Here is a 55,263-nt window from a genome sequence, read left to right as displayed (position 1 = left end):
CGTCACCGAGGATATCGCCAGCGATGGCCAGTTCTGGATCCGCCAATATGGGCGCGCCTCGGGCTTTCCGCAGGTGATCCACAGCTCAAAGCGGTTCGAAGGCCCGACGGGTATCGAGGAATATATCGGGGCCGGGATCGGCATGGCTCTGCGCGTGAGCGCCCTTGCAGATGGCCTTATTTTCGAGAGCGATCACTATTTCCTGCAAGCTGGACAGTGGCGGCTGCGGTTGCCTGCCTGGCTCCGGCCTGGCGCCCTGACGATCACCCATCGGGACCTCGGTCAGGACCGCTTTCTGTTCACCCTTTCCCTCAAGAGCCGCGTTTTCGGCGAACTGGTTCACCAGGACGCGCTCTTTCATGACATGGAGACTTGATCATGGATAATCCCGTTCTCTGGACGTTGATCTCCATCCAGATATTCATGGGCGCATTCGACACGCTTGTGCACCACGAAGGCAGCGAGCGTCTGGCATGGCGCGCGTCGCAGAAAACCGAACTACGGCTGCACGGTGTGCGCAATTTCTTCTATGCGGTGATCTTCCTCTGCTTTGGCTGGCTGGAGCCGCATGGGGCCTTCACCATTCTGTTGACCACGATCCTTGTTGCAGAAGTGTTGATCACGCTTTGGGATTTCGTCGAGGAAGACATGACCCGCAAGCTGCCATGGACCGAGCGGATCAATCACACGCTGCTCGCGTTGAACTATGGCGCGATCCTGGCTCTGGCCGCGCCGGTGCTCTGGCAATGGTCGTTCCTGCCAAGCGCGCTGATCCCCGTCAGCTATGGCTGGTGGAGTGTGCTTGCCACCGTGTCTGCGCTCGGGGTCGGGCTCTTCAGTGCGCGGGATCTGCTTGCCGCCGCGCGCAGCGACAGGCTCGCCCGGCCTGATCCGGCGGGCCTGGTCGCAGCCCTGCCGCCGCGTCGGCATATCCTTGTCACGGGCGGCACCGGGTTCATCGGTCAGCGGCTGGTGGAGGCCCTGGTCTCGGGTGGCCATTTCGTCACGGTTTTGACCCGCGACCCCGGCAAGGCCGAGCAACTGGCTCATCCCGTCCGTGTCATTACCGGTCTCGACCAGATCCAAAACGCCGACCGTGTCGACGCCATCGTCAATCTGGCTGGAGATCCGATCGCGAGTGGCTTGTGGACGAGCCGAAAACGTGCCCGGATCATCAACTCACGCGTTGAGATGACCAAAGCGCTAAAGGCTCTGGTCGGGCGTCTCGACAACAAGCCGGCCTGTCTGATCAACGGTTCGGCCATCGGCTGGTACGGTCTGCACGATGATGAAAGCCTGACCGAAGAGGCCTCATTCGAGCCCGCCTTCGTTCATGACGTCTGCGCGCGCTGGGAGCAGGCCGCTCGCCCGCTGGAGCAGGACGGTGTGCGTGTCGTGCTTTTGCGGATCGGCCTTGTCCTGGGTGTCGAGGGCGGCATTCTGGCAAAGCTGCTGACGCCGTTTGAGTTCGGCGGCGGCGGTGCGATGGGTTCCGGTCGTCAGTGGATGTCTTGGATTGAACGGGACGATCTCGTCCGCATCATTGCCCGTGCGGTGGCCGATGAAACCCTGATCGGTCCCGTCAACGCCACAGCACCTGTGCCGGCCCGAAACGCAGACTTCGCCAAGGCTCTGGCCAAGGCGCTTCACCGCCCCGCATTCCTGCGCCTGCCTGCCTGGCTCTTGTCGACGGTACTCGGCGATATGGGCCGGGAGACGATGCTGGCCGGCCAGCGCGTGGTGCCGGCAAAACTGGTCGCCGCAGGCTTCAGGTTTCGCCATCCGGAGCTGGCCCCAATGCTGCAGGTGATCACGGGCGCGAAGGAGGGGGCCACGCGCGGCGCAGAACAAAAGACCCGGTCATTGGCTTGAGCGGGTGTCACGTGACCATAGGACCACGAGCTGCGATCAACAGGGGGCTGCCGACAGACACCGGCCGCCCCTTTTCCACGTTCCACTCTCCATCGTCATCCCGGACGAAGCGTAGCGAAGATCCGGGATCGGGGAGCCTAGGTCTTTCGTTCATAGGACATGCCGGCGTTGTCGGTGGCTCCCCGATCCCGGCTCGCGCTCTGCTTGGCCGGGATGACGAAGCAGAGGGGAGGGAGCAGACCCAGAGGGGGCATTTCGCCGGCACCACGATCCTCACGCCCCCCACCAAAAAACCTCACGTCAGAAGCGGACGCAATTCCGACTGGACCTTCAGGAGGGCGGGGAGGAACGTTGTTGTTGCTGTTTCCGGCGCGGCGGAGGTGCTGCTGTAGCCAATATTCAGCGCCGCAATGGTGTGGCCGTGGGAATTCAGCACCGGAACCGCGATGGAGCACAGTCCGGGCTCGACCTCCTGATCGATCATGGCAAAGCCCTGGCTGCGGATGCTGGCAAGTTCGGCCAGAATGGCGTCCACCCGGGTGAGGGTCTTCGGTGTCAGCGCCGTCAGGGTCATGGCCTCCAGCCGCGCCTTGGCCTCGCTCTCTGGCAGGGCAGCCAGCATGACGCGGCCCATGGACGAGCAATGGGCCGGCAGCCGCGAGCCCGGCATCAGCGCAATCGACATGACCTTCGTTCGGGCGGCGCGGGCCACATAGACGATCTCGTCTCCATCAAGGATCGACACCGACGAACTTTCGCCGATCTGTTCCGACAGGCGGTCGAGCAACGGCTGCACCACACGGGGCAAGGGCATGGTGGCAAGGCAGGCAGTCCCCAGACGCAACACCTGCGGCGTGAGAGTGAAGAACTTTCCGTCCCAGTTTGCATATCCAAGATGCGCCAAGGTCAACAGGCACCGGCGGGAGGTTGCCCGGTCGAGACCGGACGCGTTCGCGACCTCTGTAATCGACTGACGGGGCCGGTCGGCGGTAAAGGTCTCGATGACCTTTAGCCCCTTGGCCAGGCCTCCCATGATGTCCCGTTCCGCAATCATGTGTGTCGTCTCATGTGATGTTGATTTGTGCGATATGTAAACAAACGCAGCATATCGCACAAATCAATTGGACGAAAGACACCTGCCGTCGCTATCTCCTTGGCACTGCACAGCCCGCAAGCGGACCGGCCCTGAGATGTGGAGACATCCCGTCCTCATGCGAACGCGAGACGCTTCGGGCGATGCCCGAGAAGGAGACAATGATGGACAAGACGGTTTCCGACCTTGCCACCGCCGTGGCGGGGATCGAGGACGGCATGACGGTGATGATCGGCGGCTTCGGCGGTTCCGGATCTCCCATCGAGCTGATCCATGCGCTGATTGACCGCTATCACGAGACGGGGCATCCGAAGGACCTCGTGGTCATCAACAACAATGCCGGCAACGGTCATGTGGGCCTTGCCGCGCTCATCGAGGCGGGCATGGTGCGCAAGCTGATCTGCTCCTTCCCGCGCTCTGCCGACCCGGTGGTCTTTACCGAGATGTATCTGGCAGGCGGCATCGAGCTGGAACTGGTGCCCCAGGGCACGCTGGCGGAACGGATCCGCGCGGGTGGTGCGGGCATTCCCGCCTTCTACACGCCGTCCTCCTACGGCACGGACCTGGCCAAGGACAAGCCGGTCGCCGAGTTCGACGGCCGCATGTATGTGCAGGAACGCTGGCTGAAGGCCGATGTTGCGCTTGTGAAGGCCGATACGGCGGACACCTTCGGCAATCTGACCTACCGCATGGCCGCCCGGAATTTCAATCCGCTGATGTGCATGGCCGCAGCACAAGCCATCGTGCAGGCAAGCCGGATTGTCGATGCGGGCGGGATTGATCCCGAAGTCGTCGTCACGCCGGGGATCTTCGTACAAAAGGTCGTGGAGGTTGCCGATCCGCTGCAGGAAGAAGACCTCAATCGCGCCAATGCCGCCTATCCGTTGGAGGCCTGAGATGGAAAAGCTTTCAAACAACCAGATCGCCTGGCGCGCGGCACAGGATATTGCCGACGGTGCCTATGTGAACCTCGGCATCGGTTTCCCCGAGAAGGTCGCCCAGTTTCAGCCGGACGGCCGGGAAGCGATCTTTCACACCGAGAACGGGCTTCTCGGCTTCGGCCAGGCGCCTGAAGCAGGCTCGGAAGACTGGGACCTGATCAATGCCGGCAAGAAAGCCGTCACGCTGAAGCCCGGTGCCGCCTTCTTCCACCATGCCGACAGCTTCGCGATGGTGCGCGGCGGTCATCTGGATGTGGCCATCCTGGGTGCTTATGAAGTTGCCGAAAACGGTGACCTTGCCAACTGGTCGACCGGCCCGAAGGGCGTTCCGGCGGTTGGCGGGGCGATGGATCTTGTGCACGGCGCCAAGCGGGTTGCCGTCATCACCGATCACGTCACGAAAAAAGGACAGCCGAAACTGGTCAAGCGCTGCTCTCTGCCGCTCACCGGTGTCGGCTGCGTGACCCGTGTCTATACCAGCCTTGCGGTGATCGACATCGAGAACGGCCGCTTCGTGCTGCGTGAAAAACTGCCCGGACTGTCGCTTGAAGATCTTCAGGCGGTGACCGGCGCAGAGCTTCTTGTTCCCGGCGCTGTCGCCGATCTTGTTGTTCCCGAGGTGTAAAATGGCTGAAGCCTTTATTTGCGATTATATCCGTACGCCCATTGGCCGCTTCGGCGGGGCGCTGTCCTCCGTTCGCGCCGATGACCTTGGTGCCATTCCGCTGAAGGCGCTGGTGGAGCGGCACCAGAACATGGACTGGGCAGCGGTTGAGGAAGTCTTTTTCGGCTGCGCCAACCAGGCAGGCGAGGATAACCGCAACGTCGCCCGCATGAGCCTGCTGCTGGCTGGACTGCCGGAAACCGTGCCCGGCACCACCTTGAACCGCCTGTGCGGTTCGGGCATGGATGCCGTCATCAGCGCGGCCCGGGCCATCAAGGCCGGTGAAATGGAGCTGGCGATTGCCGGTGGCGTGGAATCCATGTCCCGTGCGCCGTTCGTCATGCCCAAGGCGGAAACCGCATTTTCGCGTCAGAACGAGATTTTCGACACCACTATCGGCTGGCGCTTCGTCAATCCTCTGATGAAAAAGCAATACGGCATCGATTCCATGCCGGAGACCGGCGAGAACGTTGCCGAAGATTATAACGTCTCCCGCGAAGATCAGGACGCCTTTGCCCTGCGCTCACAGCAGAAGGCCGCCACCGCCCAGGAGAACGGCCGTCTTGCGCAGGAAATCACGCCGGTGACCATTCCTCAGCGCAAGGGCGACCCTGTGATTGTCGAAAGGGACGAACACCCGCGGGCAACATCGCTGGAAGCTCTGGCGAAGCTGCGGGCACCGTTCCGTGAAGGCGGCAGCGTCACTGCGGGCAACGCGTCCGGCGTTAACGATGGCGCTGCCGCGCTGATCGTTGCGTCCGAAGTCGCGATCCGGAAATACGGACTGACGCCAATCGCCCGCATTTCCGGCGGTGCCACGGCAGGCGTCGAACCGCGCATCATGGGCATTGGCCCGGCACCGGCAACGAAAAAACTGTGCGAGCGGCTCGGCATTCAGCCGACCGATTTCGATGTCGTCGAACTCAACGAAGCCTTTGCAAGCCAGGGCATTGCGGTTCTGCGCCAGCTCGGGATTGCAGAGGACGCGGACCATGTCAATCCGAATGGCGGTGCCATCGCGCTTGGCCACCCGCTCGGCATGTCGGGTGCGCGTATCGCCGGCACAGCTGCTCTGGAGCTGCAGCAGCGTGGCGCCAAACGCGCCCTTGCCACCATGTGCATCGGTGTCGGTCAGGGTATCGCGATCGCGCTGGAAAGCGTCTGATCGTCGGCATTCCGCCATCAAGACGAACGGCCGGGCATCACACCCGGCCGTTTCGGTTTTCGTCCCTCAAGGATTGAGGACGATCACCTTGGTCTGGCCACCATTGCAGGTGTAACAGCAATTGGTACAGCGGTTGCGGTTCTTGTAGCCGACACCCCAATACAGATTGCTGCGATTGCGCACCCAAGCGCCATAGCAGACCTTTTCTCCGCGCTGGCAGGAAATGTTGATCGTCTTCGTCGAAAAATCGTCGAGCACGTAGATCTTTTTGTTGCCGGGCCAGACATGTCCACGGCGTGTGTCGGAATAAAGCTCCACGTCGACAATGTTCTGATGCTTGCTTTCAAACCGCCACAACAGCGTTTCAGCGGATGCCGGCGATGCAGCGGTGGACAAATAAACAAATGAGAACGCCAACAAGACGGCGCTCAAAAGCCCCTTACACATAATACTTCCCCCAAAGTACCCCAGAAAGAGGCTGCGCCAGAACTTGTCTTGAACGGACGACGGGCAGCCCCTTTCACCTTATGAAGTCTTTTTGCAAGGGATGGCAAGCCGTCGTTGCCAATATCTGTTCTCAAACAGTGGTTTGCAGCCAATCCCGAAACGTGGCAACCGGGCGCGTCAAGGTGCGGGCGGGCGAACGCACGAACCAGTATCCGGTGTCCAGTTCAACCACTTTCCAGTCCGGCATGATCAGATGACCAGCCTCCAGTTCCTGGGAGACGAAGCGTCTGTCGATCACGATCGCGCCCATGCCGGCAATCGCGGCCTGGATGGCAAGATCCCGGCTTTGCAGTACGGTTCCAGATTTGGTGTCGGGGTGGCTGAGGCCGGCCTCCTCCAGCCAGCGCGTCCAGTCGCCGCGCCGTGAGGCGCTGTGCAGAAGCCGAAGACCGGTCAGAACGGACGTATCGGCGGCATCCTTGCCACGCAGCAGGCCGGGGGCCAAGGCCACCGCCAGATGTTCCTTCCACAAAAGATGGCTCTCGACACTCGGCCAGTTGCCGGTGCCGAGCCGAATGGCACAGTCGTAGTTCTCGCGGTCGAGGTCGACCATTCTTGTGGACGCGGACAACAGCAGCTCCACATCCGGCTGGCTCGCCTGGAAATCGGGAAGGCGCGGGATCAACCAGCGCGTCGCGAAGGTCGAGACAGTGCTGATCCTCAGTTCTGTCCGTCCCCGGCGGCGGAAGCTGTCGACCGCCTCCTCGATGCGATCGAAAGCATCACCCATGCTGAGTGCCAGCCGTTGACCTTCTTCGGTCAAGGTGAGGCCACGTCCGTCCCGGTTGACCAGGGTCGCACCAAGCTCGTTTTCCAGTTTGCGCATCAGATGAGACAACGCCGACGGCGAGACGCCGAGTTTTTCGGCCGCAAGCGACGCGCGCCCGTGACGGGCCAGCAGGGAAAAGGCATGAAGCGCACGCAGGGACGCCATGGTCGATCTCCGGAAAGTTGAATATTCTTCAATAATGAAGCCCGGAGTTCCTGTCGAGATCCTTTAGGCTTTTCCGGCAGAACGTTCCGTTTCCGGCCTGTTCACAAGGGTCACCAGCACGAAGGAAATGTTCAACAGCAGAACACAGGTATTCAACTTTGCAATCGATACCAGTATCCATGCACCGGCTTGGTGCGGATACTGCCAGGCGCGGGCGAAGGTGCCGATATTCTCCGCAATCCAGATGAACAGGGCGGCCAGGAAGAGGACGAGTACCAGCGGCATCTTGTGCCGGTACCGGACCACCGAATAGGCGCTAGCTGATGGCCCCGAGCACGGCCTTCAGGAAGCCGGTCAGCTCATCGGTGGTGAAATCCACGTGCGGATAGGGATCGCCTTCCATGTCCCAGGTTTCCTGAAACACCTCTCGTGTGCCTGTCGGCAGGATCAGCGTCGTGCACATGCCGAGTGCATGCGGCACGTTCAGGTTCTTGGCAAGGTCTTCGAACATGGCGGCGCGCGCCGGGGCAACGCCCGTATGCGCCAGGAAACGCTCGTAGGTGACCTTGTTGGGCTTGGGGACAAGATCTGCAGAGACGATGTCGAAGATATCCTCGAAATGATCCGCGATGCCCAGTGCCGCGGCCGTGCGTTCCGCGTGCGGACGGTCGCCGTTGGTGAAGATGAACTTCCGCCCCGGCAGGGCCTCGATCGCGGTGGCAAGGTCCGGATCGGGTTTCAGGGTCGAATAATCGATGTCGTGGACAAAGCGCAGATAATCGTCCGGGTCGATGTTGTGTGTGCTCATCAGCCCGCGCAACGTCGTGCCGAACTCGTGATAGAGCTCTTTCTGATGCGCCATCGCCTCGTCGGGTGGCAGGTTCAGTGTTTTCTGCACATAGAGCGAGATCTGTTCGTTGATCTGCGGGAACAGGTCGCTGTCATGCGGGTAAAGCGTGTTGTCCAGATCGAAGATCCAGGCCTCGACGCCTTTGAAGATCCTCAGGTCGCGGCGATGAGCCTGCGGGCCCTCGTGGGGCAGGGGGCGTTTTCCGGTCACGGGCGGATCAACGTCCCTGCGCCACCGTCGGTGAACAGTTCCAGAAGAACCGCATGCGGCACCTTGCCGTTCAGAATGACAACGCCTTCGACGCCGCGTTCCAGGGCCTCGATACAGGTTTCGACCTTGGGGATCATGCCGCCGGAAATGGTGCCGTCGGCAATCAGCTCATGCGCCTTGGCAACGGTCAGCTGTTTGATCAGGTTGCCGTCCTTGTCGAGAACGCCGGGCACGTCCGTCAGGAACAGCAGCCGCTTGGCGTTGAGGGAGCCGGCGATTGCGCCGGCGGCTGTGTCGGCGTTGATATTGTAGGTCTCGCCGTCTTCACCGGGGGCGACCGGGGCGACCACGGGAATGATGTCTTCCTTCAGCACCAGCTTCAAAACGGTCGGATCGATCTTGTCCGGTTCGCCCACGAAGCCGAGGTCGAGAACGCTCTCGATATTGCTGTCCGGATCGACCACGGTCCGGGTCAGCTTGCGGGCCGTGACCAGATTGCCGTCCTTGCCGCACAGGCCGACCGCGCGGCCACCCTCGGCATTGATCAGCTGGACGATTTCCTTGTTGATCGAACCGGCAAGAACCATCTCGACCACTTCCACGGTGGCCCTGTCGGTGACACGAAGACCACCCTTGAACTCGCTGACGATGTTCAGCCGTTGCAGCATCTTGCCGATCTGCGGCCCACCGCCATGGACCACCACCGGATTGACCCCGGACTGGCGCAGCAGCGTGATGTCGCGCGCAAACGCCTGGCCAAGTTCCGGATCGCCCATGGCATGGCCGCCGTATTTCACGACAACTGTCTTGTTGTCGTAGCGCTGCATGTAGGGCAGGGCATGGGCAATGATGTTGGCGCGTGTGGCGGTGTCAGGCGTGGTCATGGAACTGAAATACTCACCGTGGCTGGGAAAATGTCTCGCGAAAGACCCCTGCTATAGCCGGTTTGAAGTGGCTTCACAATCGGCGCAGGAGAGACAGGTCATTGGGTGGCCAGAAGAAACAGCTCCGCCCGCAGTTCGTCGACGCCGCGGTTCTTTTCCGAGGATGTGGCCAGGATCTCCGGATGAGCGGCTACCCGCTTGCGCAGGATTGCCTGCGTTTCCTCGATCAGGCGGACGAGTTGCGGCGGTTTGATCTTGTCCGCCTTGGTCAGAACGACCTGATAGACGACGGCCGCCTTGTCGAGCAGGTCCATCGCTTCTAGATCGTTCTTCTTGATGCCATGCCGGCTGTCGATCAGCAGGATCACACGGCGCAGGTTCGGCCGTCCGCGCAGATAGGAAAACACCAGCTGCGTCCAGGCTTCCACCAGTTCCTTGGGCGCCTGGGCGTAGCCGTATCCCGGCATGTCGACAATGGTCAGCGGCGTCTCGGGAGCGATGAAGAAGTTCAGCATCTGCGTCCGGCCCGGAGTCGCAGAGGTGCGCGCAAGATCCTTGCGCCCGGTCAGCGCGTTGATCAGGCTGGACTTGCCCACGTTCGACCGCCCTGCAAAGGCGATCTCCGCACCGGCCGCCTCGGGCAGATTGGCCATGTCGGTGACGCTGGTCAGAAAGTCCCACGGCCGGCAGAACATCAGCCGGCCAGCTTCGAGGTCTTCGTCGGAATATTTTTGTTCTTCGCTCATAAGCGCCTTCTACCCTGCCTGAAAGCAACCGTCACTAGTTTTGGCAGGCCGGATCATGCCTGCAAACCGACAAGGCGCACTCTTTTGAAAGGGACGCCTTGCAGGCTTCTGGTTCGTGAGACCGGCGCGTTCGGCTCAGGCCGTGTTTCGTTCCGCATCGCACGCACTGTCCGTCTCTGTCGCGACAGCCTCCAGGGCCTCGATATCCGCACCACGGATCGCATCGAGGTTCCGCGAAATCATCTCGACCGGCCAGTCCCACCAGGCGATTTCAAGCAGCCGTTCGATGGTGGATTCATCAAACCGGAGTTTCACCACGCGGGCAGGATTGCCGACGACCACCGAATAGGGCGGCACGTCGGACGCGACCACCGCATGCGCACCGATGATCGCACCCGAACAGATGGTAACACCGGGCATGACCGTTGCGTTGGTGCCGAACCAGACATCGTGGCCGACAATGGTATCGCCCTTCAGGTGATCGAAAATGGTCGCCGGATCGAAGCCCTGTTCCCAGCCATTCTGAAAGATGTTGAACGGGTAGGTCGAAAAACCTGTCATGGCGTGGTTGGCGCCGCTCATGATGAAGGTCGTTCCCTGCGCGAGTGCGCAGAACTTTCCGATCTTCAGCCGGTCGCCGAGAAAGTCGAAATGGTAGCGCACGTTGCGGTTCTCGAACTCCGCTGCGTGGCTTTCATCATTGTAATAGGTGAAGTCGCCCACTTCGATGGTGGGGCGGGTGATCACGTTTTTCAGGTAAACCGTGTGCGGTTCGCCATTGAATGGGTAGTGCGTGTCGGGGGACGGGCCGTGCATGGGGCCTCCTTGAAAGCAAGAAAACAAGGGAAGAGGAAAACGCGTGTCGGACGCGGTTGACCTGCCGGAGAGCGGCTTCGCCTTGCGGATCAGGTCTTGCTTTATTGGATCATCTGGCCGTGCACTCCTAATAAGGGGGGGATACTGATCGATGGTTAAATGAACCATGGCCTCCATGACCGGGTCAAGCCAAGCCTGCCACCCGGCCCGGTTTTGCAGTCCGGTTGTGTCTTTCAAGAAACAGAACCCGGCGCACTTCTTACTTCCTGTGAGGAAGAAGAACACCTTGGCGGCTATTGCTGGTTTTGCTGTGTGCGGCGTCACAAGTGTCAGGCCGCTCCCGCCTCTATCTTGCCGTCAGCGGGCAAGCGCCTGTCTTTAGGTTGAAGAGGGGAAATCACGATGCCGCATTTGCAATGGAATGCCTTCAAAAGGGAAATCGAAGCGCTGCAAGATATCTACCGGCAGGACAACAAATGGGTCGGATGGTGGCGTCATGCTTCCTGGAACAATGACTGTGTCATGCCCGCCTATATTCGCGCGGCTTACCGGCTCTACGACGCCACGGCCAGGAACGAGCTTGAAATCATCGTGCTGGGTGGCACAAGCATCCGTATGGCACGGGATCTGATCTTCGCCTTCGGCATTACCGGCCTGAACGGCATCCAGGACGCACCGACTGTTGTCGCGGCCCGCGAGGCACAAGCGGCCCGCGAGGCACCGCGGCCCACAGCAGACCGAAACGGCATGCCGGTTCCCCCACCCGCAAATCCGGACAATCGCGTTGTCCCGGTGAACGGCGTGGGCAGCATCCTCAGCGAAGACCGTTGGACCCCGATCCTGAACGATGCATTGATCGTCGGTTCGGCGACCGCACAGCATGATTTCGTGATTGCGCTTGACCAATACGAGCAGGGAATCTGGCGTGAATGCGAAGCTTCGCTGAAGCCGCACCTGGCTCGCATGCATGCCCGATACGCCGGGAGATTTGGCGGCAATCCGCCGGAGTCCTTTCTGAAAAACACCGAAGAGTACAGGCTTATGGTCTGGCAGCGCTTTTTCAGCTGGAACATGCAGATGTTCTGGGACACAAAAATAAACATTCCCCGTGTCCTGACGCGCGAATTGCTCGGGCTCTCGATGTTCGGCTACGAAGTCAAGTTGGGCGACAAGCAGATCGGATTCAAGCCAAACACGAATGCGCCGGATCCGACCTTCACGGCCTATGTAAATGGATTGCGCACCTTGCGCTTTCAGGACAGCACGGCGCGGTCGCGGATCATGCAGGCCATCTCCACGTTCCTTTTAGGCAACAACCATGCCATCGGCTTCACAGCAGACCAGCACAATGTCCGCACGCCACCCATCACAGGCGGCCAGCCAATACAGTTCGTGTAAATTTTAACCGGCGTGATCTGCCCGACATGGAAATGGCCCGCCGAATGGCGGGCCATCTCATTTTTGTCTTGGGCTCGGACTGCGTCAGCCCTTGTCGTCGGGAGCCGGCTTTTTCCGTTTGAACAGGGCTCCCAGATTGTCCCAGAGCTCCACCTTGGCTCCCTGACGGCGCATGATCACATATTGCTGCGTCACGGACAGGGTGTTGTTCCACGCCCAGTAGATCACCAGTCCGGCCGGGAAAGAGGCCAGCATGAAGGTGAAGATCACGGGCATCCAGGTGAAGATCATCTGCTGGGTCGGATCGGGCGGCGCCGGGTTCATCTTCATCTGGACGAACATGGTGATGCCCATGATCAGCGGCCAGACGCCCAGCATCAGCATCTGCGGCGGATCCCAGGGGATCAGGCCGAACAGGTTGAAGAGGGTGGTCGGGTCCGGTGCCGAAAGATCCTGGATCCAGCCAAAGAATGGTGCATGGCGCATTTCAATGGTGACGTAGAGCACCTTGTAGAGCGAGAAGAACACCGGAATCTGGACAACAATAGGCAGACAGCCCGCCAGCGGATTGATCTTCTCTTTCTTGTAGAGCTCCATCAGCGCCTGTTGCTGCTTCTGCCGGTCGTCGGAATATTTCTCCCGAATTTCTGTCATCTGCGGCTGCACGAGCTTCATCTTGCTCATGGAGACGTAGGACTTGTTGGCCAGCGGGAAGAAGATCAGCTTGACGATAACGGTCACAACCAGGATGGCTACGCCGAAGTTGCCGAACAGGTGGAAGAACCAGTCGATGGCAAAGAACATCGGCTTGGTGAGGAAGTAGAACCAGCCCCAGTCGATCAGCAGTTCGAAACGCTCGATGCCGAGTGCTTCCTCATATCCGTCGAGAAGCTTGGTTTCCTTGGCGCCGGCAAACAGATACGAGCTGGTTTCGCCGGTCGCGCCGCCCGCGATGGTCACACCGTTGCCGAGATAGTCGGCCTGGAAGACATCGGTCGTTGCGGAATGGCTGAAGCCCGGCTGGAACTCCTGGCCCGGTGTCGGAATGAGCGTCGCGGCCCAGTACTTGTCGGTGATGCCGAGCCAGCCCTGGTCCACCTTGGCAGGACGGATGGAGCTTTCTTCCACCAGATCGTCGTAATCGACTTCCTTGAGGCCTTCTTCGCCGAAGACGCCGAGCAGACCTTCATGCAGGATGTAGATGCCTTTGGTCTCAGGCATGCCCTTGCGGGCGATCAGGCCGTAGGGATAAAGCGTTACCGCGTCACTGCCGGTGTTTTCGACCGACTGGTTGACGGTGAACATGTAATTTTCGTCGACCGAGAATGTGCGTTTGAAGACGAGACCGGCGCCATTGTCCCAGGACAGCGTGAGCGGTGTCGAGGGGGTCAGTGTCGCCTCGCCGTCGATGGACCAGACCGTATCGGGGCCGGGCAGCGCGAGATCCGCACCCGGGTCACCGACCCAGCCGTAATCGGCGTAATAGGGCTTGGGGCTTCCGGAGGGCGAGAACAGCACGATGGTCGGGCTGCTCTTGTCGACGGTCTCGTGATAGTCCTTCAACCGGATATCATCGAGGCGGCCGCCTTTCAGATTGACGGACCCTTCCAGACTGGGCGTATCGATCGTCACGCGCTGGGAAGCAGCGATGGCGGCTTCCCGGTTGGCGAAGGCGGGTTGCTGCCCGGCCACCGGTGCGGTGGTGTCTGTTCCCTGCGAAGCGGTCGGTTGCGGCGCATCCGGGTTCGCGGTGCCGGTCGCGACCTTTTGGGCGGCATCCTGCTGGGCCTGAAGTTCAGCCTGCTGGCGTTCCAACTGAGGCGCGGCAACGAAATATTGCCAGCCGAGCAGAACAATCAGGGACAGAACGATTGCGAGAATCGTATTGCGGTTTTCAGAAATCAACTGGATTTACCCCTGTTTCCTGCGCTGTGTCGATTGGGCTTGCGGGCCCTGCCGGCGCGGTTTTCCCCGTCCGCGCGGCGTTTGCGGATCCAGCACCTGGCTCAGGCCAGACTTAAGGTCTGCAACGATTTTTTCAAAGGGAAGAGTGAGCGCGCTGTCGCGGGCGACAAGCACAAAATCCGCCTTTTGCGGGATATCTTCGGGCATGAGTTCGGCCACGGCGGCCCGAAGCCGCCGCTTTATGCGGCTGCGTATAACCGAATTGCCGGTTTTCTTTGTAACCGTATAGCCCACCCGCGACGCGTCGTCGCTGTCGCGTTTCAAGCCCTGAACGACAAAAGCGCGCCGGCCCAGCCGGCCGCCTTTGGCGACCGCCAGGAATTCGGAGCGCTTTTTCAAAGTGTCCATAGCGACGGATTGGTGTTGGCAGTCGCCGCCAACCCGGCGCACTGCGGGCTGATCGCCGATTAGGCGCTGAGGCTCTTGCGACCCTTCGCGCGGCGACGAGCAAGCACCTGACGGCCAGTCTTGGTGGCCATACGTGCGCGGAAGCCGTGGCGACGCTTGCGGACAAGACGGCTCGGTTGATACGTACGCTTCATTGTTCTTCCCCGCGCGACTAAGAACGCGGCCCTTGTTCATTTTTTAAATTCTTTGGAGGAAGCACCCGAAGCGCCGTGTAGAGCGCGGCTTTTCCAGCCTTGGGTCCGAATGCATGTCCCGGTCGAGCGCGCTTATAAGGGCCATGCCGCCTCAAGTCAACTTTGCAGGCCTAAGATTCTGCGTTTTCCTTTCCATCACGCACAGGTGAAGCGGAAAGCGGCGGGCGTCACTTATCAGTGAGGCACAGTTCTTTTTACGAGGTTTAAGGTACATCTGCCTATCAGGTCAAAAAAAGCAGGCAGGTCCTGCGCGAAAAAATCGAACTGATGGACAAGTGGATGCTGGGTGGAGAGGCCAACAGAATGACGCCGTCAAAGGACAGGGCGCAGACCGGTGCCAAGGCTCAGGAACGCTCGGGTGCCGGTAAACTGAAGAAGTGGCTTCCCGTTGTGGTTCTCGCGGCGCTGATGGTGCTTGGCTTTGCCCTTGGCCTGCACAAGCAGCTGACCTTGTCCAACCTGATCATGCAGCGGCAGGACCTTGCCGGTTATGTCGACCAGAACCTGGTGATCGCCATTCTTGTTTATATGTCAGTCTATACAGTCGCTGTCGCCCTGTCGTTTCCGGGGGCATCGCTGCTGACCATCGCGGGAGGCTTTCTCTTTGGTTGGATACTCGGCGGGTTTGCAACGGTGCTGGGGGCAACAATCGGCGCCTGCGCCGTCTTTCTGGTTGCCCGGACGTCTTTCGGTGAAGTGCTCACCCATCGGGCCGGGCCTTTTCTGGCGCGACTGGCCGAAGGGTTCCGCAAGGATGCCTTTCACTACCTCCTGTTCCTGCGGTTGACACCGGTGTTTCCCTTCTGGCTGGTCAACATTGCTCCCGCCATCTTCAGGATGCCGCTGTCGTCCTACACGCTCGCCACGTTTTTCGGCATCGTTCCGGGTACCTTTGCCTTCACCTTCATTGGTTCCGGTCTCGACAGCGTCATCGCGGCCCAGGAGGCCGCGAACCCCGGATGTGCGGCGTCCGGCACCTGCCAGATCGATGTGGCTGCCCTGGTCACACCCCAGTTGCTGGTGGCCTTTTTCGCTCTCGGGATTGCCAGCCTCATTCCGGTGATCTTGAAAAAAATCTGCAATCGTTAAATCTGCCGCCTGTTTTCTGCCGAATCGGAGCCCGCCATGGCCAACTTGCTGACCCCGGACATTTGCGTGATTGGCGCCGGATCCGCCGGATTGTCCGTTGCAGCGGCTGCGGCGGCTTTCGGTGTCGAGGTGGTCCTGATCGAAAAGGGCCTGATGGGGGGAGATTGTCTCAATTACGGCTGCGTTCCCTCCAAGGCGCTTCTGGCTGCGGCAAAGGCCGCGCACGCTCAGGAAGCTGCGAGCCGGTTCGGAGTGCAAGGCGCCCAGCCGAAAGTCGACTTTGCCGAAGCGAACGATCATGTCCGCAAGGTCATCGCCGCCATCGAACCGCATGATTCCCAGGAACGCTTCGAAGACCTTGGCGTCACTGTTCTGCGTGAGGCGGCCAATTTCACCGGTCCGGACGAAGTGCTTGCCGGCGCGATCCGGATCCGGGCCCGGCGCTACGTCATCGCAACCGGTTCCTCCGCTTTCGTCCCGCCGATACCCGGTCTTGAAGACGTCCCTTACCTGACCAACGAAACCCTTTTCCAGTTGCGTGAGCGGCCGGGGCACCTGGCGATCGTCGGTGGCGGGCCAATTGGCCTGGAAATGGCGCAAGCCCATCGGCGCCTCGGGTCGAAGGTGACCGTGTTCGAGGCCCAGAAGGCACTTGGCAAGGACGATCCGGAACTGGCGGCCATCGTGCTGGACACCTTGCGGGCTGAAGGCGTCGACATTCTGGAAGAAACGGCCGTCGAAAAGGTGAGCCGGACCGGCCCGGGGCTGACGATCAGCGCTAGAGGGCCGGATGGAGCGCCGGTGAGCGTGGAGGCCTCGCATCTTCTGGTAGCGACCGGCCGTTCACCGAATGTCGAAGGGCTCCGGCTCGACGCGGCCGGCATCACCCATGACCGGAAGGGTATTGCGGTCGACAAGAGATTGCGCACGAGCAACCGGCGTGTCTATGCCATCGGCGATGTGGCCGGCGGACTGCAGTTTACACATGTCGCCGGGTATCAGGCGGGCCTTGTGATTCGCTCCATCTTGTTCCGCCTTCCTGCCGCGATGAACGAGGACGTCGTGCCCTGGGTGACCTACACTTCGCCCGAACTCGGCCATGTCGGCCTGACCGCGGCCGAGGCCCGCAAGCGCTACGGGCACAAGGTCAAGGTGCTGGCGGTGGACTACACCGGCAACGACAGGGCACAGGCCGAAGGCCTCACGATGGGCCGGCTGAAGCTGATCGCCGGGCCGCGCGGCAGGTTGCTTGGAGCCGATATCGCCGGTGCCCAGGCCGGGGAGGTTATCAATCTGCTTTCGCTCGCCTTGTCCAAGAAGATGTCCATGAAGGATCTTGCCGGTTTCATCGCCCCATATCCGACGCTCGGTGAACTCGTGCGCCGTGCGGCATTTTCTTACTATGCGGAAGCGCCCAAAAATGCTTGGCTGCGACGAGTGATCGGTTTCCTGCGTTTGTTCGGGTAACCGTTGGCACGGACGGCTGGAGAGGTGCCGTGTGCCATCACGGGTGCGGGGCCGGGGCCTTGGGATTTGGAAAGACGTGACATGAAACATGAGGGCTCGCCGCAAGGATCGGCTGTCCCGCAAGAAACCGCCACCGCGCCGGCCTCACCTGGCGACGGCTTCGGGCATTATCGGTTCGGCGGCCTGTCCGGCAAGCTTCTGTTGATGACCGTGCTCTTCGTGATGCTGGCGGAAATCCTCATCTATGTGCCGTCGATCGCCAATTTTCGAAACACCTGGCTCATGGACCGGCTGACCACCGCCGGGGTCGCGGCCTCCGTGCTGGCGGAGACCAACACCATTGCCCCGCGGCTTCAGGAAGAATTGCTCCGCACGACCGGCGCTCTTGCGATTTCGCTCGACGAAGGTTCGCGGCGCAGTCTGATCGCCATGAGCAACGTGCCGGCAGAGATGGATTTCGTCGTCGACATGGCCGAGGTCACCCCGTGGTCCGCGATCCTGCACAGTTTCGAGATTCTGACGTATCGCGGTGAGGGCGCCATGCGGATCATCGGTGTCGGCCAGATGGGGCACACCGAGCATGTGGATGTCGTCCTGCCGGTGCGCCTGCTGCAGCAGGACATGCTGGCCTTCTCCGGCCGCATTCTGGCGTTGTCGCTGGTGATTTCAATCATCACGGCAAGTCTTGTCTACATCACGCTGCGGGCGTTGTTCATCCGTCCGCTGCGTCGCCTGACGCGCTCCATGGAACGCTTTGCCGAAAGTCCGGAGGATTCCTCGCGCATCATGTCGGTTTCCGGCCGCCGTGACGAGCTGGGCGATGCGGAAATCCGTCTGGCAGGCATGGAGGAGGCCCTGTCCAGGGCGCTCCACCAGAAGCAGAGGCTCGCCGACCTGGGTCTGGCCGTTTCCAAGATCAACCACGACCTGCGCAACCTGCTGGCCTCCGCACAACTGTTTCTCGAGCGCCTGGAGCACGTGCCGGACCCGACGGTCAAACGCCTTGCACCCAAGATCCTTGCAACCCTTGACCGCGCGGTCGGTTACACCCAGGCGGTGATGTCCTACGGCAAGGCTCAGGAGCGCGCACCACAGCGCCGGTTGCTGGCGCTGAGGCGTGTCGGTGATGACGTGGCGGACGTGCTGGGGCTCGTGGACCACGCCACGGTGCGCTTCGAAAACAACGTGCCGACGGACATCGAGATCGACGCCGATCCGGAACAGATCTTCCGCGTGCTGCTCAACCTCATCCGCAACGCCTTTCAGGCGCTGGAGGCGGAAAAGGATGAAACCCTGGTGCGCCGGATCACCCTGGAGGCCGAGCGTGAAGGCAATTGTGTTCGTGTGCGGGTCTCGGACACCGGGCCGGGTATTCCGGACAACATTCGCAAGGCGCTGTTCAGGGCCTTCCACAGCGGCTCGAAAAACGGCGGTGTCGGTCTTGGCCTGGCGATTGTCGCCGAACTTCTCAAGGCACATGGCGGATCGGTGCGTCTGGAAGACGATCGCACCGGCACGTGTTTCTGTTTCGAGGTTCCTGACCGCAGTTCGTGACCGGGAGGGGCGATCTTATTCACCGCTAAGTCTTGAGGAATTTTGCGGCTTTCGGAACTGTGTGACAGTTCCTTGAAAAAAAGTTCAAAAAGGTTCTTGCAATCCCCACCGGACCGCAGTAGGTAAGCGCCCTGTCCGGGGCACACAGCAAGCCCCGCAGCGCCAAGACAAGTCATCGGCAGGTTCAACCGAGATGACAAGATCTTCGCAAATACGCACCGGTAGCTCAGCTGGATAGAGCACCAGACTACGAATCTGGGGGTCGGGGGTTCGAATCCTCCCCGGTGCGCCACTCCCCAAATCTTGAACGTCAGATCACTTTGGCTGTTACGCCATCACGTGACCCGAAATGGAAATGCGGCTGTTCGTGCCTTGCGCGGCGAACGATCGGCAAGAGTCTGCTCTGCCCGATGCCACACCATGTTTGAACGCCCTGATCGGTGATTTCGATATTGACAGGATGTTGTCGATCTGAAAACTTTGCTATATGGCAAAGTATCATGAAACATCCATTGACCGCACGTTTTTTGCCTTGGCTGATCCGACGCGGAGACAGGTTCTCGAAAGGCTGAAATCGGAACCTGATCTGTCTATCAGCGAGCTTGCAAAACCTCTGCCGATCAAAATGCCCGGGCTGATGAAGCATCTTGCGATCTTGTCGGATGCCGGACTGATTTCACGGACGAAAACCGGGCGGGTCGTGACTGTAAGTCTTGCAGCACAGCCGCTGCGTGAAGCGGTCGAGTGGCTTCATCACTACGAAACGTTCTGGAATGTCAGCCTTGATCGTCTGGCGGCATTTGTTGAGGAGGGCAGCGAAAATGAGTAGCCGGCTCCCCGACATAATCATCGTGCGAAAGCTGAAGGCATCGCCCGAGAAGGTCTATGCAGCGATAACCCGTCCCGACCAGATATTGCAGTGGTGGGGGCCTGATGCCGGGCCTGCCATCCGGGCTGAAACTGACCTCCGGCCCGGTGGCCGCTACAGCATCGTTTTTCGCCTGATGGATGGCTCAGAACACAACCCAACCGGTATCTATCGCGAAGTCATCCCAAACGAGAAGGTCGTCTTCACTTGGCAGTGGCCCGGCCGACCCGAATGGGAGTCACAGGTGACGATCCTGCTTCAACCAATCGACATTGGCATGAAATTGACCCTGAAACATGAGCGTCTCCCCAACGAGGAAGCGATCAACAGCCACACCGCTGGTTGGACAGGCTGGGTCGGCGAGCTGCAAACCTATCTGGAGGCTGGAAAATGAGCGAGCTGATCGTCTGGACTTATGATTGGGTACCTGATGGCGTCCGCGGCTTCGTGCGCGATTTTCGACTGAGATGGGCGTGTGAAGAAGCGGGGCTTGCATACTCGGTTCAAACGGTGCCCTTCAGCGACAGGGAAGCCGGCCATTATGCACGGCAACCGTTCGGCCAGGTTCCTTTCCTGACCGATGGCGAGCTTGAGATATTCGAGAGCGGTGCCGGGCTGCTGCACCTGGCCCGCAAGAGCGAAAAGCTCATGCCGACTGATCCTGTCGGTGAGTCCCAGACGCTGCAATGGACAATCGCCGCGCTCAATTCGGTCGAGATGGTTTCGGTCCCCTGGTGGTTCCTGGAAGTCACCGGTGCGAAGGAAAACAATCTGACCGGATGGTTCGAAAGCCGCCTTGCCCACATGGAAACCGTTCTCAAGGAGCGGGAATGGCTGGCGGCTGGCCGCTTCACGGTCGCGGACCTGATGATGGCGGATGTGCTGCGTGTCGAGAAGGTTCGTGCTTTCGGAAGCCGCCCTGCAACGGAAGCCTATGTAACGCGGATCACCGAACGACCGGCGTTCAAAAAGGCCCATGCCGACCAGGTGGCGCACTTCGCGAAAGCCGATTGAGACACCACTCTTTTTGCAGGAGCTAACGCAAGACGCACCCGTGAAACAGAGATTGCCTGATGCTCGAAAAGAACACCCGGGCGGCGACGTCTGTTTCAATCAGGGCGAGACCTTCTCGTTTCTTCTCGCCACAGGCACCCAGGTAGAAATTGAAACCAGCTGGAACACTGTTGTCGGCAATTGCGGCCAGGAGAGTATGTGCGGCCGGTGCACAGACAAACGGGGTGTTTCGTGGCTGGTTTTCACCGCGAAAGCTCATCGACGCCATGACGGTTGGAGGTGCTGAAGCAAAGCTTGCCTTCGTCGCCATGATGCAAATGAAGAAGATCGGCATAGCCATGATTGAAAAGGCGCTTAAAGGGCAGATCGGGTCTGCCTCGGCCAAGGCGCAGGTGCAATCGACCAAATGCTGAGACAGATCTGCAATCCGCGGGAGCGGACGGCAGGATGGCCCTGCCAATCGGACCTGTGTTAGCCGGTTGGCCGTGAGGTTTGTCTGCCCCGGGAAAGCTGAATTGGGAAACCATTCGGATACAAGTGAATTGAATTCGAGCGGTCGATTTTGATCGATGCAAGACAAGAATTATTCGAAATAAAAATCTGAAAAATATTTTGTTATTTGATTCTTATTCTGAGTTGTGTATTCTGAATTTAAGAAAAAATCGGCAGAAACTATAAGATATATTGACGTTCTTGCCCGTTTTGTCATGAAAATACAAACTTTATAAGCGTATCGTGGCGATGTCGGTGGTGTCGGCGTCGAGGCGCACGGTCCCGCGATACTTGTCGGCCGCTGGAACCGGCTGGAACAAGTTTGATGCTGCTGCTGCCGGCTGCCGGCTGCAGGCCCAGACACAGTTTGCTTCGTCAGATCAAAAAAGGTTGCAGAAGCAACGGCTTGAACGCCGGTTTGACAACTGGTCACAGGTTCTGACGATGCCGGCGCTTCCAGTGCCGGGTCCTCGCCGGTGAATTCTCTGAAGACAAAGGAAATCCAGATATCATGGCCAAGAAGACGGTCTCAAACAGCGCTACAAGCAAACCCTCGGGCGGCTCGCCGGATCACAGCTTCAGGATCGGGCAGGCCGTGCGCCTGAAAAACGTGTTCGGCGGCAAGGGCACCTCGGGCCTGACCTATCGTGTCACGGGAAGGTTGCCGGCCAGGGATGGCGTGCCGCAATATCGCATTCAGTCCGATGGGGAAGCCTATGAGCGCATGACCAGGCAGGATCAGCTGGAAGCGGTTGGCGAAGCTGCGGCAGGCTCAAATTCGGCACTGCTTGAAAGAACGTTCGGTACGAGCCACCGATAGTCTCCTGTGGCACCTGTTCTGCCGACCCGTTGAGCATCGCTCAACGCTTGCCAGGCGGCTGCCGGCAAGTTTGACCGGATACCCGGGACATGGGTGGACCTCGTTGCGTTTGAACTGCTACCAGGCTGCAAGGCGTCTGCGCTGATCACGAAGCTGGCGATGGCCTGACGGCACGCCATGGTCTTGCGGGCTGGATTGATAAAGCGGACAGCCGTCCGGGGCTGGGGCACATTGAATGCCTGTCGTGGCCATTGCAGCCGGCGATATCCGTCGCCGGCGAGACCTGTTGGATAAATCCCTGAGGAAAAGAGGAATGAAGGCCGTCTGTCAGGCCTTGGGGCGTGCGCGCTTGCGCGTCTTTGCCGGGGCTGCCTTGCTCGTGGCAATGGCAGCTTTCTGGTCCTGGTTGGCCAGTCTTGCAGCTTTCAGGCGGGCTGTCTTGGCGTCCCGGGCCGATGCCTCGGCCTCGTTGATTTCGCGCGCAATGCGCCGGGTCGTTTCCGCCTTGCTTTCCGCAGTTTCCCTCCGTGTCCGAAGCGGGCTTTCATTGTCCTTTGTGGAAGTCATCTGCACGTCTCCAACCGATAGATGGTGGTAATTGCAAAAAAGGCCGGGAGTTACCCCGGCCTTTTCTATTCATCCTGCCGCCCGGTGCCAGTACATCCGTGGTCACCGAACAGAGTTGGATGCGGAATTAGACTTCCTGAAGGTTGTCAGCAGCGGACTTGCCGGAGCGGCGGTCCTGGACAACTTCAAAGCTCACCTTCTGGCCTTCGACCAGGCCGCGCATGCCAGCGCGCTCTACAGCGGAGATGTGCACGAACACGTCGGCAGCGCCATCTTCCGGCTGAATGAAGCCAAAGCCTTTGGTGGAGTTGAAGAATTTAACGGTTCCTACGGCCATAACGATTTCCTTTCAATCGGTCATGATAGTTTGCGCGCCTCACGGTAGGCGGGGCAGCGCGGTTAGGTCGACGTTGATGGGAAGATCGTTCAGAACGCGGAAGTCCGCGCAGTCACAAAGTTCGACAAACAATATCGATGACGAGTACCTAAGTTGAAACCGTGTTCAAAACAAGGCGTATTTCATGTTTCTCTGAAAAGAATTTTTCAAAACATCCCACTCAGCAATATTAATTCGTTTTGGCCTCGCTTTTGGATCATTTTAGCGGTGGTCAGATAATTTTTCGGGCAAGCGCCCTGTGTCGCCAATGTCAGATTCCCGGTTGATCAGGAAAGAGAAAAGCCCGCACACGTCGGGGAGGGCCTGATCCGGGCGTGTTTATTGTGTCGGCCTTCCTTTAGATGCTACAAAGACGCGGAGTGTTTTTTCAATGTGAGTTCAGAGACATATATGTCCCAGACGCTGGAAATTTCGCTCCTCGGAGAACTGCGCGTCAGGGCGATGGGGCAGGAAATCGGTCTGCCGGCCTCCAGGAAGGCGCGGGCGCTTCTGGCTTTTCTGGTCGCGACCGGACGGCCCCATCGGCGCGAACGGTTGTGCGAATTGTTCTGGGATCTACCGGACGATCCGAAAGCGGCGCTGCGCTGGGCGCTGAGCAAGCTGCGCCGTGCGGTCGATACTCCCGACCGCTTGCGCATCATCGCCGATCGCGAACGCGTTCAATTCGATGCCGAGGGTATCGGCGTTGATATTCTCGATATTCATGCAAGGCTCCGCGATCAGGCCGGAATGCTGTCCGTCAACGAACTTGAAGATATGGCCACGCGGCTTGGCAACATGCTGCTGGACGGGCTCGACGGTGCCGGGGACGAGGCATTCGACGCCTGGCTGACGGCAGAGCGGGAAGACGTTCATCTGGCCCAGGTGGAAGTGTACCGGCGCCTGGCCATCCATTCGGAAGTTGGCCCGGCAGCACGCCGCAAATGGATGCGCCTGTGGCAGGAAGCCGACCCGGAGGGCGCAGAGACACACGGACAGAGATGGACCGGTGCCGAAGCCGCGGGCCCAGCGTCGCAACTCTCGTCCGCAGGCGCGCGCCCCTATGATGCCGCGCTTGCCGACACGAGTTCGGCAGAGCCGGAACACCGGGTTCGAAAGGCCCGCGCGCATGCGTTGAGAGCTCAGAATATCGGTTTCTGTGACGTGGCCGACGGTACCAAGATCGCCTATGCCAGCATCGGTTCCGGCCCGCCGGTCCTGAAAGCGGCAAACTGGTTGAATCACCTGGAATTCGACTGGTCGAGCCCGATCTGGGGCAGGAGTTTCGCCGAACTTTCGCGCGGTCGCACGTTCATCCGGTATGACGAGCGCGGGTGCGGCCTGTCCGACTGGGATGTCCAGGATCTCAGTTTTGAAGCCTTCGTTGAGGATCTGGAGGCAGTTGCCGACACACTCGGGCTGGAGCGGTTTCCGCTGGTGGGTATTTCGCAGGGTTGTGCCGTGTCGGTCGAATATGCGGTCCGCCATCCCGAACGCGTGTCCGGGCTGATCCTGATCAGCGGTTACGCCGCTGGCTGGCGGTATCTCGCATCGCCCGAGGAACAGGCGCGGCGCGAAGCGGTGATAAAGTTGACGGAGCTCGGCTGGGGTACGGACAATCCGGCCTACCGGCATATTTTCTCGCAAACCTTCATGCCGGATGCCAGCGCCGAAACCCTGAACTGGTTCGACGATTTCCAGCGACAGACAACTTCACCGAGAAACGCGGCACGGTTTCAGGATGCCTTCGGTCATATCGATGTCCGGCACCGGCTTGGGCAGGTGAAGGCGCCGACCATCGTGCTGCATTCCAGATATGATCAGCGCATTCCGCTGGAACTTGGCCAGGCCGTCGCCGCCGGCATTCCGGGCGCGCAATTCGTTGCACTGGAAAGCCGCAATCACATTCTGGTCGACCAGGAACCTGCCTGGCAGGTTTGCCTCGAGGCCATCCGCCGTTTCCTTGACGAACAGGGCATCTGAACCAGAGTGTGCTCACCCGTGGTTTCCGGCGGGCAGCGCCGAGTTGAAAGACAATGTCCTTGCTCCGCCTGTCCCGCCGGCAATGCCGTATTCCGGTTACCGGTCAGCGGCGAATGAAGGGCGAAGAACATTGCAGGCGCGAACCCTGGCCTGACTGGAACGTGTTGTCGGATACCCGATAGGAATTATAGCGGCCGAAGCACCAATCGATGTGCCGCGTCACGACCGCATCGCGTGCGCCGAAGGCCCACTGATGCTTATATCCGCTTCCGTGCTTGTTACCATAACCTCCGGCAATGGCTGCCGGCGCAAATGCCGTTGTTGCCAGAGCTGCGGCGGCAACGGCGGTGAAGATGGTTTTCCTGAACATCGGGATCTCCCTTTGGCTTGGTGATGGCGAAGCGGTGTTCGCCGGTACCCCTTACCTAGGAGAGATCTTCCGCCTGGACCTGTGACACGCGACACTGCCCCGACATGAAGCGTCGAAGGAACAGGGCGCGCATCAGGCTTGCGGATGAGCGTTCGTTCCCGCAAGGCTCATACGCTGTCAGCAACATCCTCCAGGCCTTCCCGGTTGCGGATAATGAGCCAGCCGTCCTTCAGGTCGATCAGATCTGCTTTCTGGAACTTGCGCAGGCACCGGTTCACGGTCTCTCGCGTATTGCCGATCATTTCGGCGATTTCCGACTGGGAAAGCGACAGCTTCGTCAGCGGTTTTTCCTCGGTGCCGGGAGCAGTCACGGTGATGCGGAGCAACAGGCGGGCCAGACGTTCCGGCAGACCAAGAAAGCCGATTTCCATCATGCGCTCGTCCGACCGTCGCACCCGCTGGCAAAGCAATTCGATCAGTCGGATGGAAAGAGCGGGGTCGCGATTGAGCACTTCAAGCAGAGACCGGCGCTCGAGAACAACCAGCTTGCAGTTGGTCAGAGCCCGCACGTTTGCAGACCGTTCGCCACCGTCAAGCAGGGCGATTTCACCGAAGACGTCACCCGGATGCAGTTCCGACAAGGTGACGTCGCGGGCGCTGGGTGTCGGCATGCTGACACGCACCGAACCTTCCGCAATCGCCATCATGCTTTGCCCCGGCGTTCCCATGTCGAAGATGACATCGCCTGTGGTGTAGCGCTTGATATGGGCGAATGCGGCAAGATCCTTGCGACTCTCCTCGTCCAGCGCTTGGAAAATAAAGCTCTGTCCCAGGAGCTTTTCCTTATTCAAACTCTCGTCTGCAGCCATATTCTCTCTTTCTCACGTGATGCGAGCACCAGTACAACGGTGGTTACAACGCTTGCCGTGTCATACCATGGTAGTATTTCACGGTGATGCCTTACTTAAAATTGACAAGCCTATTGGGATTGCAATGTCAACACGACGATTGAAAATGGCCGGAACCCTGATCTGGTTCATGTTCGCAGCTTCCGCCGCGGCCATGGCGCAGGATGTGAACGGCTGCGAGCGAACGGAAGTCCAGGATCCACCAAGGGTCGTCTATCAGTGCGCAAACGGCCTCGTGATTGAAGCCGAAGCTGCCGGTGCCTTCAATATCGACACCGCCGCCGGCACTCCTCGTCCGGAGGAAGTCGATGTCGACGCCGACGCGGTGCTGATCGAAGTCGAACCGGACAGCGGCCCCTTCCAGGTGCGGACACCCCACGCCATCGCCGCCGTGCGCGGCACGATCTACGCGGTCGATGTCGGGCCGGAGCGCACATCTGTCTTCGTGGTGCGCGGTCATGTGTCGGTCTCCCGACCGGACGGCTCCGACACGGTTCTGCTGGCGGCAGGTGAAGGCGCGGACGTTGCTCCCGGCCTTCCCTTCGCACCAGCAACGTGGTCGGCGGAAAGGGCTGCAGGGCTTTTGTCCCGTTTCGGTCAATGAAACTGAAGCTCTACGTCGGTCTCGTGATCCTTGCGATGCTGGGGGGCGTCTTGTGGGCGGGCTCCCTGGCGCTGAACCATGTCGCGGGACGGGCCAGCGTGCTGGACCGGCTGGAGACGGTGCTTCTGGATCTTCGCATCCAGATCAAGGGACCGCGCGAAGCGCCGCTGAACGTGGTGATCGTGGCCATCGACGATGCGACGGTTGCCACGGCCGGTCACTACCCGGTCGACCGTGCCTTGCTGACAAGGCTGGTCGAGCAGATCCGGGACGCCGGTGCCAAGGCGCTGGCCATCGACATCCTGCTCATGGGCAAATCGACTGAAGACGCCGACGCCAGACTTGCCGCGGCGCTTGCCTCGCTGCCCACAGTCATTGCGGCCGGTGGCCAGTTCCCGCTTGAAAAGGCGGTAACAGTGCTGGTGCCGGCCCCGGAAACCGAGTTGCGGCCACTTGAAGCCTTTGCCGAAGCGGCCAGTGTCGGGCTTGTCAATGTGGCGACCGATGCCGGCGGCACACCGCGCCACATCCCCTTGATTTTCAAGACCGAAGAGGGACTTGCACCATCCTTCGGCATGCAGGCCATCACCAGGTTTCTGGGCACCGCCCCTTCCGTGACGGCGGAAGGTATCCGAATCGAAAGCCGTGTGCAGCCGCTGGATCTGCGATGGCAACAGCCATTGAACTACTACGGCAAGAGCGGCAGCGTCACGACAATCAGCGCGCAAACGCTTCTCAATGGTGAAGCGTCAGCCAAGGCTGCTCTTGACGGACGTCTGGTTCTTCTGGGTGTCACGGCAACGGGTGTTGGCGACCGGTTCTCCACGCCGTTCGATCCGATCCTGCCCGGGGTGGAAGTCCTGTCGACGGGAATAGCCAATCTGCTCGACGGCTCGGTGCTTCTGCGTGACAGCCGTATCCGCGGTTTCGATGCTCTTGCGGCGGCCTCCATCACGCTGCTCGGCATGGTCGCCATCGTGTTTCTGCCACTGGCCAGCGCAACCATCGTCTATTTGCTGCTCCTCCTGGGCTGGCTGACTGTTGTTGTCATTTGTTTCAACCAGGCTATCTGGTTCAACGCCGCTCTGCCGATTGCGGCAAGCGTCCCACCTGTCGTGGCACTGGCGGTGCTGCGAGAGGGCTTCGAGTGGTTTCGGGTGCGCCGGCTGGTGGCGGCCCGCGAGGCACTAAGCCGGTTCCAGGCACCGGATTTGGCCCGTCGCATTGCCGACGATCCCGGTTTCCTGCTGGTCCCGCGCGAGCAGCCGGTTGCCATCCTGTTCATCGATCTGTCCGGCTATACCGCCCTTTCGGAAAAACTGGGCCCCTCGCGCACCCGGGATGTTCTGAAGGCCTTTCATACGCTGGTCGTCAACGAGGCCGCGCGCAACAAGGGCCTTGTGCTGGACTTCATGGGCGATGGCGCCATGATCGGTTTTGGAATTCCGGACGCCGCGCCGCGGGATGCGGCGGATGCCTGCCGCTGCGCCTTCGACCTTGTTGGCGCGGTCCGGGACTGGATCCTGGCCTCCGGCCTCAACGCCGATATTCGCGACGTGCGTCTTGGCGGCCACTTCGGTCCGGTGGTGCTGTCGCGCCTCGGCCATGAAAACCAGCAACAGATCGCCGCGACCGGCGATTGCGTCAACGTGGCCAGCAGGTTGATGGAGGTCGGCAAGGCGCGTGGTGCATCGATCGTCCTGTCCACTGCCCTGATGGCTGCCGCCCGGTCGTCCGGGGTGGTCTTGGACGAGCCGCCGCGCATGGAAGCCGTGGTAATCAGGGGCCGCGTGCAGGAACTGGAGGTCGCATTGTGGACGGCGGACGAAGCCATTCCGAAACAGCACGAGGCGTCTGTAGCGGACTGAACCTTGCGATCCGCGATTGCAGGCTTGGTCAAAAGCGCACGGGCGGAAGCTTTCTGCCTCCGCCCGTTTGGTCCACCTGCCATCAGCTCGAGGGTTGCTTCGGCAGGCGGTGTGCCCGTTTCTGCGGACAGGAAGACCATAGCCGGACGAGACCTTGAAGGCCTGTGACGTCTCTCACAGGACAATCAGCATTATGCAGAGGCCTTCGCCCTGGGTGGTCCGGACAGTCTGCCACTGTTTCTTGCCTTGCCTCAGGGCAAAAATCGTCCCAGTCAGTCTCTTCAATTTTGCCAGGGTATGTCCTACCGTGTGCGGCACCGCGCAGGAACATTTGAGTCGCCTGCGGCAAGATCTTTCCAACCGCATTCGAGACGAGACCCTTCATGGCACAGCTGCCGAATTCCCTTGAAGCCCGTGACACGGCATTTCAGCTCCATTCCTATGCCGACGCCCGCCGTCAGGAAGAGACAGGCGCATTGGTGATAGAGAAGGGCGAAGGCATCTACGTCGAGGATATCAACGGCAAGCGCTACATCGAAGGCATGGCTGGTCTCTGGAGCGTTGCCGTCGGCTTTGGCGAAAAGCGCCTGGTCGAGGCAGCTGCCCGGCAGATGGAGAAGCTGCCCTACTACCACACCTTCACCTACAAGACCCACGGGCCCTCCATCGAACTGGCGGAAAAGCTGGTCGAGATGGCACCCGTGCCGATGTCGAAGGCCTATTTCACCAACTCCGGTTCCGAAGCCAACGACACGGCGATCAAGCTGATCTGGTACCGGTCGAACGCCCTTGGGCAGCCGGAACGCAAGAAGATCATCTCGCGCGTGCGCGGCTATCATGGCGTGACGGTCGCTTCGGCCAGTCTAACGGGCCTGCCCAACAACCATCGTTCCTTCGACCTGCCACTGCCGCAGATCCTGCACACCACCTGTCCGCATTACCGCACCATGAAAAAGGACGGTGAGAGCGAGGCCGATTTCGCAAAGCGCTGTGCCCAGGATCTGGAAGACCTAATCCTCGCCGAAGGCCCTGAAACGATTGCCGCCTTCTTCGCCGAGCCTGTGATGGGGGCGGGCGGTGTGGTCGTGCCGCCGGACGGATACTGGGAAGCGGTCCAGCCGATCCTCAAGAAATATGAAATTCTCTTCGTCGCCGATGAGGTGATCTGCGGCTTTGGCCGGACCGGCAACATGTTCGGCACCGAAACCTACAATCTTCAGCCGGACATGATGACGCTCTCAAAGGCTTTGTCGTCATCCTATCAGCCAATTTCCGCGTTGCTGATCAATGACACCGTCTATCAGCCGATAGCCGACGAAAGCCACAAGATCGGCGTTCTCGGCCATGGCTATACAGGCAGCGGACATCCGGTGGCAGCCGCCGTTGCGCTGGAGAACCTGAAGATCATCGAGGAACGCGATCTGGTCGGCCATGTCAAAGCCATTGCGCCAATCTTCCAGAAACGACTTGCCGGTCTTGCGGAAAACCCGCTGGTGATCGAGACTCGCGGCATCGGGCTGATCGGTGCGGCGGAACTCAAGCATGAGGCCCTCGCGGCAACACCCGGTGCGCTCGGCGCAAAAACCAATGCGGTGTTCCATGACAAGGGGCTGATATCGCGCAACATGCTGGATGCCATGGCTTTCTGTCCCCCGCTGATCATTACCGAAACACAGGTGAACGAACTCTTCGACATCGCAGAAGCCGGGCTCAAGGCAGTTCAGGAAAGCCTGTGAGTGGCATCTACTCCATCCTGGGCACCATATCCGGCACCTCCGCCGACGGCATCGATCTGGCCTGGATCGAAACCGACGGGCGGACGGTTGCCCGGTTTGGGCCGGCGGAAACCGCAAGCTATCGGCCCGAGACCAAGCGACGGGTGCTGGACGCTGCTGCGCGCAAGGGCACCGGGCGGGAAAGCTGGCCGGAGATAACCGCCGCCGTCACGCGCGACCATGCCGAAGCGATCCTGGCCTTTCTGGCAAGGCATGACCTGTCGCCCGACGCTGTGGTGTTTCACGGCCAGACCGTATGGCACGACCCGGGCAAGGGTGAAACGGTTCAACTGGGTGATCCGCAGACCCTGGCAACGGATCTGAACGTGCCGGTGATCGGCGATGTGCGTCTGGCCGATATGGCGGACGGAGGACAGGGGGCACCGCTGGTGCCCGTCTATCACCAGGCGCTTGCCAAGACGCTGGTTGGCGAAGACCTTGAGCCACTCTGTTTCCTCAATGTCGGAGGGGTTTCCAACCTTACCTATATTGAAGGCGACCGGCTGCTCGCCTTCGACATCGGCCCGGGCAACGCGTTTCTGGACGACTGGATCCGCAACCATGGCGCGGGCGAGTATGACGCCGGCGGTGAGATTTCGGCCAGGGGAAAAATCGACGAAGAGCGCTTGCGCTCTGCAATGGCCCATCCGTTTCTGGCCGAGCCGGGCCCGAAGTCACTCGACCGCTACAGTTTTTCCGGTGCGTTTGCCGAAGGCCTCAGTCTTGAAGACGGTGCCGCAACGCTGCTTGCCTTCACCGCCGAAGCGATCGCCAGTTCGGAGAAACTCTTGCCGCGGGTTCCCGGGCTTTGGCTGGTCTGCGGTGGTGGCCGGCACAATCCGGTTCTGATGAAGGCCCTCTCGGACCGTCTTGCGGGACAGATTGTTTCGGCGGACGATTACGGGATTGACGGCGATGCCCTGGAAGCCCAGGCAATGGCGTTTCTGGGCGCGCGTCTGAAGGCTGGCCTGCCGACCACATTTCCGGGTACCACCGGTGTCAGCCAGCCGGTCGTCGGCGGCAAACTGTATACGCCCGGCAATTGAACGGGCGGAAACAGTTCAAGTTCTTGGCGACCGGGGAACCGCTGGTCTTGCCGAGGGCAGTGCTTCGAACGGTGGAACGACCCAAGAGCTGCAATTGCTTGCGCGAACACCTGCTTGCGGCTAACCAGACATCATGAACGGATCTGAAATCTACCATCGGCTGATCGGCCTCATCGAAGAGCGGGTCTTGAAACCCGGCGACCGCTTGCGTGAGGCGGATCTGGCGGAGGAATTCGGCGTCTCCAGAACGCCGATCCGGGAAGGCTTGAAACGGCTGGAGGCCCAGGGTCTCGCAGTCCATGAACCCAACCGGGGCATGGTCGTGCCGACACTGGATCATGGCCAGATCAACGAAGTCTATTTCATGCGGGAAGTGCTGGAGGGAACGGCAGCCGGCCTTGCCGCCAAGCATGCGTCCAAGCCGGAAGTGGAGATCCTGCAGGATCTTGTCACCGCTGACCGTAAGCGCATCGCGGACAAGGACAGCCTGGTGCGCTCCAACCGTGAGTTTCACCGCCGTCTGTGCCTGGCCTCGCACAACCGCTATCTGGTCGACCAGATCGACCACCTGCGCCTGTCACTCATCCTGATGGCGGGCACCACCCTGGACACGCCGGAGCGGCGCGAAACGGCAGTCGAAGAACATGCTGCCATCGTTGATGCGATTTCCAGGGGGGACTGCGCTGCTGCAGAAGCCGCGGCCAGGCTTCACATTGCCCATGCGCACAAGACGCGGCTGCAGCAGATCTGATCAGCCGGTCAGGACCTGGCCGGCCGATTGCAGCAACAGCGTCAACGCTGCGACGACAAGGACAGTGAAGGTCAAGGTCATGCCCGCAACCCTGAACTTCAGCGGCTCCGGTTCCTGGCTGACACTGTAGGCGTGCAGAGCCCTGCCGATGAAAAAGGCGGCCCCAAGGGCCCATAGTAGCCAGGTTGCAGCTCCGGTCAGCTCCAGGAGCAGCATCAACATCAGCCCCAGCGGCACGTATTCGGAAAAGTTGCCGTGCGCGCGCATGCGCCTTTGCAGCCCGCCATGACCGCCGTCACCCAGGCCAATGCGCTCGCTCTTGCGAACACCGATCACCCGGACGCTCAGAAAGATGTAAAGCAAGGTCATCAGGCCGGCGAACAGCGGAGTGACGAAAATCGGCATGTTGGCCTCATGAAGGAGAGACCCGGCGGCGAGGGTTTCTGCCGCCGGATTTGGTCAGTTTACGTCGGTCAGGAGCGGGCGGATCAGCACTCGACGATATTGACGGCCAGGCCGCCTTTCGACGTTTCCTTGTACTGCTCCATCATGTCCATGCCGGTCTGACGCATGGTCTCGATGCAGCCGTCCAGAGGCACGAAGTGCGAGCCGTCGCCGCGAAGCGCCAGAGAGGCTGCCGTGACCGCCTTTACCGCGCCAAGTGCGTTTCGTTCGATGCAGGGGACCTGCACCAGACCCGCGATCGGATCGCAGGTCATGCCGAGATGGTGTTCGAGCGCGATCTCCGCAGCATTTTCAATTTGCTCGTTCGTGCCGCCAAGCGCCGCGCAAAGACCGGCAGCCGCCATGGCAGAGGCCGAGCCGACTTCCCCCTGGCAGCCGACTTCGGCTCCGGAAATCGAGGCATTTGCCTTGATGATGCCGCCGACCGCGGCAGCCGTCAGCAGGAAGGTCCGGATACCGGACTGATCTGCGCCGGGGCAGTGGTCGAGATAGTAGCGTGTCACGGCCGGAATGACACCGGCAGCGCCGTTTGTCGGCGCCGTCACGACGCGTCCCCCGGCCGCGTTCTCCTCGTTGACGGCCATGGCGTAGACGCCCAGCCAGTCAACGACGTTATGCTCGAAGGGCGGGTTCGTGCGGCCTTCGCGGATGAGCTTCTGGTAGATGTCGGCAGCGCGCCGCTTCACCTTCAGGCCGCCCGGCAGAATGCCGGTCTGGGAAATACCGCGGTTGATGCAGGAATCCATGGCTGACCACAGCCGGTCGATGCCCTCTTCCACTTCCTCTTGTGGCTTGTCGCTGCATTCGTTGCGCAGTTTCATTTCGGCAATGGAAAGCTCGGCTTCCCGGCCCATCTCCAGCATCTGTTTCGCCGAGGCAAAGGGAAACGGCACATCCTGCTTGGCAAGCTCGTTCACCGGCTCGTTGTTGGTCTTGCGCAGTTCGGACTCGCTGACCACGAACCCGCCACCGATGGAATAATAGACAAAGCTGTCGATGACGGAACCGGCGGCATCCAGCAGGTGGAACGTCATGCCGTTGGCATGCAGCGCCAAAGGCGGGCCATAATCGAAGATGACATCCCGCGACGGTTCGAAATGCAGTTCGGGCAGGCCGTCGATGACGAGCGTCTTGCTCTGCTCCAGGTCCGCCAGCATCGGTTCGACCTTGTCCGGATCGATGGAGTCGGGCCGCGCTCCCAGAAGGCCGAGGCAGACGGCCTTGTCCGTGGCGTGGCCCTTGCCGGTAAAGGCGAGCGAACCATGCAAGGTCACGGTCAGGCGCGTCGCGCGGCTTTCCGCCCCCGCCAGGCCTCGCACCCTGTCAAGGTAGCGGTGGACGGCAACCATGGGACCGACCGTGTGAGAGCTGGACGGCCCGATGCCGATTTTAAAAATGTCGAAGACGCTGATGAACATCTCTTGAACCGCACTTGAACAGATGCACCGGCCCAGCCGGTGCTTTGACGTCACGCTAACAGATAGCGCCCGAGCGTCCTCCATTCAAACGGGCATTTTTGTGTTATTTGCGACATGTCGCCGAAACAGGCGTTTTCCCGTGCAGCTTTCAACCGGATCAAACGGTTCGCGGAATCAGTTGTTTGCGAAATGACCCTTTGATAGCGTGCGACTTCCTTTCAAATGCAACTATCCGACACAAGAGCTTCTCATGACCTCGCAGCACCCGGCCGACATGGCAGATGTTCTGGCTTCCAAAAAGCAAGCGTTTCAGATCCCGGACGGGGTCATCTACCTGGATGGCAATTCTCTGGGTGTGCTGCCGAAACACGTGCCTGCCCGTATTGCACAGGTCATCACCGAAGAGTGGGGTAACAGCCTGATCAGGGCCTGGAACACCCACAGCTGGATCGACCTTCCAGCCCGCACGGGGGACCGTATCGGCAAGCTGATTGGCGCACCGGCGGGAACGGTCGTGGCCTGCGACAGCACCTCGGTCAATGTGTTCAAGGTGCTGTCCGCAGCTTTGGCGCTGCGCCCGGACCGCAGGGTGATCCTGTCCGACAACGGCAATTTCCCGACCGACCTTTATGTCGCCTCGGGGCTGACCCAGTTGCTCGACAAGGGGTTCGAACTGAAGGTCGTCGACCCCGAAGCGGTCAAGGATGCCATCGGTGAGGACGTTGCGGTGGTGATGCTCACCCAGGTCGATTATCGCACCGGCCGGGTCCATGACATGGCCGACATCACCCGTACGGCTCATGATGCCGGCGCGCTGGCGATTTGGGATCTTGCCCACTCGGCAGGTGCGATCCCGGTTGACCTCAGCGGCGCCGGTGCGGATTTCGCCGTCGGCTGTGGCTACAAATACCTGAACGGTGGCCCGGGAGCGCCGGCGTTCCTCTATGTTGCCCCCGAACATCAGGACAAGGTGACGTCGCCGATGACCGGCTGGATGGGGCATGAAGCACCGTTCGCCTTCGATCTCGACTACCGTCCCGTTGCCGGCATCAACCGGATGACGGTCGGCACCCCGGCCATTCTCGCGCTTTCAAGCCTTCATTCGGCCCTCGACGTGTTCGAAGACGTCGACATGGCGGATATCCGCCGAAAGTCCGTGTCGCTCAGTGAATTGTTCATCGCCGAAGTCGAGGAAAAATGTCCGCAGCTGACACTTGCCAGTCCGCGCGACCCGGAGGCCCGCGGCAGTCAGGTGTCGTTCCGCTTTGCGGAAGGCTACGCCGTCATGCAGGCCTTGATCAGTCGCGGTGTGATCGGCGATTTCCGGGCGCCGGACGTCATGCGTTTCGGTTTCACGCCGCTTTACCTGTCACATCAGGACATTGTCGACGCGGTCGAGATTCTGAAGGACATTCTGGAGACGGAAAGCTGGAACCGGCCGGAGTTCAAGACCCGCGCGAAGGTTACATAGCCGCGGCGCGGATCTGGGCCTGAAGCATGTCGACGAACTGTTCTTCAGGCACCGGCTTGGAATAGAGGAACCCCTGAAAGCGGTTGCAGCCGTTTTCCGACAGCCAGGCTCGCTGTTCGACGGTTTCCACGCCTTCGGCAACGACCGTGGCATCAAGTGCGGTGGCCAGCGACAGGATCAGCTTGACGATGGCTCCGCCGCTGGCAATGTCGTCCATGAACATCCGGTCGATCTTGATACCGTCGATCGGATAATTGTGCAGATAGGCCAGGTTCGAGTATCCGGTGCCGAAATCGTCGATGACGATCCGGTAGCCGGCTGCCTTCAGCTTCATCAGGGAATCATAGGCATGCGGAATGTCGCCGAGCAGAACGCTCTCGGTGATTTCCAGCGAGATCTCGTTCGCGTTGCAGCCCGTCTCTTTCGGCAGGTTCTGCATGCGGGAGACAAACATGGGGTCCGAAAGCTGCTTGGGCGAGACATTCATCGATAGCGGAACGGACACATTCAGCAGTTTGAGCCCCGACTGCATGTAGGCGACGTTTCGGCTGACCCATGTACCGAGTTCATTGATGAGCCCCGTTTCCTCGGCAACCGGTACGAAATCGTCCGGGCTGATCAGGCCCTTCTCCGGGTGCTGCCAGCGCAACAAGGCTTCGGCACCGACAACCCGCTGGGATCGCGTGCAGGCAATCGGCTGGTAATAAAGAAGGAATTCGTTCTCGCGGATTGCCCGTTCGAGGTCCTTTTTCAAGGACATGTGCTTGTCCCGGAGCTTCCGCATGAACTCCTTGTAGCGGACGCATTTGTTCTTTCGCTCGGACTTGGCCTGGTAAAGCGCAAGGTCAGCATGACGCATGAGCTGGTCGATGTCGGTCCCGTCGGTCGGATAATGGGCGTAGCCGATGCTCAGCCCGACATGACGCGGTTTTCCGTCGATCAGTTGCGGACTGGCGAAGGCCTGCAGAAGCGCCTGCCCGAACCAGTCCGGCCGGGGGCTTTCTGGCGAGGACAGGTGGCAGATCAGAAATTCGTCACCGCCAAGACGCGCGACGATATCGTTGTTGCCCGCCAATTCCTTCAGCTTGGAGGCGACCAGTTGCAGCAGGTGGTCGCCTGCAGCATGGCCGAGCGTATCGTTGACCATCTTGAAGTCGTCGAGATCCACAAGATACAGCGTTGCAATCAGGTTGTTGTCCTTCGCCGTCTGCTTCACATGCGACAGACGCTCTTTCAGATAGGTCCGGTTCGACAGGCCGGTCAGCGCGTCGTGGCTGGCAAGATACTGTGCCCGTTCCTTGGTCTGGTGAAGCTCGGTGACGTCGATCTCGCTCAGCAGAAAGGCCGGCTTTCCGGTTACCGCATCGTGGCACCGGCGGATGGTGATTTCGTGCCAGCGCAGGCCGTCGCTTGTCCGCACTTCCGCCACGAACTTGGTCGTGGCCTTGGCGGTCAGGACGCCCATCACGTTCTTGGCGAGAACCTGGTCGAGAAAATGATCCCACAAGGTGCACTCGAGATCGGTGCAGGCAGCCCTGGCGGCCGTGTTGCGGTAAAGCGGGTGCCCGTCTTCCGAGAACAGCGAAATCATCACCGTGGTGTGCATCAGCGCTTCGGCGCTTCTGAGCGTTTCCGGCTGTTGTTCGTGATGCGGACGGCCTTCGCAAAGGAGAGCCATGCGGCCGTCATTCAGCCGGAGGCCGCTCATGATCACCTGCAGAACCTCTGCTTTGCCCTTGGGATAAAGCGTCCAGATTTCTGAAAAGATCACGTCGTGCTTGGTAAAGTCCTGCTGGTACTGTCGCAGACGCTGTTCCACAGAATGGGACATGTCCGTGCTCATGTCGCGCGCGCGCAACTCTTCCAGCGATTCGGCATCGGTAATTTCGAGAGCCTTGCGATTGGCCCACAGAATGCGCTTTTCGTCGAAATCGAAAATCCAGATACCGGTGTCGAGACGGTCGTAAATCGAAAAGATCAGATCCTGATCCACCTTGCCGTCGGCGATAGTAAAAGGCAGGGATGCTTTCCTTTTTTCGGTCGCCTGTTGCGTCTCGGAAAGGTCGGACATGTGTGACAGGGTCGTTCTCCAGGATGAACGCAAGCTGATTCAAATGTTGTGACGGGCGAGGCCGCCTGTTCGTGTCCGGCAACGCGAATTCGTGACTCTGCAGAAGTGTATGGAACGTGAAGATATCATTCAATTTAAAATCGGGAAAACCGCTGACAAACTTAACGAGATCTGGCGATACTATTGGTTCCGGTATTTGGATTATTGGCGTTCGATAAAAGTTGCATAAAACACCGGGGATTTCTTGCGTGACGCCTGGCAGGCCCGAATTGAAGCTTCTGATGCAGAGAAAGTCGGCTTGCCACCGGATTTAATGGTAGGTGCCGACCGTTCGCAGTTGTGCTTGCACAGCTTTACAACACCTGAGGGCCATGATTGTTTCCAATGGTCTGAAACGCGGCAAATGCCCGCCAGCAGGATGTTTCAAGATGACGGATCTGTTCGACATCACACCGCCGGTGCGGCCGGGAATTGCAGTCTATCCTGGCGATGCGCCCTATACGACATCCTGGACGGCGACGATTTCGGATGACTGTCCGGTAAATGTGGGTGAATTTTCCATGTCGAGCCATTGCGGCGCCCACGCCGACGCCCCGCTGCACTACGATCCGAACGGTCTTTCGATCGACCAGCTTGATCTGCACGACTTCGTCGGCCCGGCGCGGCTGGTCGATGCGCGCGGGTCCGGTCCGCTTTGCCTGCCGGAAGAGCTGGCGCCTTTCCTCGTTGACTGCCCGCCGCGCATGCTTGTCCGGCTTGCCGGCGAGAGGGACGTGACGGTCTGGCCGGCGGGCTACAGGGCACTGGCACCGGAAACGATGACCTTGCTGGCGGACGCAGGCGTCAAACTGATTGGGGTCGATGTCCCCTCCGTTGACCCGGATCCTTCCGAAACCTTGCCCAGTCACGGGATCGCCCGTTCCCGCGACATGCTGATTCTGGAAAATCTTGCTCTTTCTGCGGTGGAACCCGGTGATTATGAGTTGATTGCGCTGCCAATGAAGTTAGAAGGGCTGGACGCCGCGCCGGTTCGGGCCATTTTGCGCCCGCTCCGCCAATCCCGGGAAACGGGAACGCGCGGCCGCGAATAAGAAAAAGACTGACCGTTGGGAGCGGCAAGGAGCGTGAATGCTGGAGCTTGATCAGCTCATTATGGATTTCAGCGGATTCCGGGCGGTGAATTGCTGCTCGTTCCGTGTCGAGGAAGGCAGTATCACCGGACTGATCGGCCCGAACGGGGCTGGCAAGACAACGCTTTTCAACCTGATCGCAGGGGCGTTGCAGCCAACAAGCGGGCGGATCCGGTTTCTGGGTGAGGATGTCACCAGCCTGGCCAGCCATGAGCTGTTTCACAAGGGGCTGGTGCGGACCTTCCAGATCCCGCACGAATTTCACAAGCTGACAGTGCTGGAAAACCTGATGATGGTGCCGCCGTCACAGCCGGGTGAAAGCCTGTTGTCCAACTGGATTGCCTGGGGCCGGGTGAAGGCTGCCGAAGCCGAGGTCGAGAAAAAGGCCTACGAAACCCTGGCGTTTCTTGAGCTGACCCACGTGGCGCATGAGCCGGCCGGCAATCTATCCGGTGGCCAGAAGAAGCTTCTGGAGCTGGGGCGCACCATGATGACTGACGCCAAGCTCGTGCTGCTGGACGAGCCGGCGGCAGGCGTCAATCGCACACTTCTGCGCAAGCTCGAAACCAAGATCGAGATCCTGAACAAGGAACGCGGCTACACGTTCATCCTGATCGAACACGACATGGAAATGATCGAGAAGCTCTGCGACCCCGTCGTCTGCATGGCCGAGGGCCGGGTGCTAATCCAGGGGGCATTCCAGACCGTGCGTTCCAACCCACAGGTTCTGGAAGCCTATCTGGGCGAGACCACGGGAGATGCCGCATGACAGCGCTTCTTTCCATGGACGGCATCACCGGGGGCTACGGTGAAGCCGACATTCTCCAGGATGTCTCCATGCATGTGGATCCGGACGAGATCGTCGTGATTGTCGGCCCGAACGGGGCCGGCAAGTCCACCGCCATGAAATCTGTTTTCGGCCTTTTGACCATCCGCGGTGGCCGTATGCTGTTCGACGGGGACGACATCACCAGCTGGGCCCCCAATCGCATCGTCCAGCGCGGCATCTGCTATGTGCCGCAGGTCGACAACATCTTCCGGGAAATGTCGATCCACGAGAACCTGGAGATGGGCGGTTTCCTGAAGAAGGGAGATCTCAGCGCAGCCTACGACAGGGTCTACACCCTGTTTCCGGATCTGAAGGAACGCCGCAAGACGCTTGCCGGTTCCCTTTCAGGCGGACAGCGCCAGATGGTGGCAATGGGCCGGGCCCTGATGCTCGACCCCAAGCTTCTGCTTCTTGACGAACCGACCGCCGGCCTGTCGCCCAGGTACATGGAACAGATCTTCCAGATCTGCCGGGATGTGCGCAGCACGGGGGTTGCGATCCTCCTGGTGGAACAGCACGCCAAGCAGGCCCTTGCCTTTGCCGACCGGGGTTATGTTCTGGCCGCCGGCAAGAACCGTCATGAAGGCCGCGGTGCCGACCTTCTGGCCGACCGTGAAGTCGCCGAAATGTTCCTGGGGGGCTGAGCGGTATGGAATTCCTGGAACTTGTCAATTTCTACGTCATTCCGGGCATCGTGCTCGGGTCGATCTATGCGCTCGGCGCGGTCGGCATCACGCTGATCTTCGCCATCCTGCGCTATGCCCATCTGGCTCATGGCGATCTGGCAACGCTTGGTGCCTTCATTGCGCTGGCCGCGGTCACCGGCCTCGGCATTTCGCCGCTGGTCGCGCTGCCGATCGCCATCATCGCCACAGCCGCCGTCGCTGTCGGCATCGACAAGGTGTTCTACGAACATCTGCGTGAACGGCCGAAGATCGTCACCGTGATGGCCTCTCTGGGTATCGCCCTGATGATCCGCGCCGTGGTGCAGGTGGTCTGGGGTGTCGACACCGAAACCTATTCGCGCGGCATCGTTCGCCCGGAGAACTATTTTGCTCTGCGCATTCGCGACCGCGAGATCCTGACGGTCATCGCCATGATCGCGCTTGTCGGCGGCCTGCAGCTTTTCCTGACGCGCTCCAAATGGGGCAAGGCCATGCGCGCCATGTCGGACAATCCCAATCTGGCGCTGCTGTCGGGCATCGATAACAAGAAGGTCGTGATGCTGACCTGGGTGATTGCCGGCGGTCTTTGTGCCGCCTCCGGCGTCTTCCTCGGGCTCAACACGGAACTGAAATCGCTGATGGGCTGGCAGATGCTGCTGCCGATGTTTGCCGCCGCCATTCTGGGCGGGGTCGGGCGGATCGAGGGAGCCGTGCTCGGCGGGCTCATCGTCGGCATTGCCGAAGAGCTGTCGGTGCTGGTGATCCCCAGCGAATACAAGGCCGCGATGGCCTTCGCCATCCTGTTGTTCATGCTGCTTGTGCGCCCGACCGGGCTGCTCAAGGGCAAAGTGCTTTAAGGGGAGGGGGAGAAAATGGAATATCTCGGTCTTCTCAACTACGCCCTCTTCATGGCGATCTTTATCGGCATCTATGCGCTGCTGGCGCTGGGGCTCAACATCCAGTGGGGCTTTGCCGGTCTCTTCAACGCCGGCATTGCCGGGTTCTTCGCCGTCGGCGCCTATACTTCGGCGGTTCTCACGACTGAGGCTGCCGATGGCCGCATCGGTGGCTTCGATCTGCCGTTTTTCGTCGGCTGGATCGGAGCCATGGTCGCCGCCGCGCTGGTGGCATGGCCCATCGGCAAGATCTGTCTGCGGTTCCGCTCCGACTATCTGGCGATTGCCTCCATCGGTATTGCGGAAATCATCCGTCTGGTTGTCAAGTCCGAAGCGGTGCTGACCAATGGCGCCCGCGGCATATCCGGCATCCCGCGCCCGGCAACCGAGTTTCCTTCCCTGGCGCAGGAAACTGCTTATCTGGCCTCCCAGGCAGCCTATCTTGCCATTGTGGTCGTGGTGCTGGTTGCGGCCTATATTCTGGTGGAACGCCAGTTCAACGCACCCTGGGGCCGCATGATGCGCGCCATCCGCGACAATGAAGGCGCGGCCAAGGCCATGGGCAAGGACGTCGAGTTCCGCCGTCTTCAGGCCTTCATCTTCGGCTCGGCGCTGATGGGCCTGGGCGGAGCGCTGTTCGCGCATTTCAACCGTTCGATCACCCCGGAAGCCATCGATCCGATGGTCGCGACCTTCCTGGTCTGGATCATGCTGATCCTTGGTGGCTCCGGCAACAATCGAGGCGCCATTCTGGGCGCGGCGGTGGTGTGGATCATCTGGTCCATGTCGGAAATCGCGACGGACCGTCTACCGACGGAATATGCGATCCAGGCCAAATACATTCGACTGTTCCTGATCGGTCTGATGCTGCAGCTGGTGCTGCGCTTCCGGCCGGAAGGCCTGCTGCCGGAACCGCTGAGAGGCGACCGGCGCCCAACAAGATCCGGTGCGGATCACACTTAGATCCGTTCCTCAGGCTAGCTTGCCGGTTTCGGGAAGCGGAGCCTTGAAAATCCAAAGTCCCGGCGAAGACCGGAATATTGAGGAGGTACTTTGATGAAAACCAAGATTCTTGCGCTCGCTGCTGGTCTGATGACCGCAACCGCGCTGGCTTCCGTGCCGGCAAAGGCCGATGTCAAGATCGGCTTGCTCGGCGGCATCTCCGGCCCGATCGCAGCCATGGCCCCGGCCATGATCGATGCCGCTCAGCTGGCCTTTCAGCAGGTCAACGAGCAAGGTGGTATCGGCGAAGGTGAAAAGCTGGTCGGCGTTGTCGGCGACAGTGCCTGTAACCCGCAGAACGGCACCGACGCTGCAACCAAGGCCGTCAACATCGAAGGCGTCATCGGCGTCGTCGGTCCGCATTGTTCGGGCGCGGTTCTGGCCGCTGCCGGTTCGGTCACCATTCCGGCCGGCATCACCATGATCACCCCGTCCGGCACCTCGCCGGAAATCTCCACGCTCGACGACAAGGGCACCGTGTTCCGCACCGTGCCGTCTGACGACTATCAGGGGCGTGCACTGGCACGTACCCTGAAGCAGCAGGGCTACGAGAAAGTTGCCGTCGCTTACCTCAACAACGACTACGGCACCGGTCTTGCCAATGCGTTCAAGGCGGAATTCGTCGATGAACTTGGCGGTGAAGTCACGCAGTTCGCAGCCCATGAGGAAGGCAAGGCCTCCTATCGTTCGAACCTCGCAGAACTCGCCAAAGGCGGAGCGGATACGCTGGTGATCTTCGACTACGGCGACGGCACCGGCCTGACCATTCTGCGTCAGGCTCTCGAAAACGGCTTCTTCGACAAGTTCGTCGGCGGCGACGGCATGAAATCCGAAGCAGTGATCAACGAACTGGGCGCGGAAAACCTCGCCACCTTCGTGTCGTCCTCTCCGGTTGGCGAACAGTCCGAATCCCTCGACATCTTCAACGAAGCCTTCAAGGGCATCGGCGGCGATCCGGATGCAATCTTTGCCACCACGTCCTATGACGCGGCGTTCCTGCTGGCACTGGCTGTCGAAAAAGCCGGCGGCAAGAAGGAAGACGTTGCAGCGGCCATGGTCGAAGTCTCCAACGGCGAAGGCGAAACGATCCGTCCGGGCGAGTGGAAGAAGGCCAAGGAGCTGATCGCAGCAGGTAAGGCCATCGATTACAAGGGCGCCGCAGGCGACCATAACTTCGACGCCAAGGGCGACGTCCCGGGCACCTATGCCCTGTGGGAAGTCGGTGCGAATGGCTTCGAAGTCCTGACCGAAATGAAATAAGCGACTTCGCAAGAAGCGTTTGAACGAAACCGGCGGTTCGAAAGGGCCGCCGGTTTTTTTGTGTGAGGGCAACCGTTAATTCTCGTCGGGCGTCATCCCATGGCAGGACCATGGGATCCATGCCGTTTCGAATTGGCTTGGAAGCTGAAAAGACCCAAGGCTGCAAACAGGCAAGATTTGGAAGGCGTCACAACGATCCACCCTTACCCCCGTCCATAATTCCCGCTATACACCCCGCCATGCGTGATCTGGATGTTCTTGTGCTTGGGGGCGGTGCCGCCGGTCTGATGTGTGCGATTGAGGCGGCGAAGCGCGGGCGCAAGGTGCTCGTGGTTGACCATGCCAGGAAACCTGCGGAGAAGATCCGCATATCCGGCGGGGGACGCTGCAACTTTACGAACATCCATTGTTCGCCGGCTAATTTTCTGTCGCAAAACCCGAGGTTCTGTGTCTCGGCGCTCAAGCGCTACACCCAGCAGGATTTCCTGAAACTGGTCGAAAAGCATCGTATTTCCTGGCACGAGAAAACACTTGGGCAGCTCTTTTGCGACGACAGCGCCAGGGACATCATCCGCATGCTGCTGGCTGAGCTCGAAGCCGCTGGTGGGCAGTTGCAACTGGAGACGGAGATCAAGGCCGTTGAGAAGCCGGATGACAGGTTTTCGGTGTCGACGTCCAAGGGGCCGCTGCGGGCTGTTTCTGTCGTGGTGGCAACGGGTGGGCCCTCCATCCCGAAGATGGGGGCGAGCGGCTTCGGTTACGATCTGGCAAAGCAGTTCGCGCTGGACGTGATCGCTCCCCGCGCAGCGCTGGTGCCGCTGACCTTTTCCGATACCAACAAGGAACTGTGCGGCCGGCTTGCCGGTGTCTCGGTGGATGCGGTTGTCTCGTTCCAGAAGACGTCCTTTCGCGAAGGCCTGCTCTTCACCCACCGCGGTCTGTCTGGCCCCTCGGTTCTGCAGATTTCGTCCTACTGGCAGGAGGGCAAGCCGATTTCGGTGAACCTGTCGCCCGAGGCCGACGTCTTCGAAGCCTTGCGGCGTGCCCGGCAGGACAATGCGAAGCAGGATCTGAAGACCGCGCTGGGGGGCTTGTTGCCCAACCGGCTGGCCGATGAGCTGTCGCAGGCCTTTTCCCTGAAAGGCCGCCTTGCCGACCAGTCGGACAAGGTGCTGCGCCGGGCGGCCGAACAGCTGAACCGCTGGCAACTGACACCGGTCGGCACCGAAGGCTACCGCACGGCGGAAGTCACAATCGGCGGGGTCGATACGAAGGAATTGTCGTCCAAGACCATGGAGAGCACGAAGGTGCCCGGGCTCTATTTCATTGGCGAGGTGGTCGACGTCACCGGTCATCTCGGTGGCTTCAATTTCCAGTGGGCCTGGTCTTCCGGTCACGCTGCCGGACAGGTGGTCTGACGGCTGCATTCATCAATTCGTGGACGTGTTTGCGCGGCGCAGCATTTTTTGATGATCGCCCCTCAAAGGTGGTTATAGTGGTTCGAAAGAGAGCCTGGCTCCAGGCCACTCTGCTGCCCCTGCCTTGGCCACTCGCGTCCTGAGGAAAGGGGCAGTGCCTGGGTAACAGATGATGGCTGGCGGCTGATAGCTGACGTCCGGGGGGATGAATGAAGCGCGTAACGATCCACGATGTGGCCGAAACGGCTGGTGTCAGCCTGGCGACGGTTGACCGTGTGCTGAACGGGCGGCCGGGTGTCCGAAAGGTCACCATCGAGAAGGTCAAGAAAGCGGTCGATGCGCTGAACTACAAGCCGGATGTCTTTGCCGCCGGCCTTGCCAAAAAGCGGGTCTACCGGCTGCATTTCCTCATTCCGAACGGCCCCAACGCCTTCATGGAAGACCTGACACGCGAAGCGTTGTCGCATGCTGAAACCATGAGCGGTGACCGCATGCACGTGCATGTGGAACCCATCGACGCATTCGACGGTCACCGGGTTGCGGGCACGCTGGCAATCCTCGATCGCTCTCGCTGTGACGGCGTCGCGGTGGTCGCGCCCGCCTTTCCCGAGGTTCAGGCTGCCATCGACCGGCTGCAGGACCGGGGTGTGCCGGTGGTGACGCTGGTCTCCGATCACCCTTCATCCACCCGCCAGCATTTTGTCGGTATCGACAATGTGGCCGCAGGGAGCACTGCCGGGCGGTTGCTCGGGCGTTTCCTGCCCAGGGCTCCGGCAAAGATCGGCATCATCGCCGGTTCTCTCGGCTTGCGTGACCATGCTGAGCGGTACCAGGGCTGCCGGGATGTGATCGAACGAGACTACCCGCATCTGGAGCTGCTGAAGGTGCGTGAGGGCCGGGACGACAATGCCCGCAACGCGGATCTGATGAGGAAACTGCTGATTGAACATCCCGACCTCGCCGGGCTCTACAACATTGGCGCGGGCAACCGAGGCACAATTGCGGCCCTGAAAGATAGCGGACGCGCCCGGGACATCGTTTTCGTCGGTCACGAACTGACGCCCTACACGCGTGAAGCGCTGCAGGACGAGGTGCTTGATGCCGTGATTGCCCAGGATCCCGGTCATGAGATCCGCAGCGCAATCCGTGTTCTGAAGGCGCTCTGCGATGGGGTTCCGATCATCGAGGGGCAGGAGCGGATCGGCATCGACGTGTTCCTGAAGGACAATTTGCCCGAGAGTCCGAAGCCTTCGGAAGCCGTCGAACAGCCTGCCTGAGCCCGTCAAAGGAGCGACTTTCCGGCGATCCTGCCAAAAAGTCGCCTCTCACATTCAAATTTTGAATTGACCTTTCAGATCGCGCACCTCATATCTATGGCATGCGTTTGACACAACAGACAAACTATGCCGTACGCGCGCTGATGTATTGCGCCGTCAACCCGGACAAACCGAGCAAGGTCGCAGATATTGCGGCGAGCTTTGACATGTCTGAGACCCACCTGTTCAAGATCATGAAAGTCCTGGTCGATGCCAATCTGATCAAGACCATTCGTGGCCGCAACGGTGGGGTTATGCTGGCGCGACCGGCGGAAAATATTTCGGTTGGCGAAGTTGTGCGCGCCGCCGAGGAAAGCTTCCTGCTTGCAGAGTGCTTCGACAGTGGCCGCAAGGATTGCCCGCTCATCATGTCCTGCGGCTTCAACGGCCTGCTGCATGAAGCGCTGGAAGCGTTCATGGAGGTTCTGGACGGCAAGTCGATTGCCGACCTGTCGGAAGACCGCTTCGGCATGCGCGATCTGCTGAAGATCGACGTTACCAAGACCCCGATCGCGGCCAACGCGTAAGCCATTTCCGGCATATCAAAGTTTCGAAGGCGCCACCAAACGGTCGGCGCTTTTTTGTTTTGGCCGTCTCGATCATTTTTAGAGTTGTCGGGAAAAGGTCTGGCACGGCACGCGACCCGCGCGAACGGCTGGGAAGAAAAGGCCGGGCTGGCTTGCCGCTGAGGGAGAGGAGAGGGCGGTTGGCTGGCCTGGCATTTGTCACCTCCGGTTTCCCGGAGGCCCTGTCTAATCCGAAACCAGAGGACGCGATTTCCGGTTCCGTTTCGATCAGGCATTGCCTTGATAGAAAAACTTGAGTATGAGTGTCAAGTATAAAGTTGAGTTAGAAACTCACCTTTTGATTTCGATGTCCCACCGCTCCTCCAACAGGCTGATTTTTGAACAGTTTCAGGAGCAATACAAAGGCCAAGGACCGATTGCGCGCCATGACACCGACCGCCAACAGCCAGAAGCACCGCCTCTCCCTGGGTTCAAGCAGCCGCGCCTCGCGCGCCTTTGCGGCAACGCCGCCGCGCGAGTCGAAATCGGAACTCGACACCCGTGACCTTTTCAGCGGTCAGCGCCAGATCCAGATCCGCCACAACGACGAAACCTACCGTCTGTCGATCACCAAACAGGGCAAGCTGATTCTGACGAAGTGAGAATACGTGCCTGACATCCCAGCAAATGCGAGGTTCCAGGACGCCTCATCGAAATGAAATTCGATTGCGGTGAGTTCCCGCGAAATCCGGGTCCCGGCCGTCCAACATGTGTCGGCCGGGATGACAGCGGGAACCAACGTGAGGATGCAGGACTGTCACCCCGCAAAAATGGCCACCGGTTTGCCGACACCGCGCAGGGCGTGTTCACCCATGGCGTAGAGATCGGTCTGAAGTTCGCCGGAGAGTGCATCGCGCACCGGTTCGGTCAGGAGGAGCGGGCGGCCGAGCGGTTTGCAAAGCGATTCCACCCGACTGGTCTCGTTGACGGCACGTCCGATCACAGTGAAATCGAGCCGCTCCTCGCCGCCGACATTGCCGAAAAAGATCTCACCCCGGTGAAGGCCGATTCCGATCTTGAGCGGGTGCCAGTGGATGGGATCCGGTAGATCCTCTGGCGGGTTTTCATTCAGCTCGTCGATGGCCAGCAGCGCCGCCTTGGCAGCTTTCATTGCTGCGTTGGCCGCGGCGGTTTCCCCGAATGTTTTCTGATCGAACACGGCAAGAACGCCGTCACCCATGAACTTCAGGATGTCGCCGCCATGGTTGAGCACGGCGTCTGAAATACGGTCGAAATAGGCGTTGAGGATGGCGGTCACTTCCGGCCCGCTGAGCCTGTCGGCCAGTTGGGTGAAGCCGCGCATGTCGGCCATGAAGACCACGGCATTGATGGCTTCGCCGTCACCGCGCTTGATTTCGCCGTCCAGAACACGCTGTCCTGCAATGGGGCCGAGATAAGTATCGGCAACATTGCGGGCGATCCGCTGGACGATGTGGCGCTCGATATGGAGCGCCAGCAGATCGATCAGGTTTCGGATCAGATCTTTCTCCGCCGGCGGAAATCCACCGGGTTTGCGGGTTGCCAAGGTCATGGCGTTCCGCTTTTCGTGCGAGGAACTGAGCGGCAGGGCGACATAGTTGGTGTACCCCTGGTCGGCCAGCTCCCGCATCAGCGGAGCGGAATTTGCCCCCTCTTCACTTTCCAGGTCGACCTTGATCGTCTGCCCCTCATTGATGACGTGAGACAGCGGATTGCGGGTGAAGGCTTCCGATTTCGACGCGTTGGCATCCGCGGCGACCTCGTCACAGAACATGTCCTGACTGTTCCAGACCCAGGAAAACCCGATGACCCGGGGATGCAGCGTGCCGATATGCAGCGTCGCGCGGTCGATGGCGAGGCCGGCAGCCTTGCAGCGCCACATGAACTCCTCGAACATCAGCATGACATTGTCGATCCGCGTCGCCTCGTGCAGCAGCCACGAATTCAGTTGGTCGATACCGAGCGTTTCCGGCGCGCAGGAAGGGCCTCTCCGTGAGCGGGCAAGCAGATAGACAAAGGGCGCGTAACTGCGCGGGGCGGGGTCAAGAAAGGCTTTGTTCATCGGGGCTCCGCAAAACGGCTTTCACTAATATCTCGGGCACCGAGGCACAAACTTCAATCTGCAATATACCGAATGGTAGAAAATGCTTAGGAAAGGTCCAGGTGGAACGTGAGAACGGCAGATTGCGAGACCTGACCATCCTTCGAGACAGCGCTTCTCGCCTCCTCAGGATGAGGTCGGTGTGTGGCACGACCTGGCCGGCTTTCAGCACATTCTGCCTCATCCCGAGAAGCCGCGCCAGCGGCGTCTCCAAGGATGGGGCCTGGTTCCAAGATGGTTGGAAAGACGGCGTGTTAGAACGCCGCTTCGACGCCGCCCATTTCCACGTAAACGCTCTTGGTCTGGCTGTAGTATTCAATCGCGGCATGACCGTTCTCGCGGCCGATGCCCGACTTCTTGTAGCCGCCAAAGGGCATTTCGATCGGGGTCAGGTTGTAGGTGTTGATCCAGCAGGTGCCGGCCTGAAGCTGGTCGATCACCCGATGCGCCCGTTGAATGTCCTTGGTGAAGACACCCGCGGCAAGGCCGAATTCAGTGTCGTTGGCGCGGGCGATGACATCGTCCTCGTCGGTGAAGTCGAGAACGCTCAGCACCGGCCCGAAGATCTCCTCACGCGCGATGCGCATGTCGTCCTTCACGTCGGCGAAAACCGTCGGCTTAACGAAATAGCCGTCCGGGAAGCTGGCGACCGCGGCCGCACCACCACCGCAGACCAGACGAGCACCTTCTTCCTGGCCGACCTGCATGTAGTGGAGCACCTTGTCGAGCTGCTGTTTGGAAACCAGCGGACCGATATTGGTTCTCTCGTCCAGCGGGTCGCCGAGAACAGCCTTGGCGGTACGTTCCGCCAGCCGCGTCACGAAGGCTTCCTTGATCGCCTCGTGAACGAAGACGCGTGTGCCGTTGGAGCAGATCTGTCCGGTGGAATAGAAGTTGGCGTTGATGGCAGCGGATACGGCGTTTTCGATGTCTGCATCGTCGAACACGATCAGCGGCGACTTGCCGCCGAGCTCCAGTGTCGTCTTCTTCAGATGTTCCCCCGCAAGCGCGGCCACCTTGGCACCGGTGGGCACAGAGCCGGTGAGAGAGATTTTGGCAATGGCCGGGTGGGCCACCAACTTCGCGCCGACGTCGCCGAAGCCCTGCAGCACGTTGAACACACCGTCGGGCAGGCCAGCCTCGGTGAAGGCTTCGGCCAGCTTCAGGGCGCTGAGCGGCGTGACCTCCGACGGCTTGAAGATCATGGCGTTGCCGCACACGAGCGCCGGAGCTGCCTTCCAGCAGGCGATCTGGATCGGATAGTTCCAGGCACCAATGCCGAAACAGATGCCGAGCGGTTCGCGCTTTGTATAGGCAAACGAGCCGCCGAGATCGATATGCTCGCCGGTGAGCGTCGCCGCCAGGCCGCCGAAATACTCCAGGCAGTCTGCACCGGACGCCGCATCGGCAATCAGGGTTTCCTGCAAGGGTTTGCCGGTGTCCAGCGTTTCCAGAATGGAAAGGTCGCGGTTCTTTTCGCGCAGGATCTCCGCCGTCCTGCGCAAGATGCGGCCACGTTCGACAGGGGGCGTCGTCGACCAGATTTTCTGGCCTTCCTGGGCGGAGCGGATCGCCGCCTCGATCACCGCATCGTCGGCGGCGCGGATCTGTGCGATGACTTCACCGGTTGCAGGATACAGCGAGTCGAATGGAGTGCCGCTCTGGCTCTCGACATATGAGCCGCCGACATAATGGGATGCTTGCGGTTGGGCGCGCATGGGTTGGCTCCTTGATCTGTGTCTGCCGTTGGACTGCGGGGATCAACGCTGGCTGGATTGCCAGTCCGGGTGGATCCACGGTTCCTGGTTGGCCGCCGGCAGTGGGGTCTTGCCGAGAATATGGTCCGATGCCTTTTCCCCGACCATAATCGAGGGCGCATTCAGATTGCCATTGGTGATTTGCGGAAATATCGAACTGTCGGCGACACGCAAGCCGTCGACGCCGATCACCCGGCATTCCGGATCGACCACGGCCATCGTATCGTCCTTGGCCCCCATCCGGCAGGTGCCACAGGGATGATAGGCGCTTTCCACGTGCTCGCGGATGAAGCTGTTCAGCTCCTCGTCGCTTTGCACTTTGTCGCCCGGCTGGATTTCCTTGCCGCGGTACGGTGCAAAGGCCTCCTGGTCGAAGATCTCTCGGGTGAGGCGAATGCAGGTGCGGAAGTCTTCCCAGTCGTCTTCGTGGGACATGTAGTTGAACAGGATCGACGGCTTGGCCTTCGGGTCGCTGGACGTCAGCTTGATCCGGCCGCGCGATTTGGAGCGCATTGGCCCGACATGGGCCTGGAAGCCATGGCCTTCCGCAGCCGCCTGGCCGTCATAGCGCACGGCAAAGGGCAGGAAGTGATACTGGATGTCAGGATATTTCACACCCGCCCTGGAACGGATGAAGGCGCAGCTCTCGAACTGGTTCGAAGCACCCAGCCCCTGTTTCAGGAACAGCCACTGGGCGCCGATCAGGGCCTTGGAAACAAGATTCCAGTGCTTGTAAAGCGTGATCGGCTGGGTGCAGGCCTGCTGCAGGTAAAGTTCCAGGTGGTCCTGAAGGTTGGCGCCGACGCCGGGCCTGTCTGCAACGACATCGATCCCCATTTCGGCAAGATGTGCTGCCGGGCCAATGCCGGACTGCATCAGGATCTTCGGGGAGTTGATGGAAGAAGCCGACAGGACAACTTCGCGCGCGGCTTTCGCCTCACGCACTTCGCCGCCGGTATCAAATTCCACGCCGACTGCGCGCTTGTCCTCGATCAGGACCCGGCGCACGAGTGCCCCCTTGATGAGGGTCAGGTTGCCGCGTTTCAGGGCCGGTTTCAGATAGGCATTGGCGGCAGACCAGCGGCGGCCACGGTGGACCGTCATCTCCATGTCGCCGAAGCCTTCCTGACGCTCGCCGTTATAGTCGGCGGTCACGCCGTAGCCGGCTTGTTCACCGGCGGACTTGAAAGCGTCGAACAGCGGGTTCCATTTCGTGCCGCGCTGAACATGCAGCGGGCCGTTGGTTCCGCGCCAGCCGTCCTGGCCGCCATGGCTGTGTTCCTGGCGCTTGTAGTAGGGCAGGACGTGGCGATAGCCCCAGCCGCTCGCGCCCATCTCTTCCCAGGTGTCGAAGTCGCAGGCATGGCCGCGCACATAGACCATGCCGTTGATTGAGGACGATCCGCCGATGACCTTGCCGCGCGGGGTGGCAAGGCGCCGCCCGTCCAGATGCGGTTCCGGTTCGCTGGTGTAGCCCCAGTCGTAAAGGGGCATGTTCATCGGATAGGACAGGGCAGCCGGCATCTGGATCAGCGGGCCGACGTCAGTGCCGCCGAATTCCAGCACAAGCACCCTGTTGTTCGGATCCTCCGACAGGCGGTACGCCAGGGCGCAGCCTGCGGAGCCGGCTCCGACGATGATGAAGTCGAACTGGTCGCTCATGTTGGTCCTAGCTGCTCAATTCTTGGTGTTGCGCGCCAGGTGGACGGCAATCTGGGTTTCCACGTAGTCCTCGACCATGGCAATTGCGGCCGACCGGTCGGTCTTGCCGTCGCGCAGGGCCTGCCGGATCCAGACACCGTCGATCATCGACGCGGTGCCTTCGGCAATCCGGCGTGCCTCGTCCTGGGGCATGAAGGCCCGCAGGTTGTGGGTCAGGTTCGAGGCAAGCCTTGCGGCGTAGATCTTCAGAAGACGGCTGTTGTTGTCGGTGGTGCGCGACTGGACATAGAAGGCAAGCCAGGCAGCGATCACCGCAGGCTGAAACTGGTCGACGGAAAAGTTGCCGGCGATGATCGCCGAGATACGCTCGCGCGGGGTCTCCGCCTTTACCAGGCTCTCGCGAATGGCCCGGCCAAGCTCGGTCAGGAGATGGCGCATGGTGGCAGCCAGCAATTGGTCCTTCGAGCCGAAATAGTGATGCACCAGACCGCCGGAAACGCCCGCGCGCTTGGCTATCTGCGCCATGGTCACTTCGCTGTAGCCGCGTTCGTGTATGGCATCGACCGTCGCGTCAATCAGACTGCGCCGCCGTTCCGCTTCCATTCCGACCTTGGGCATTTCGACCTCCGACACTGGGCGAGAGAAGAATTCGGCTCAGCTTTGCTACCGATGATCTGACGACGGCAAATCCGGCCAAGCACAAGTCCGGGTGCCGATCGTCTCGATCGTGGTCCAGCAGCGTCAAGGCGAAGGACTAGCCTTCCCCGGAGCCTTTCCGGGACCCTTGCCAAGTTCGTCTCACACTCGAGTATTATTTTTAATTGATCAGTCAATCAATGAAAACTTGCAATTTTTTCCGGTGGATGTTTGGATCTAAGTTAGGCAGGCTATGGGCAGAGGAAATTGAGGGCGATAGAACCACTCACAAACCCCACGCACTGCAGAAAAACAAGAAAACAGACTTTCCATAGGAGGTATGCATATGAAATTAGCAGCGAAACTCGCTGGAGGCCTGGCGCTCGGGCTGATGCTCACGGGAACCGCTCTGGCAAACGATCCGGAAAGCTGCCAGACGGTTCGCTTCTCCGACGTCGGCTGGACCGACATCACGGCTACCACTGCCGCAACCTCGGTGGTGCTGGAAGCACTCGGCTACAAGCCGGATGTGAAGCTTCTGTCCGTGCCGGTGACCTATGCGTCGCTCAAGAACAAGGACATTGACGTCTTCCTCGGCAACTGGATGCCGACCATGGAAGGCGACATCAAGAATTACCGTGAGGACGGCTCCGTCGAAACGGTCCGTGCCAATCTGGAAGGCGCGAAATACACGCTGGCCGTTCCGGAATACACCTACGAAAAAGGCCTGAAGAGCTTCCAGGACATTGCCAAGTTCAAGGATGATCTCGACGGCAAGATCTACGGCATCGAGCCGGGCAACGACGGCAACCGCCTGATCATCGGCATGATCGATGAAAACCTCTTCGGCCTGGAAGGTTTCGAGGTGGTGGAATCCTCTGAGCAGGGCATGCTGGCGCAGGTCGCCCGCGCGAACCGCCGCGACGCGGACATCGTCTTCCTCGGCTGGGAACCGCACCCGATGAATGCCAATTTCAAGATGAAGTATCTTGAAGGAGGCGACGATATTTTCGGCCCGAACTACGGCGGCGCCACCGTCTACACCAATGTGCGTGCCGGCTACGTCAAGGAATGCCCGAACGTCGGCAAGCTGCTTGAGAACCTGGAATTCTCGCTGCCCATGGAAAACGAGATCATGGGCGCCATCCTGATCGAGGGCGAGGATCCCAACAAGGCGGCAGCTGCCTGGCTGAAGGAACATCCGGCAACCTTCGAAAACTGGCTCGTTGGTGTGAAGACCATTGATGGCGGCGACAGCTTCGCAGCCGTCAAGAGCGCTCTTGGACTTTAACGTCTCTTGTGAAGTGGACGCCGTCGCTCACGACGGCGTCCTTTCTCGTGGCAACAAGTTTCACAAGGGGGCTCACGTTGGAGTGGCTGACTGAAGAAAAGATCCCGATCGGCAGTTGGGCGAAAGCCGGGGTCGATTGGCTTACCGACAACGCATACTGGTTGTTCGACGGAATTTCCGCCTTCCTCTTGACGATCATCGACGGGATCTTGTGGGTGCTTCAGGCGCCACATCCCCTGGTGATGGTCGCCGTCTTTGTCGCACTGGCCTATTTCGTACACCGCACAATCACGTTCGCAGCCCTTGTGGCGGTCGCCCTGTTGCTCATCATCAATCAGGGGTACTGGGAAGAGACGACGGAAACCCTGGCCCTGGTCATGGCTTCGACGATTGTCTGCATGGCGATCGGCGTTCCGATCGGCGTTCTTGCGGCACATCGTCCGCGCTTTTACGCCGTTCTGCGTCCTGTCCTCGATCTGATGCAGACGCTGCCGACCTTTGTTTACCTGATCCCGGCACTCATCCTGTTCGGCCTGGGCATGGTGCCCGGTCTGATCGCAACGGTGATCTTTTCCATTCCCGCGCCAATCCGGCTCACGCAGCTTGGGGTGTCGTCGACGCCAACCTCGCTCCTGGAAGCCGGCAAGGCCTTTGGAGCGACGAATTCCCAGCTGCTCTGGAAAATCGAGTTGCCCTACGCGCTCCCGCAGATCATGGCGGGGCTGACGCAGACAATCATGCTGTCGCTGTCGATGGTCGTGATCGCCGCGCTCGTTGCTGCCGACGGTCTCGGGGTTCCGGTGCTGCGGGCGCTGAACACGGCAAACGTCGCGCTGGGCTTCGAGGCGGGCGTCTGCATCGTCCTGATCGCCATCGTTCTCGACCGTTTCTTCCGCACACCGTCCGGAGGCAACAAGAAATGAGCGATGCAACCATGATGCCTGTCGTTTCCTTCAAGGAAGTCGACATCGTCTTCGGCGAAAAGCCTCATTCGGCTCTGCCCCTGATCGATGCGGGCAAGACCCGTCAGGAAATCCAGGCCGAAACCGGCCAGATCCTGGGTGTCGCCGGCGCTACCTTTGACATCTACGAAGGCGAAGTGATCGTCCTGATGGGCCTGTCCGGCTCCGG

The 55,263-nt window shown here is 60.3% G+C and carries 57 protein-coding genes and 1 tRNA gene (2 of these 58 cut by a window edge); 36 read left to right on the top strand and 22 right to left on the bottom strand.

The window, feature by feature from the left end; translation table 11 throughout:
- Positions 1-376 carry the 3' portion of a DUF4166 domain-containing protein gene (locus ACYQ54_RS15995; protein WP_460083948.1) on the top strand. It extends 272 nt beyond the left edge of the window, so 376 of the gene's 648 nt are visible here — the last part of the coding sequence; its start codon lies off the left edge, out of view; the stop codon is at positions 374-376.
- 2 nt (positions 377-378) lie between these two features.
- On the top strand, positions 379-1,872 hold the full coding sequence (locus ACYQ54_RS15990; RefSeq protein WP_460083946.1) for a TIGR01777 family oxidoreductase: 1,494 nt from the start codon (positions 379-381) through the stop codon (positions 1,870-1,872).
- Positions 1,873-2,167: 295 nt separating this feature from the next.
- Here ACYQ54_RS15990 and ACYQ54_RS15985 read toward each other — a convergent pair whose 3' ends face one another.
- Complete coding sequence (locus ACYQ54_RS15985; protein ID WP_460083945.1) at positions 2,168-2,926, bottom strand: IclR family transcriptional regulator domain-containing protein; 759 nt, start codon at positions 2,924-2,926, stop codon at positions 2,168-2,170.
- Positions 2,927-3,129: 203 nt separating this feature from the next.
- On the opposite strand from ACYQ54_RS15985, the gene ACYQ54_RS15980 reads away from it, so the two are divergent.
- From ACYQ54_RS15980 to pcaF, 3 genes are read left to right on the top strand one after another with little or no spacing between them, the layout of a single operon-like run.
- Entirely contained in the window at positions 3,130-3,861 is a 732-nt protein-coding gene (locus ACYQ54_RS15980; RefSeq protein WP_460083943.1) for a 3-oxoacid CoA-transferase subunit A, read from the top strand.
- A gap of 1 nt (position 3,862) precedes the next feature.
- A complete protein-coding gene (locus ACYQ54_RS15975) occupies positions 3,863-4,531 on the top strand; it encodes a 3-oxoacid CoA-transferase subunit B (protein ID WP_417708780.1) in 669 nt (222 codons plus the stop codon).
- 1 nt (position 4,532) lies between these two features.
- Positions 4,533-5,735, top strand: coding sequence for a 3-oxoadipyl-CoA thiolase (gene pcaF / locus ACYQ54_RS15970; RefSeq protein ID WP_460083941.1), 1,203 nt, complete (start codon positions 4,533-4,535; stop codon positions 5,733-5,735).
- Positions 5,736-5,801: 66 nt separating this feature from the next.
- Here the strand turns inward: pcaF and ACYQ54_RS15965 are convergent, their stop codons facing one another.
- The 7 genes from ACYQ54_RS15965 to ACYQ54_RS15935 form a co-directional block, all read right to left on the bottom strand.
- Positions 5,802-6,131 carry a hypothetical protein gene (locus ACYQ54_RS15965; RefSeq protein ID WP_460083940.1) on the bottom strand — a complete coding sequence of 110 codons (330 nt, stop codon included), beginning with the start codon at positions 6,129-6,131 and terminating at the stop codon, positions 5,802-5,804.
- Positions 6,132-6,312: 181 nt separating this feature from the next.
- A complete protein-coding gene (locus tag ACYQ54_RS15960; RefSeq protein ID WP_460083938.1) occupies positions 6,313-7,176 on the bottom strand; it encodes a LysR substrate-binding domain-containing protein in 864 nt (287 codons plus the stop codon).
- 63 nt (positions 7,177-7,239) lie between these two features.
- Positions 7,240-7,482: a DUF817 family protein gene (locus ACYQ54_RS15955; protein WP_460083936.1), complete on the bottom strand. Its 243-nt coding sequence runs from the start codon at positions 7,480-7,482 to the stop codon at positions 7,240-7,242.
- Between the two features lie 10 nt (positions 7,483-7,492).
- Entirely contained in the window at positions 7,493-8,236 is a 744-nt protein-coding gene (locus ACYQ54_RS15950) for a pyrimidine 5'-nucleotidase (RefSeq protein WP_460083934.1), read from the bottom strand.
- Complete coding sequence (gene argB / locus ACYQ54_RS15945) at positions 8,233-9,120, bottom strand: acetylglutamate kinase (protein ID WP_460083932.1); 888 nt, start codon at positions 9,118-9,120, stop codon at positions 8,233-8,235. The genes ACYQ54_RS15950 and argB overlap by 4 nt, the downstream gene beginning before the upstream one ends.
- A 98-nt stretch (positions 9,121-9,218) precedes the next feature.
- Positions 9,219-9,866 carry a ribosome biogenesis GTP-binding protein YihA/YsxC gene (gene yihA / locus ACYQ54_RS15940; protein ID WP_460083930.1) on the bottom strand — a complete coding sequence of 216 codons (648 nt, stop codon included), beginning with the start codon at positions 9,864-9,866 and terminating at the stop codon, positions 9,219-9,221.
- 135 nt (positions 9,867-10,001) lie between these two features.
- Positions 10,002-10,682, bottom strand: coding sequence for a CatB-related O-acetyltransferase (locus ACYQ54_RS15935; protein WP_460083928.1), 681 nt, complete (start codon positions 10,680-10,682; stop codon positions 10,002-10,004).
- A gap of 402 nt (positions 10,683-11,084) precedes the next feature.
- Here ACYQ54_RS15935 and ACYQ54_RS15930 point away from each other — a divergent pair, with 402 nt between their 5' ends.
- Positions 11,085-12,080, top strand: coding sequence for a hypothetical protein (locus ACYQ54_RS15930; protein ID WP_460083926.1), 996 nt, complete (start codon positions 11,085-11,087; stop codon positions 12,078-12,080).
- A gap of 84 nt (positions 12,081-12,164) precedes the next feature.
- Here ACYQ54_RS15930 and yidC read toward each other — a convergent pair whose 3' ends face one another.
- From yidC to rpmH, 3 genes are read right to left on the bottom strand one after another with little or no spacing between them, the layout of a single operon-like run.
- The gene (yidC, locus tag ACYQ54_RS15925; protein ID WP_460083924.1) at positions 12,165-13,985 is read right to left on the bottom strand and encodes a membrane protein insertase YidC; all 1,821 of its coding nucleotides are present in this window, start codon (positions 13,983-13,985) and stop codon (positions 12,165-12,167) included.
- A 6-nt stretch (positions 13,986-13,991) separates the two neighbouring features.
- On the bottom strand, positions 13,992-14,393 hold the full coding sequence (gene rnpA / locus ACYQ54_RS15920; RefSeq protein ID WP_460083922.1) for a ribonuclease P protein component: 402 nt from the start codon (positions 14,391-14,393) through the stop codon (positions 13,992-13,994).
- 59 nt (positions 14,394-14,452) lie between these two features.
- Positions 14,453-14,587, bottom strand: a complete 135-nt coding sequence (gene rpmH / locus ACYQ54_RS15915) for a 50S ribosomal protein L34 (RefSeq protein WP_460083920.1) — start codon at positions 14,585-14,587, stop codon at positions 14,453-14,455.
- Between the two features lie 363 nt (positions 14,588-14,950).
- Here rpmH and ACYQ54_RS15910 point away from each other — a divergent pair, with 363 nt between their 5' ends.
- The 10 genes from ACYQ54_RS15910 (at position 14,951) to ACYQ54_RS15865 (ending at position 21,951) form a co-directional block, all read left to right on the top strand.
- The gene (locus tag ACYQ54_RS15910; protein WP_460083918.1) at positions 14,951-15,736 is read left to right on the top strand and encodes a TVP38/TMEM64 family protein; all 786 of its coding nucleotides are present in this window, start codon (positions 14,951-14,953) and stop codon (positions 15,734-15,736) included.
- Positions 15,737-15,772: 36 nt separating this feature from the next.
- Complete coding sequence (locus ACYQ54_RS15905; RefSeq protein ID WP_460083916.1) at positions 15,773-17,203, top strand: dihydrolipoyl dehydrogenase family protein; 1,431 nt, start codon at positions 15,773-15,775, stop codon at positions 17,201-17,203.
- Between the two features lie 81 nt (positions 17,204-17,284).
- Positions 17,285-18,757: a sensor histidine kinase gene (locus ACYQ54_RS15900; RefSeq protein WP_460083914.1), complete on the top strand. Its 1,473-nt coding sequence runs from the start codon at positions 17,285-17,287 to the stop codon at positions 18,755-18,757.
- 215 nt (positions 18,758-18,972) lie between these two features.
- Positions 18,973-19,049: transfer RNA gene (locus ACYQ54_RS15895), tRNA-Arg, on the top strand.
- Between the two features lie 195 nt (positions 19,050-19,244).
- Complete coding sequence (locus ACYQ54_RS15890; RefSeq protein ID WP_460083912.1) at positions 19,245-19,586, top strand: ArsR/SmtB family transcription factor; 342 nt, start codon at positions 19,245-19,247, stop codon at positions 19,584-19,586.
- Complete coding sequence (locus ACYQ54_RS15885) at positions 19,579-20,019, top strand: SRPBCC family protein (protein WP_460083910.1); 441 nt, start codon at positions 19,579-19,581, stop codon at positions 20,017-20,019. The genes ACYQ54_RS15890 and ACYQ54_RS15885 overlap by 8 nt, the downstream gene beginning before the upstream one ends.
- Positions 20,016-20,639, top strand: a complete 624-nt coding sequence (locus tag ACYQ54_RS15880) for a glutathione S-transferase family protein (RefSeq protein ID WP_460083908.1) — start codon at positions 20,016-20,018, stop codon at positions 20,637-20,639. Before ACYQ54_RS15885 ends, ACYQ54_RS15880 begins: the two co-directional genes overlap by 4 nt.
- Entirely contained in the window at positions 20,602-20,925 is a 324-nt protein-coding gene (locus tag ACYQ54_RS15875; protein WP_460083907.1) for a VOC family protein, read from the top strand. Before ACYQ54_RS15880 ends, ACYQ54_RS15875 begins: the two co-directional genes overlap by 38 nt.
- Positions 20,810-21,052 carry a hypothetical protein gene (locus ACYQ54_RS15870; RefSeq protein ID WP_460084879.1) on the top strand — a complete coding sequence of 81 codons (243 nt, stop codon included), beginning with the start codon at positions 20,810-20,812 and terminating at the stop codon, positions 21,050-21,052. Before ACYQ54_RS15875 ends, ACYQ54_RS15870 begins: the two co-directional genes overlap by 116 nt.
- A gap of 590 nt (positions 21,053-21,642) precedes the next feature.
- Positions 21,643-21,951: a hypothetical protein gene (locus ACYQ54_RS15865; RefSeq protein WP_460083906.1), complete on the top strand. Its 309-nt coding sequence runs from the start codon at positions 21,643-21,645 to the stop codon at positions 21,949-21,951.
- Positions 21,952-22,278: 327 nt separating this feature from the next.
- Here ACYQ54_RS15865 and ACYQ54_RS15860 read toward each other — a convergent pair whose 3' ends face one another.
- Entirely contained in the window at positions 22,279-22,518 is a 240-nt protein-coding gene (locus tag ACYQ54_RS15860; protein ID WP_460083904.1) for a hypothetical protein, read from the bottom strand.
- Positions 22,519-22,645: 127 nt separating this feature from the next.
- Positions 22,646-22,855 (bottom strand): cold-shock protein, encoded by a 210-nt coding sequence (locus tag ACYQ54_RS15855; RefSeq protein WP_460083902.1) that lies wholly within the window; start codon positions 22,853-22,855, stop codon positions 22,646-22,648.
- Between the two features lie 450 nt (positions 22,856-23,305).
- Between ACYQ54_RS15855 and ACYQ54_RS15850 the strand changes: the two genes are divergently transcribed.
- A complete protein-coding gene (locus tag ACYQ54_RS15850; RefSeq protein WP_460083900.1) occupies positions 23,306-24,877 on the top strand; it encodes a bifunctional AfsR/SARP family transcriptional regulator/alpha/beta hydrolase in 1,572 nt (523 codons plus the stop codon).
- Positions 24,878-24,980: 103 nt separating this feature from the next.
- Here ACYQ54_RS15850 and ACYQ54_RS15845 read toward each other — a convergent pair whose 3' ends face one another.
- Complete coding sequence (locus ACYQ54_RS15845; RefSeq protein ID WP_460083899.1) at positions 24,981-25,247, bottom strand: BA14K family protein; 267 nt, start codon at positions 25,245-25,247, stop codon at positions 24,981-24,983.
- Positions 25,248-25,414: 167 nt separating this feature from the next.
- Positions 25,415-26,116 carry a Crp/Fnr family transcriptional regulator gene (locus ACYQ54_RS15840; protein WP_460083897.1) on the bottom strand — a complete coding sequence of 234 codons (702 nt, stop codon included), beginning with the start codon at positions 26,114-26,116 and terminating at the stop codon, positions 25,415-25,417.
- A gap of 145 nt (positions 26,117-26,261) precedes the next feature.
- Between ACYQ54_RS15840 and ACYQ54_RS15835 the strand changes: the two genes are divergently transcribed.
- The 5 genes from ACYQ54_RS15835 to ACYQ54_RS15815 all read left to right on the top strand — a co-directional run bounded on the left by ACYQ54_RS15835 (position 26,262) and on the right by ACYQ54_RS15815 (position 32,199).
- Positions 26,262-26,759, top strand: a complete 498-nt coding sequence (locus tag ACYQ54_RS15835; RefSeq protein ID WP_460083895.1) for a FecR domain-containing protein — start codon at positions 26,262-26,264, stop codon at positions 26,757-26,759.
- Positions 26,756-28,627 carry a CHASE2 domain-containing protein gene (locus ACYQ54_RS15830; RefSeq protein WP_460083893.1) on the top strand — a complete coding sequence of 624 codons (1,872 nt, stop codon included), beginning with the start codon at positions 26,756-26,758 and terminating at the stop codon, positions 28,625-28,627. The genes ACYQ54_RS15835 and ACYQ54_RS15830 overlap by 4 nt, the downstream gene beginning before the upstream one ends.
- 383 nt (positions 28,628-29,010) lie before the next feature.
- Positions 29,011-30,363, top strand: coding sequence for an aspartate aminotransferase family protein (locus tag ACYQ54_RS15825; protein ID WP_460083891.1), 1,353 nt, complete (start codon positions 29,011-29,013; stop codon positions 30,361-30,363).
- Positions 30,360-31,448, top strand: a complete 1,089-nt coding sequence (locus ACYQ54_RS15820; protein WP_460083889.1) for an anhydro-N-acetylmuramic acid kinase — start codon at positions 30,360-30,362, stop codon at positions 31,446-31,448. The genes ACYQ54_RS15825 and ACYQ54_RS15820 overlap by 4 nt, the downstream gene beginning before the upstream one ends.
- Before the next feature lie 133 nt (positions 31,449-31,581).
- Positions 31,582-32,199 carry a GntR family transcriptional regulator gene (locus ACYQ54_RS15815; RefSeq protein WP_460083888.1) on the top strand — a complete coding sequence of 206 codons (618 nt, stop codon included), beginning with the start codon at positions 31,582-31,584 and terminating at the stop codon, positions 32,197-32,199.
- Here the strand turns inward: ACYQ54_RS15815 and ACYQ54_RS15810 are convergent, their stop codons facing one another.
- Both ACYQ54_RS15810 and ACYQ54_RS15805 read right to left on the bottom strand, forming a co-directional pair.
- On the bottom strand, positions 32,200-32,604 hold the full coding sequence (locus ACYQ54_RS15810) for an MAPEG family protein (RefSeq protein ID WP_460083886.1): 405 nt from the start codon (positions 32,602-32,604) through the stop codon (positions 32,200-32,202).
- A gap of 83 nt (positions 32,605-32,687) precedes the next feature.
- Positions 32,688-34,082 carry an L-serine ammonia-lyase gene (locus tag ACYQ54_RS15805; protein WP_460083884.1) on the bottom strand — a complete coding sequence of 465 codons (1,395 nt, stop codon included), beginning with the start codon at positions 34,080-34,082 and terminating at the stop codon, positions 32,688-32,690.
- Between the two features lie 250 nt (positions 34,083-34,332).
- On the opposite strand from ACYQ54_RS15805, the gene kynU reads away from it, so the two are divergent.
- Positions 34,333-35,553: a kynureninase gene (gene kynU, locus ACYQ54_RS15800; RefSeq protein ID WP_460083882.1), complete on the top strand. Its 1,221-nt coding sequence runs from the start codon at positions 34,333-34,335 to the stop codon at positions 35,551-35,553.
- Here kynU and ACYQ54_RS15795 read toward each other — a convergent pair.
- Positions 35,546-37,624, bottom strand: a complete 2,079-nt coding sequence (locus tag ACYQ54_RS15795) for a putative bifunctional diguanylate cyclase/phosphodiesterase (RefSeq protein ID WP_460083880.1) — start codon at positions 37,622-37,624, stop codon at positions 35,546-35,548. The genes kynU and ACYQ54_RS15795 overlap by 8 nt on opposite strands.
- A 428-nt stretch (positions 37,625-38,052) precedes the next feature.
- Here ACYQ54_RS15795 and kynB point away from each other — a divergent pair, with 428 nt between their 5' ends.
- From kynB to hemP, 10 genes are all read left to right on the top strand, one after another.
- Positions 38,053-38,715, top strand: coding sequence for an arylformamidase (kynB, locus tag ACYQ54_RS15790; RefSeq protein ID WP_460083879.1), 663 nt, complete (start codon positions 38,053-38,055; stop codon positions 38,713-38,715).
- A gap of 37 nt (positions 38,716-38,752) precedes the next feature.
- Complete coding sequence (locus ACYQ54_RS15785; RefSeq protein ID WP_460083878.1) at positions 38,753-39,523, top strand: ABC transporter ATP-binding protein; 771 nt, start codon at positions 38,753-38,755, stop codon at positions 39,521-39,523.
- Positions 39,520-40,227: an ABC transporter ATP-binding protein gene (locus ACYQ54_RS15780; protein WP_460083876.1), complete on the top strand. Its 708-nt coding sequence runs from the start codon at positions 39,520-39,522 to the stop codon at positions 40,225-40,227. The genes ACYQ54_RS15785 and ACYQ54_RS15780 overlap by 4 nt, the downstream gene beginning before the upstream one ends.
- 5 nt (positions 40,228-40,232) lie before the next feature.
- Positions 40,233-41,105: a branched-chain amino acid ABC transporter permease gene (locus ACYQ54_RS15775; RefSeq protein WP_460083874.1), complete on the top strand. Its 873-nt coding sequence runs from the start codon at positions 40,233-40,235 to the stop codon at positions 41,103-41,105.
- 15 nt (positions 41,106-41,120) lie between these two features.
- Positions 41,121-42,107, top strand: coding sequence for a branched-chain amino acid ABC transporter permease (locus ACYQ54_RS15770; RefSeq protein WP_460083872.1), 987 nt, complete (start codon positions 41,121-41,123; stop codon positions 42,105-42,107).
- Positions 42,108-42,200: 93 nt separating this feature from the next.
- On the top strand, positions 42,201-43,406 hold the full coding sequence (locus tag ACYQ54_RS15765; protein ID WP_460083870.1) for an ABC transporter substrate-binding protein: 1,206 nt from the start codon (positions 42,201-42,203) through the stop codon (positions 43,404-43,406).
- Positions 43,407-43,645: 239 nt separating this feature from the next.
- Positions 43,646-44,824: a BaiN/RdsA family NAD(P)/FAD-dependent oxidoreductase gene (locus tag ACYQ54_RS15760; RefSeq protein WP_460083868.1), complete on the top strand. Its 1,179-nt coding sequence runs from the start codon at positions 43,646-43,648 to the stop codon at positions 44,822-44,824.
- Positions 44,825-45,033: 209 nt separating this feature from the next.
- A complete protein-coding gene (locus ACYQ54_RS15755; RefSeq protein WP_460083866.1) occupies positions 45,034-46,101 on the top strand; it encodes a LacI family DNA-binding transcriptional regulator in 1,068 nt (355 codons plus the stop codon).
- A 101-nt stretch (positions 46,102-46,202) separates the two neighbouring features.
- Positions 46,203-46,667: an Rrf2 family transcriptional regulator gene (locus ACYQ54_RS15750; RefSeq protein WP_460083864.1), complete on the top strand. Its 465-nt coding sequence runs from the start codon at positions 46,203-46,205 to the stop codon at positions 46,665-46,667.
- Positions 46,668-47,092: 425 nt separating this feature from the next.
- Positions 47,093-47,308, top strand: coding sequence for a hemin uptake protein HemP (gene hemP / locus ACYQ54_RS15745; protein WP_460083862.1), 216 nt, complete (start codon positions 47,093-47,095; stop codon positions 47,306-47,308).
- Between the two features lie 155 nt (positions 47,309-47,463).
- Here hemP and ACYQ54_RS15740 read toward each other — a convergent pair whose 3' ends face one another.
- The 4 genes from ACYQ54_RS15740 to betI all read right to left on the bottom strand — a co-directional run bounded on the left by ACYQ54_RS15740 (position 47,464) and on the right by betI (position 52,823).
- A complete protein-coding gene (locus tag ACYQ54_RS15740; protein WP_460083860.1) occupies positions 47,464-48,747 on the bottom strand; it encodes an adenylate/guanylate cyclase domain-containing protein in 1,284 nt (427 codons plus the stop codon).
- Between the two features lie 293 nt (positions 48,748-49,040).
- Positions 49,041-50,504: a betaine-aldehyde dehydrogenase gene (betB, locus tag ACYQ54_RS15735; RefSeq protein WP_460083858.1), complete on the bottom strand. Its 1,464-nt coding sequence runs from the start codon at positions 50,502-50,504 to the stop codon at positions 49,041-49,043.
- A gap of 42 nt (positions 50,505-50,546) precedes the next feature.
- Complete coding sequence (gene betA, locus ACYQ54_RS15730) at positions 50,547-52,205, bottom strand: choline dehydrogenase (RefSeq protein ID WP_460083856.1); 1,659 nt, start codon at positions 52,203-52,205, stop codon at positions 50,547-50,549.
- A 15-nt stretch (positions 52,206-52,220) separates the two neighbouring features.
- Positions 52,221-52,823, bottom strand: coding sequence for a transcriptional regulator BetI (gene betI, locus ACYQ54_RS15725; RefSeq protein WP_460083854.1), 603 nt, complete (start codon positions 52,821-52,823; stop codon positions 52,221-52,223).
- A 364-nt stretch (positions 52,824-53,187) separates the two neighbouring features.
- Here betI and ACYQ54_RS15720 point away from each other — a divergent pair, with 364 nt between their 5' ends.
- From ACYQ54_RS15720 to choV, 3 genes are all read left to right on the top strand, one after another.
- Entirely contained in the window at positions 53,188-54,132 is a 945-nt protein-coding gene (locus tag ACYQ54_RS15720) for a choline ABC transporter substrate-binding protein (protein ID WP_460083852.1), read from the top strand.
- Positions 54,133-54,209: 77 nt separating this feature from the next.
- Complete coding sequence (gene choW, locus ACYQ54_RS15715) at positions 54,210-55,055, top strand: choline ABC transporter permease subunit (protein ID WP_460083850.1); 846 nt, start codon at positions 54,210-54,212, stop codon at positions 55,053-55,055.
- Positions 55,056-55,066: 11 nt separating this feature from the next.
- A protein-coding gene (gene choV, locus ACYQ54_RS15710) for a choline ABC transporter ATP-binding protein (protein ID WP_460084839.1) crosses the window boundary here: on the top strand, positions 55,067-55,263 show its beginning. Its footprint extends 832 nt past the window's final position; only the first 197 of its 1,029 coding nucleotides appear in the window; it begins with the start codon at positions 55,067-55,069; the stop codon falls past the right edge of the window.

The sequence above is a fragment of the Roseibium sp. LAB1 genome (assembly GCF_054658235.1).
Note: the sequence above shows the minus strand (reverse complement) of the source record. Positions and strands in the feature narration are given on the sequence as shown.

Bases quoted from the DNA above. Each gene is read 5' to 3' on its own strand.
- ACYQ54_RS15830 (WP_460083893.1), top strand. From the start codon at position 26,756: ATGAAACTGAAGCTCTACGTCGGTCTCGTGATCCTTGCGATGCTGGGG.
- ACYQ54_RS15775 (WP_460083874.1), top strand. From the start codon at position 40,233: ATGGAATTCCTGGAACTTGTCAATTTCTACGTCATTCCGGGCATCGTG.
- ACYQ54_RS15840 (WP_460083897.1), bottom strand. From the start codon at position 26,116: ATGGCTGCAGACGAGAGTTTGAATAAGGAAAAGCTCCTGGGACAGAGC.
- ACYQ54_RS15755 (WP_460083866.1), top strand. From the start codon at position 45,034: ATGAAGCGCGTAACGATCCACGATGTGGCCGAAACGGCTGGTGTCAGC.
- ACYQ54_RS15850 (WP_460083900.1), top strand. From the start codon at position 23,306: ATGTCCCAGACGCTGGAAATTTCGCTCCTCGGAGAACTGCGCGTCAGG.
- ACYQ54_RS15880 (WP_460083908.1), top strand. From the start codon at position 20,016: ATGAGCGAGCTGATCGTCTGGACTTATGATTGGGTACCTGATGGCGTC.
- ACYQ54_RS15760 (WP_460083868.1), top strand. From the start codon at position 43,646: ATGCGTGATCTGGATGTTCTTGTGCTTGGGGGCGGTGCCGCCGGTCTG.
- ACYQ54_RS15900 (WP_460083914.1), top strand. From the start codon at position 17,285: ATGAAACATGAGGGCTCGCCGCAAGGATCGGCTGTCCCGCAAGAAACC.
- ACYQ54_RS15855 (WP_460083902.1), bottom strand. From the start codon at position 22,855: ATGGCCGTAGGAACCGTTAAATTCTTCAACTCCACCAAAGGCTTTGGC.
- hemP (WP_460083862.1), top strand. From the start codon at position 47,093: ATGACACCGACCGCCAACAGCCAGAAGCACCGCCTCTCCCTGGGTTCA.
- ACYQ54_RS15875 (WP_460083907.1), top strand. From the start codon at position 20,602: ATGCCGACCAGGTGGCGCACTTCGCGAAAGCCGATTGAGACACCACTC.
- ACYQ54_RS15960 (WP_460083938.1), bottom strand. From the start codon at position 7,176: ATGGCGTCCCTGCGTGCGCTTCATGCCTTTTCCCTGCTGGCCCGTCAC.
- ACYQ54_RS15985 (WP_460083945.1), bottom strand. From the start codon at position 2,926: ATGATTGCGGAACGGGACATCATGGGAGGCCTGGCCAAGGGGCTAAAG.
- kynU (WP_460083882.1), top strand. From the start codon at position 34,333: ATGACCTCGCAGCACCCGGCCGACATGGCAGATGTTCTGGCTTCCAAA.
- ACYQ54_RS15750 (WP_460083864.1), top strand. From the start codon at position 46,203: ATGCGTTTGACACAACAGACAAACTATGCCGTACGCGCGCTGATGTAT.
- argB (WP_460083932.1), bottom strand. From the start codon at position 9,120: ATGACCACGCCTGACACCGCCACACGCGCCAACATCATTGCCCATGCC.
- ACYQ54_RS15905 (WP_460083916.1), top strand. From the start codon at position 15,773: ATGGCCAACTTGCTGACCCCGGACATTTGCGTGATTGGCGCCGGATCC.
- pcaF (WP_460083941.1), top strand. From the start codon at position 4,533: ATGGCTGAAGCCTTTATTTGCGATTATATCCGTACGCCCATTGGCCGC.
- ACYQ54_RS15865 (WP_460083906.1), top strand. From the start codon at position 21,643: ATGGCCAAGAAGACGGTCTCAAACAGCGCTACAAGCAAACCCTCGGGC.
- betB (WP_460083858.1), bottom strand. From the start codon at position 50,504: ATGCGCGCCCAACCGCAAGCATCCCATTATGTCGGCGGCTCATATGTC.
- ACYQ54_RS15890 (WP_460083912.1), top strand. From the start codon at position 19,245: ATGGCAAAGTATCATGAAACATCCATTGACCGCACGTTTTTTGCCTTG.
- ACYQ54_RS15975 (WP_417708780.1), top strand. From the start codon at position 3,863: ATGGAAAAGCTTTCAAACAACCAGATCGCCTGGCGCGCGGCACAGGAT.
- ACYQ54_RS15795 (WP_460083880.1), bottom strand. From the start codon at position 37,624: ATGTCCGACCTTTCCGAGACGCAACAGGCGACCGAAAAAAGGAAAGCA.
- ACYQ54_RS15720 (WP_460083852.1), top strand. From the start codon at position 53,188: ATGAAATTAGCAGCGAAACTCGCTGGAGGCCTGGCGCTCGGGCTGATG.
- rnpA (WP_460083922.1), bottom strand. From the start codon at position 14,393: ATGGACACTTTGAAAAAGCGCTCCGAATTCCTGGCGGTCGCCAAAGGC.
- ACYQ54_RS15990 (WP_460083946.1), top strand. From the start codon at position 379: ATGGATAATCCCGTTCTCTGGACGTTGATCTCCATCCAGATATTCATG.
- yihA (WP_460083930.1), bottom strand. From the start codon at position 9,866: ATGAGCGAAGAACAAAAATATTCCGACGAAGACCTCGAAGCTGGCCGG.
- rpmH (WP_460083920.1), bottom strand. From the start codon at position 14,587: ATGAAGCGTACGTATCAACCGAGCCGTCTTGTCCGCAAGCGTCGCCAC.
- ACYQ54_RS15810 (WP_460083886.1), bottom strand. From the start codon at position 32,604: ATGCCGATTTTCGTCACTCCGCTGTTCGCCGGCCTGATGACCTTGCTT.
- ACYQ54_RS15740 (WP_460083860.1), bottom strand. From the start codon at position 48,747: ATGAACAAAGCCTTTCTTGACCCCGCCCCGCGCAGTTACGCGCCCTTT.
- ACYQ54_RS15845 (WP_460083899.1), bottom strand. From the start codon at position 25,247: ATGTTCAGGAAAACCATCTTCACCGCCGTTGCCGCCGCAGCTCTGGCA.
- ACYQ54_RS15780 (WP_460083876.1), top strand. From the start codon at position 39,520: ATGACAGCGCTTCTTTCCATGGACGGCATCACCGGGGGCTACGGTGAA.
- kynB (WP_460083879.1), top strand. From the start codon at position 38,053: ATGACGGATCTGTTCGACATCACACCGCCGGTGCGGCCGGGAATTGCA.
- ACYQ54_RS15935 (WP_460083928.1), bottom strand. From the start codon at position 10,682: ATGCACGGCCCGTCCCCCGACACGCACTACCCATTCAATGGCGAACCG.
- ACYQ54_RS15805 (WP_460083884.1), bottom strand. From the start codon at position 34,082: ATGTTCATCAGCGTCTTCGACATTTTTAAAATCGGCATCGGGCCGTCC.
- ACYQ54_RS15770 (WP_460083872.1), top strand. From the start codon at position 41,121: ATGGAATATCTCGGTCTTCTCAACTACGCCCTCTTCATGGCGATCTTT.
- ACYQ54_RS15765 (WP_460083870.1), top strand. From the start codon at position 42,201: ATGAAAACCAAGATTCTTGCGCTCGCTGCTGGTCTGATGACCGCAACC.
- ACYQ54_RS15930 (WP_460083926.1), top strand. From the start codon at position 11,085: ATGCCGCATTTGCAATGGAATGCCTTCAAAAGGGAAATCGAAGCGCTG.
- ACYQ54_RS15885 (WP_460083910.1), top strand. From the start codon at position 19,579: ATGAGTAGCCGGCTCCCCGACATAATCATCGTGCGAAAGCTGAAGGCA.
- ACYQ54_RS15910 (WP_460083918.1), top strand. From the start codon at position 14,951: ATGACGCCGTCAAAGGACAGGGCGCAGACCGGTGCCAAGGCTCAGGAA.
- ACYQ54_RS15825 (WP_460083891.1), top strand. From the start codon at position 29,011: ATGGCACAGCTGCCGAATTCCCTTGAAGCCCGTGACACGGCATTTCAG.
- ACYQ54_RS15980 (WP_460083943.1), top strand. From the start codon at position 3,130: ATGGACAAGACGGTTTCCGACCTTGCCACCGCCGTGGCGGGGATCGAG.
- ACYQ54_RS15860 (WP_460083904.1), bottom strand. From the start codon at position 22,518: ATGACTTCCACAAAGGACAATGAAAGCCCGCTTCGGACACGGAGGGAA.
- betI (WP_460083854.1), bottom strand. From the start codon at position 52,823: ATGCCCAAGGTCGGAATGGAAGCGGAACGGCGGCGCAGTCTGATTGAC.
- ACYQ54_RS15835 (WP_460083895.1), top strand. From the start codon at position 26,262: ATGGCCGGAACCCTGATCTGGTTCATGTTCGCAGCTTCCGCCGCGGCC.
- betA (WP_460083856.1), bottom strand. From the start codon at position 52,205: ATGAGCGACCAGTTCGACTTCATCATCGTCGGAGCCGGCTCCGCAGGC.
- ACYQ54_RS15785 (WP_460083878.1), top strand. From the start codon at position 38,753: ATGCTGGAGCTTGATCAGCTCATTATGGATTTCAGCGGATTCCGGGCG.
- ACYQ54_RS15815 (WP_460083888.1), top strand. From the start codon at position 31,582: ATGAACGGATCTGAAATCTACCATCGGCTGATCGGCCTCATCGAAGAG.